The organism is Helcococcus sueciensis DSM 17243 (assembly GCF_000423145.1).
In the GTDB taxonomy this organism is placed as follows: Bacteria; Bacillota; Clostridia; order Tissierellales; family Peptoniphilaceae; genus Helcococcus; species Helcococcus sueciensis.
Genome location: NZ_AUHK01000009.1, coordinates 1 through 57,671, shown reverse-complemented (window position 1 = coordinate 57,671; position 57,671 = coordinate 1). Strand labels below are relative to the sequence as shown.

Genomic DNA, 57,671 nt, shown 5'->3' with positions numbered 1-57,671 from the left:
TCCCCAAGCAACACAGTTTATAAAATCTGCAGTTGGTTGGTTTCTTGATTCCATCTCTTGTCTTTTTTCTCTTGATAAATTCTTATCTACAGCTATATTAAATCTAACTACAGCTGTGTTTCCATTAGCTTGTACATATCTTAATTCAGGATCTCTGGTTAATCTTCCCATTAATACAACATTGTTCATTAAATCCTCCTTAAAATATTAAGACTCTTTCTTTACTACTAAATATTTAATAATAGCGTCGGTAATTTGTGATCTTCTTTCTAATTCTTTGATTATTGATGGTTCAGCTTCAAAGTTAATTAGAACGTAGTTACCTTCTTTAATGTGATTTATTTCGTAAGCTAATTTTCTGATTCCCCAATCATCAACTTCACCTAGTTTCCCATTTTCGTTGATTACGTCATACAATCTTTGTAAAACGTCTTTCTTTAGGTCTTCTTCTGTATTAGGCTTCAAAATAACTATCATTTCATAACTATTCATATTGCCCTCCCTTCGGTTTAACCCCGCTTCTATACGGAGTAGAGATTTACTGAAACAGTATACCAAACTATTCTTTTTAAATCAAGTTAAGTATTTAATTTGTAAGATTCGTCTAATATTTTTATTCTTTTCTATATTCTTCCATTATACTTGCAAAAATTTCACCTGTTGTTGGTGGACTATAGGTTATTGCATTTGCTCCAGCTTCTATAGTCTTTATTATTGATTCATCTGTCGGCCCTCCTGTTGCTATTATTGGAAATTCCTCTCCGACAGTCTCTCTAATTTTCTTTACTAATTCAGCTGTATCCTTTCCTGCAGAAACATTTAATATAGATGCTCCAGCTTTTATTTTAGACATATAATCATCTTTAAATGATGCTACAGTTGCTATTACAGGTATGTCTAACTCATTGGAAATCATATTTATATTATCCGCTTTCATTGGTGTATTTACTACTACACCATAGGCTCCATATAATTCTGCTTGTAAAGCAATATTTAATGATCTATTTCCAGAGGTCGTTCCTCCTCCTACTCCAACAAATACTGGTACTGTTGCTGTACTTAATATTGCTTGGGTAATAGACAGTTGTGGTGTAAATGGGTATACCGCCATTACAGCATCTGCATTTGAATTCGTAAGTATAGCAAGATCTGTAGTAAAAATTATCGATTTTATATTTCTTTCAAGTATATTTATTCCTGTCACTTTATCTATTACTTCTGGGACTACAACTAATCTTTTTCTTAATTGATGTCTTATTTTTGGTACAGATTTTGATTTATCTACTCCTGGTATTTCTGCTAAACTATTTATTCCATATTCAGCAATAAAATGATCTCCGTGTTCCGCAGTACGTATTTCTCTTATTTTCGCTTTTATGGATGGTCTTTTAAAAAACTTCTCTCTCAAACTTCCTCCTAATAATCTCAAAATAATTATAACATATACATTAATACAAAAAATGCCATTTTTATTAAATTTACTTAACTTTTATCTCTTTATTTTGTCTAAAATTTTATCATTATGTTATACTTTATTTAACACAAAAATATGGAGGAATTATGCAACATTTTAACCTACTTGAAGATAGATATTTGAAGAATGAACAAGCACAAGCATTAGTGTTTGAGCATATTGAAACTAAAGCCAAAGTCTTTATAATGTCAAATGAAGATGATAATAAATTATTTGGGATAGGATTTAGAACACCACCTAAAAATAGTAATGGAGTATGCCATATAATCGAGCATGCAGTATTAAATGGTTCTAAAAAATATACAACCAAAGAACCATTCATGGATATGATAAAAGGATCATTGAATACATTTCTAAATGCAATGACATATTCAGATAAAACTATTTATCCTGTTGCATCAAGAAATGATAAAGATTTTAAAAACTTAACCGATGTTTATCTAGATGCTGTATTTAATCCAAGAGCTAGAAAAGATGAAAAAATATTCAGACAAGAAGGGTGGAGATATAATCTGGAAGATGATGAACTTACTTACAAAGGAGTCGTTTACAATGAAATGAGAGGTGCTATGTCATCTCAAGAATCACAAGTTTATCAAAACATTTATAAAGAATTGATGCCAGACACTATATATGCTTTCAATTCTGGAGGAGATCCATATATTATTCCTAGCTTAACATATGATGATTTTAATGATTTTTATGATGAATTTTATCATCCTTCAAACTCCTATATTTTCTTATATGGAGATATGGATTATGAATCATATTTAGAATGTATTCACAATGAATATCTATCCAATTATGAATATAGAAAAATTGACTCAGAACTTATTCCTCAAGAAAAATTCAATTCGACAAGATATAGCGTAAACTATATAAATACTACTAAAGATGTAAATCCTAAAGATTCTTTTGTTTCTTATTCAACAATTATTGGAGATGCCAGAGACTCTAAAATTAGAATTCTTTCAGAAGTTTTAACACAAGCTTTAATAGAAAATGAAAGTTCCCCATTAAGACAAAAACTTCTTTCATCAGGTATTCTAGATGTTATAATATCAGCTTCTGGAAATCAATTAGAATCCGTATTTTCAATTATTGCTAAAAATATAGATGTAGATGATAGAGATAAATTTGTTGAACTAATCGAAGATGAATTGAAAAACATTGTAGAAACAGGAATTGATAAAGAACTTATTTTATCTGAACTAAATAACTATAAATTCCAACTTAGAGAAAAAGGTGGATATTCAACAAAAGGTATAGTTTATTTTACAATGGCATTTGATTCATGGCTATATGACAAATCTCCGATAGAAGCTATAGATATTGAAGATGACTTAACTTATATTGAAGAAAATATTGATAATGGTATATTTGAAAAATTCATCAAAGAAAATATATTAGAATCAAACCATAAATCTATAGTTTCTCATATTCCAATTAAGGGACTAAATGATCAAAAAGATGAAGAAGTTAGAAAACAACTAGAAAATCTAAAGAATTCATTAAGCGAAAGAGAAAAAGAAGAATATATTCAAAGACGTATAGAAATGGATGATTTCCAGTCAAGAAATAATACTGATGAAGAAAAAGCAACCATTCCTATGCTTGAAAAGAACGATGTAAGCACGAAAGTAGAAAAAATCGATAGAGAAGTTTTAGATATGAATGACTACACAATTCTAAAACATAATCTTCCTACATCAGGTATTGATTATATCGATCTAGCTTTTGATATTGATCATATCACTTCTCCTGAAGATATTCTTTATACCTCTTTATTAACAGGAATACTTGGTGCTATAGATACAGAAAACTACAATTTCAGTGATTTGAATAAAAAAGTTCTATTAAATACCGGTGGTATAGGATTCAATATGAGTCAATTTAATATTTATCAAAAGAACGAAATTAGTAGAAAATTAATAATGTCAACAAAAATTTTCACAGAAAATATAGAAAACTCCATAGAAATCATTGAAGAAATCATAAATAAAACTAAATTTGATAATCTTGATAAAATTAAAGAAATAATTTTACTAATTAAGGCATCAAATGAAATTTCTCTATATCAAAGAGCTCATGTAATGATGATGAATCGCGCGGTTTCAAACCATCTTCCATATATGAAATATGGTGAATTTATAAATGGTGTTGATTTCTATCAATTCATCAAAGAAATTTCAGATAAAGATATGAAAGAAGTTTCTGAAAAATTAGAAAATGTTTATAATAAAGTATTCAATAGAAAAAATCTAATTATAAATATTGGTTCTACATTTGAAAATGAATCCCTTATACCTGAAATTGAAAAACTAGCTTCATCTATCGATTATAAGGAATTCATAAAAACTGAATTTGAATTCACACCAAATAAAAAACATGAAGGGTTCAAGACCTCTGCTGATGTAAATTATGTTTCATATGGTAATAAATTAAACATGGAATATAATTCTAAATTCACAGTATTAAATAATCTTGTATCTACAGAATATTTATATACTGAAATTAGAGCCAAAGGTGGAGCATATGGTTCTGGAATGCTGACTTCTATAAATAACAATTTTGCAACCTATTCATATAGGGATCCAAATCTGCAAAGAACTATTGATATCTATAATAAAATACCAGAATTCTTAGAATCAATTAGAGTTACAGAAGAAGACTTACTTCCATACATTATAGGAGCTGTAGGAAAGATAGATCCTCCAAGAACAGAAAGAACTAAATCATTCTTTGATATGTCTCAATTCATTACAGGACTTACAAACGAAACAGTTGAAAAAATGATTGTCAATGCTCTTGAAACAGACATTGTCACACTTAAACTAACCACTCCAAAAATAAAAGAAATGCTTGATACAGCTTCTTTAGCAGTTTTAGGAAATTCACAAATCATCGAGATCAATAAAGATATGTTTGATGAGATTATAGAATTATAAGAAAAGTTTACAATCAAAATAAAACGCTAGTTATTACAATTAGCGTTTTATTTTATAAATATATATTATTTAAATAGGAGATATTATGGATAATATAAACAAATACAAATCAAAATCTATAAGCATATTGTCTTTTATAATATTTATTACATTACAAATTATTACACTGATACCACCAATAGTTATGAAAAATATAGTGGATGATTATATTCCAAATAAAAATCTAAACTATATTTATATTGGTATTTTACTTTTTGTTTTAATTCCTTTTATACATATTTTAATTCAGGCTATATTCAACTATATAACCATTGTTTTTGCTAGAAATAGTGGAAATAAATTATCTATAGACATATTGAAAAATTTAATTAATCAAAAAAAATCATTCTTTGATAACGAAAATTCGATAGAATTAGCAACATATGCTTCGAAAGAAGCTGTACAATATATTAATTTTTATGTGTCAGAGCTTCCAAAATATTATGGATATATAATTACTTCAATCATAATATTTATATTGATATTAAATTATTCTGTTTATTTAGCTCTTTTACAATTATTAATAATTCCTTTAGCTATTTTCCCTATAAAAAGAATTTCTAAATCTTTAGAAAAAAATATCGAAAATGTTTTAGAATATAATGCAGTTATTGGTCAAACAAGAGCAGATATTTTTAAAGGGATTGATACCATTAAATCTTTAAGGATTGAAGATAAAAAAATAGCAGAAGTAGAATGTCTTAATACAAAAATCTCAAAAATGTGGGGAAAAATAGCTGCGCTTGATATGATTACAGGCATTTGGATAACAGGGTTCTTATCTATGCTTTTTACAGGGCTTACTTTTGGAGTTGGATCTTATTTAATAATTGAAAATATTGAATCTATTACTATTGGACAACTCGTTTCAATCATTTCATTTTCTGGAATCTTATATATAAATATAAATAATATATTCAGAACCAGGATTGAAATAAAAAAACATGATGCAGAAAATTCAAAACTATTTTCATTCCTAGACTTAGTAGGAGAGGAAAATGATGATAAAATCGAAATTAACGATATTGAAAATATAAAAATTAATAATTTAAACTTTTCCTACAACGATTCAAAAAAAGCTGTTGAAAACCTTAACTTTAATTGTAAAAAAGGAGATTTTGTTGGAATTTTCGGTAAAAGTGGGGTTGGTAAATCAACTATTTTCAATCTACTACTAAAATTTTATGATGTAGATGATAATTCTATATTTTATAATAATACAGATATTAACAAAATAAATTCTTTAAGTATTAGGGATAATATTACATTGATTTCTCAAAAGTTTAATCTTTTCCCTGGAACTATTAAGTATAACTTAAACCTTGCAAATCCAGATGTTTCAAATGAAGAAATAGAAGAAGTACTAAATTTTGTAAAACTTGATGAATATATAAAATCTCTTGAAAATGGAATATTGACTGATATTGGAGAAGCTGGAAAATTAATGTCTGGTGGAGAAATGCAACGACTTGCTCTTGCTCAAGGTCTACTTCGTAAAAACAAAGTTTTATTACTTGATGAAATAACTTCAAATATTGATAAAAACACTGAAAAAGTAATTAAAGACAATATATTAAAGCTTCATAATACTGGAGAATATATAATTATAGCCATTAGTCACAACAAAGAATTCTTAGAAGATTGTAATAAATTGTATGAAATAGTTTAATTTAAATAAAAAATCTCTATGAATAATTGGAAGATTCTGATTATAAAGAATCAGCACCCCAACAGTTGACATAGAATCATAAAAAAATGGTGATGTGCAGATTAGTTAAATCTATTCTACTCATCACCTTTTTATTTTAACCACATACATATATTATTTCTATAAATCATATCCTTGATTCTTAGCAACTTCAAATATTTTTTGTCTTAATTTTTGTTGACTTGAATATTTTTGAACTGCTTGTTCTGTAAATGGACCAACTGAATTCTTTTTATTTCTTAAATCATAATATTCATTCATTTCTTTATCATATTCTTTGAATTCTTCATGATAATTATCATAAATTTCATATTTATTTTCAAATACTCTTTTTTTATAATCCATTCTTGGTTTTATCTGAGGATTTTGATCTGGATACCCAAATCCTATTCCTAATACTGGCATTGTATATTTTGGAAGTTCTAGTATTTCAACTAACTCTTCTGGATTATTTAATATTGAACCAAAAAATACAAAACCCATTCCCAATGACTCAATTGCATTAGCTATATTTTGTGCCATCAATACAGCATCAGTTACTCCTGAAAAAAATCTATCGACATCATGAGAATAGTTTTTCTCAGCATTAGCTTCTTCAAGTATTTGATTATTTCTATAATGATCTGCTATAAACACCCAAAATTCTGGAGCTTCATTCACATAATTTTGAGTTGTTATTTCTGCAATTTTTGCTCTTTTATCTTTATCAGTTATTCTAATAATTGAAGCTGTTTGCATCCCTATAGATGTAGAAGTTCTATTTGCAACATTAAATAAAGTGTCTAAAATTTCATCTGAAATTTTCTCGTCTTTCCATTTTCTTATAGATCTATGGTTTAACATTGTTTTAATCATATCATTCATCTTCAACTCCTTTTTTTGCTTTATTAAATAACTCTTTTAGACTTTTTTCTCCTTTATTGATATATAGTAAAATAATAATTATAGATATGAAAATTATTGATATTAGTAAAAGTATAATTATTGAGTTAAATCCTCTATTTGCACTTAAAGTAATTGAGCTTTTAATTATCCCCTCATCGGTTTCAATATCTTTGTCTTCAAGCGGTACCAACTCAGATCCTTGTACATCGTATGTTATATTTTCTATTTTTATATCTTTAAATGCTATTTCTTCATCAAAAAATATTTTATATCTAAAAAAACTTTCACTTTTCGTTGATATTTTAGGCTGATTTTCAAATAAAACTTCATTTACTCTATAAAAATCTTCTCCAAAATATTGAATAATTAATTTATCTTCCTCATCTTTATAAGGGATATTATTCCTATCAAGATATTTTACAAGGCTTTTTTCTATATCAAGTTTTTCATCTTCGTCTTTTTTATTAAATATAATATTTCGCGTGAAATTATCTTTTCCATTTATTTTAGTTTCTATTGTTGCTTCATCAAACACTATCCATCTTTCTACAGTTTCATTAAATCCTGTAGAATCAAATATTTTAGAATTTGAATAAACTGCTTTTTCATAATTTATTGGAAAATTTTCCAATAAATCGGATTCATGTTCACTTAATTTCTTTTTATCAATATAATAAACAGATAAAACTTTTGCTGAAGGTGCATATTTATTTTCTTCTACTTTTTCATGAATACTATAGTTTTCAACAAATTCACTAGATCCTTGTTCTGAAACTAAAGCAATTTCAACTTTTGATCCAAATAAATCTTCTGTTAGTTTTCTTATCACATCGATACTTTTATCTTCGACTCCAAAAGAAACTATAGTGAATATCTCGCCAGATTCATTTTCTATATCTTTTTTTTCTATTTCAATCAATTCTGAACTCTTAAAAAGAGCATTCTTCCAATTTTCTTTTAATCTTAAATAATTATCTTTTTTAAATATAAGATTAAAAACTCTACTATATTTGTTTCCATTTATAGAAGTAGTAATTATATAGCTATCTGGTCCAATAAACTCGGTAGCTTCATATTTATATGGAGGCATTTTTTTATTATTTATAATAGTTTTTCCATCTATTTTTGCAGTGTAAGATGTCTCTTCCCAATTAGATTTAATATTTATAAAATTTAAATATCCTGCATTTTGTGCTTTTAATTTGATATATCTAAGTAAATTTTCTACTTTAATATTATCTATAAAGCTTATCTTATGCTCAAATAAATTGACATTAGTTTCATAACTTACTTCAATATCATCCTTTACATTTCCTTTTTCATAAAGACTTTTTGCTTTATTTATATAATCATCTATACTATTGAATTGTAAGTAAAGACGATATTTTAGGTATGGGCCACCCTGTTCTTTTGTCAATTCATCATATAATTCATAAGTCAATGGACTTTCGATATTTTCTTCCAAAAAAGTTTTAAACTCTTCTAAATCATCTATTTTTGATAGACTTTCTTTATCAAAAATTATATCCATTACTCTTTGTCCACTGAAATTTATATCAGCAGTTAATGTTTCTTCTGATTTAATTCCGCATGATGTTAATACAAAAATCATCATGAAAAATATAAATGGAAAAATATATTTATTTTTAATTTTCATAATTTTCAAAAATATCAGTATTAATTTTATTTAGTACCAAATAATCTGTCTCCTGCATCACCTAAACCTGGTAATATATATGCTAAATCATTTAATTCTCTATCCAATGCAGCTAAGTAAATATCTACATCTGGATGTGCTTCTTGAACTGCTTTTACCCCTTCTGGGGCACCAACTATGCAGATAAGTCTAATTGATTTACATCCTTGATCTTTCAATTCTTGAATTGCATCTAATGAAGATCCACCCGTAGCAAGCATTGGGTCCAACACAAAAATATTTCTTTCTTCAACATCATTTGGAAGTTTTGCATAATATGGAACAGGTTTTAGTGTATCATGATCACGATACATACCTATATGTCCCACTTTAGCAGAAGGAATAAGGCTAAGCATACCATCAACCATTCCAAGCCCTGCACGTAATATTGGTACTAATCCAAGTTTTTTCCCTGCAAGTCTATAGCCTGTTGTTGTTTCTAATGGAGTTTCTAATTCAAATTCTTCAAGTTCTAAATCTCTGCAAACTTCATAGCACATTAATTGAGAAATTTCAGTAACTATCTTTCTAAATTCGTTAGTTCCTGTATCCTTATCACGAATAATACTCAATTTATGTTTTAGTAATGGATGGTCTAATATAGTTAATTTGCTCATTTATTCCTCCTATTAAATTTTAATTTTCTTATTTATTAAGTTTAGTGACGGCTATCTTTATATTTCCCTTATATTATTTGAGGCAGCTTTCTTAAGTCTATTCATAATGCTTAATCCTAAACCTTTTTCTTCCACCCCTCTTACCACTATTAATTCTACACCATTTTCATCCATTTTTCTAAAAGATTTAAATAGAATTTTAGCCATAGTGGATAAATTATTTTTTGATCCCATATAGATTATATTTTCATTATCATATTGATCCCTATCATTATCAAAAGTCATTATCCCAACGTTTTTTTGCGAAGATAATATGTTCTTTACTTCTTTTCTAAAAGAATCATCATCTCCCATCAATACAATAACTTTTGCATTTGGTGCATAATGCTTATACTTTTGTCCAGGAGACTTTGGAACTTCTCCCTCTTTTAATATAGCATTATCTATTTCTATTTTTTCAAAATATTGTTCTAAATATTCTTTTGTATAAAATCCTGGTCTTAAAATCTTAGGTATATCTTGTGATAAATCAAGTACTGTTGACTCAATTCCTATATCACTTGCACCACCATCTATAATTGCATCAATCCTTCCATCCATATCTTCAAATACATCTTGTGCATTTGTTGGAGATGGCTTTGTTGAAAGATTTGCCGAAGGAGCTGCAAGTGGTGTCCCACATAAATATATAAACGCTCTTGTAATATCTAACCTTGGCATTCTTATCGCTACAGTATCTAGACCAGCTGAAATTTCATCAGGAATAATTTCAGATTTTTTAAGTATTACTGTAAGAGGACCTGGCCAAAGCTTTGAAAGTATTTCTAAATGTTTTTTATCTATTTCTTTAATTAATCTATGGATTTCGTCTATTCTTGAAATATGCAAAATTAAAGGATTATCCATAGGTCTATTTTTCGCTTCAAATATTTTTCTTATAGCTTTTTTATTTAATCCATCAGCTGCAAGTCCATATACTGTCTCCGTTGGAATAGCAACAAGACCACCATTTTTGATAATATCTGCTGCTTCTATTAAATTTTCTTTATCTGTATTAAATATCTTAGTCTTCATCTTCATAATGCCACGAATCAACATCTTCAATTAAATATTTTGCATCTACTTTATTAAATTCGTCCTTTTCTAATAAATAATTGGGGTCTGCATGTATACTTAAAGTAATTTCCATCTCTTTGTATACTTTCATCTCAACTTGATGAAGTATTTTATGCATAGTATAAGTATCTATATTAGCTGGAACCTCTACATGGCAAGAACCATAGAGTTTTCTCCTACCATATTCATGAATTTCAATTTGATGCACACCTTTTATATATTTTCCCTCTAATATAATTTCTGTCATCGCTTCAATAGTTTCTTGAGGTATTTCTTTCCCCATAAGTTTGTTTCCTATTTCTAAAAATATCTCTATACCTGATTTTAATACTACTATAGAAATTACTATCCCAACATAAGGGTCTATATTTATATTAAAATTTTTACCTACAATAACAGATATCAATACTAATGATGTTGCTAATACATCATTCATCGAGTCAACTGAAACCATTTTATTTAGAGTGCTTCCAGACATTTTATATGCCTTTACATTATAAAAGTACATATATAATTTTAATAATATTGAGATTACTAAAATTACTGCCATATATATGGAAATCTCTAATACTTTAGGATTGAATATATTCTTTATAGATGTCTTTAATAATTCAAATCCTACAAGTATTATGAATATACCAACTATTAAAGATGCAATATATTCTGTTCTTCCATGTCCATATGGATGTTCTTTATCTGCTGGTTTTGCTGCTATTTTTGTTCCGACTATTGTTACGAGTGATGACATGCTATCAGATAAATTATTTATAGCATCGGATATAATCGCAACTGAATTGGACATAAAACCAATTATTATTTTTAGTAAGAATATCAATAAATTTATAGAAAGACCCATTACTCCCGTTAAAACTACAAGCTTTTCTCTATTTTTAACATCATTAAAATTTCTGGATTTTATAAATTTATCAATTAAAAAATTTAACATATTTACCTATTTCATGCTATCTATTAATTTTTTTAGTTCCTTTGCACTATCTACAATATAATCAGGATTATATTCTTCTAAAAAATCTCTATCTCTAAATCCCCATGTAACAGCTATCATTTTCATCTCTGCATTTTTAGCTGTTTTGATGTCTACTTCACTATCTCCTATATAAATAGCATCATCTTTTGATATTCCCATTTTATCCAACATATTTAAAAGAATCTCTGGATTTGGCTTTGCTGGATGTCCTTCTACTTGACCTAAAATATCATCAAATAAATCTTCACCAAACTTTTCCTTCATAAGAGGTCTTAAAACTGAATCTGGCTTGTTTGAATATGCGATTATTTTATATCCCTCATCCCTTAATTCTTTAATTAATTCAGTAATACCTTCATAAGGCTTTGTGAGACTTCCGTCGTCGTTATTATATCTTTGAATATAATCTTTCAAAATTTCTTCAGTGACCTTTTTATCATAAAAATGATTATATGGGAATATAAGTGCTTGTTCAATAAGATAATATGATCCATACCCCAACGCTTTTTTCATATACTCTTTATCATCCACTTTATAAAACCCATTTTCATAAAGTGTTTCATTTACCACATGAATAATTGAATCAAGTGTATCAAGTATTGTTCCGTCTACATCAAATGCTATTAATTTCATTTTTTCTCCTAAATTCATATAATCCTATAGCCGTTGCTATTGGCAGATTCAAACTATCTACATCTTCAGATTGAGGAATAAATACCTTTTTACCATATCTTTCAAAATCTTTAGGAAGTCCTGCTCCCTCATTTCCCATTACCAATGTAAAAGGTTTTTCTATTTTAGTGTTGTATATACTGTCTTCTTCATCATTTGAAAGCATAAAAAGATATAGATTATTTTTATATTTTTCAATATATTCTTCCATATTATTAAAAATGGAAAATCTTATTTTAAATATTGCACCCATTGAAGCTCTTATTACTTTTGGATTATAAATATCTACGACATTACCTATTAATGCCAAATCTTTTACTCCAAATGCTAACATTGATCTAATTATCGTGCCTAGATTTCCCATATCGGATATATCATGTAAAATAACATGATTTTCTCCCGCTATTATTTCATTGTTTTCTTTTAAAAATATTCCGATTACATATGTATTTTCTTTTTTTGATAATTTTCTTATCTGATTTGGAGCAAATTCATAAGGAATATCTCTTTTATTTAGTTCCATTATCAATTTATCTTTATCAGTAAATTTATCGTCAATAAAAACCATTTCTACTTTTTTACCACTTTTTATAAGCTCCCAAGTAGGAAATGCTCCCTGTGCATATGTATATATTTCTTTTTTTGAATATTTCTTATATTTTCTCATTATTCCTCTTTGAAATTATTTTATCTTAATAATTATATCACTATGAGTAAATTTTTCTAGTTTTACAATTATCTTTTATACTTTCAAATTAACAAAAAACACTAATTTGTGATAAAATTAGATTAATTACGGAGGTTAATATGAATTCAAAAAGAAATTTAAGTCTACTTATGGACTTTTATGAATTAACTATGGCAAATGCATATTTTGTCAATGACTATAAAGATAAAATCGCTCATTATGATTTATATTATAGAACAGCACCGGATGGAGCTGTATTTGCAATTGCTTCAGGACTTGACAGTGTAATAGACTATATAGAAAATTTACATTTTTCAAAAGAAGATATTGAATTTTTAAGATCAAAAAATCTTTTCAATGATGAATTTTTAGAATATCTAGAAAACTTCAAATTTGAATGTGATATAAGAGCTGTTAAAGAAGGTTCTATTATATTTCCGAATGAACCTATTATGACAATTAGAGGACCTTTTATCCAAGCTCAATTACTCGAAACTATGCTACTTATTTTAATAAATCATCAATCAATGATTGCTACAAAAGCAAGTAGAATCGTTAGATCTTCTGAAGGTAGAACCGTTTTAGAATTTGGTTCAAGAAGAGCACATGGAGCTGATGCCGCAAACTATGGAGCAAGAGCTGCATATATTGTTGGGGCTGCAGGAAGTGCAAATACTTTGGCTGACTATATGTACAGAGTACCTGCTTCCGGTACAATGGCTCATTCATGGGTTCAATCCTTTGATACTGAATACGAAGCATTTGAAGTTTATGCTAAGACTTATCCAGATGCTACAGTGCTATTAGTTGATACTTATAATACATTGAAAACTGGTATACCAAATGCTATCAAAGTATTTGACAATGTACTTAAACCTTTAGGAAAAAGACCTGTTGGAATTAGGCTTGACTCTGGTGACTTAGCTTATTTATCTAAGAAAGCAAGAGTTATGCTTGATGAAGCTGGTTATGAAGATTGTAAAATTATTGTCTCTTCTTCATTAGATGAATTTAAAGTAAAGGATATTATTCATCAAGGTGGACAAATAGACTCTTTTGGTGTAGGTGAAAGACTTATAACTTCAAAATCAAATCCTGTATTTGGTGGGGTCTATAAACTAGTCGCTGTTGAAAAAAATGGAGAAGTTATACCAAGAATAAAAATTTCAGAAAATATTGAAAAAATAACTACACCAGGTGTAAAACAAGTTTATAGAATTTATGATGATCAAACAAATAAAGCTAAAGCTGATTTGATTACACTTATCGACGAAGAAATAAATGAAAATGAACCTCTTACAATATTCCATCCTCTTTACACTTGGAAGAGAAAAACTATTAATAATTTCTATGTAAAACCTCTGCTTGAAACAATTTACGAAAAAGGTAAACTTGTTTATGAAAGACCTGATATTGAAGAAATAAGAGCATATCATGAAAAAGAAATGACTACTCTTTGGGAAGAACACACAAGACTTGATCAACCACAAATTTATAAAGTCGATTTATCTCAAAAACTTTGGGATTTGAAAAATGATTTATTAAATAAAGCAAAAAATAATATTGATTAGTGAGGGTTTATGATTTATACAGTTACACTTAATCCAGCTTTGGATATTATATATACAAGTAATGATTTTAATATGGAATCTTACACTCCATCAGATACAACATACAAATTTCCTGGTGGTAAAGCACTTAATGTTACTAGAATGCTTGCAAAACTCAATGTTCCAAGTATAGCAACAGGTTTTTTAGGTGGTTTCACTGGTGATTTCGTTCAAAAATTTTTAACTGATGTTGAAATCTATAATGAATTTATAGAAATTGAAGATGATACTCGTATTAATGTTAGATTAAGAACTAAAGATAAAAATGTTACAATTGCAGGTGTTAATCCAAGTGTACCAGAAAGAGCTATTCAAGATTTACTCTTTTTACTTGCTCAGATTAGAGAAGGAGACATTTTGGTAATGGGAGGATCTATCCCCAAAAATGTGAGTCCAGATATTTATTCAAGAATTGCTGAAATTTGTAAATCAAACAAAGCAGAATTTGTAGTAGATGTTCCACCTCAACAAATGCTCGACTTATTAAAATATAAACCTCTTTTAATTAAGCCTAATATAGAAAATTTAGCTCATATGTTTGATTTAGATGAAATTACAAATGAATTAGACATAATAAAATACGGTAATAAATGTATTGGATTAGGAGCTAAAAATGTAATCGTATCTGTAGGTGAAGATGGAGCATACCTATTCACTGAAAAAGGTGAAGCTTTCAGATCTTATGGAGTAAAAGGAAAAGAAGTAAATTCATTTAATTCTAGAGACGCTATGATTGGTGGATTCTTAGCAGTTTATATGAAGACACAAGATCCTATGGAATCTTTTAGAATGGCTTCAGCTTGTGCGTCAGCTACAGCTTTTGTAGAAGATTTAGCCGATATGAATCTTACTGAAGAAATATACGATGAAACTATAGTAGAAGAAATTAAGTTGAGTTAATATGAAAAAAACATTTTTATTATCTTTAGTTTTATTACTTGTTGCATGTTCACCAAGTAATGAAACTGAAGAGAGTGTAGTTGAGACTAAAATTGAAGAATCTTCCTTAGAAACAGAAGGCTCAGAAACTATAGCCGAAACTATAATCGAAACTGAAGAAGAATTGACTAAGGAAGAATTAATTTTGGCAGATATTGCTAAGGCTGAAGTAGAATACTACGGTCTTGAAAAATACTATTCAAGAGCACGTATTTTTAATATGCTCACAAACGATGAAAAAACTTCTCAATCATTCAGTAAAAAAATTGCCAACTATGCCATAGATAAAGCTAATATTGATTTTAAGAAAAATGCTCTATCTACCGCTTCTATTTATGCCTATGATAATTGGTGGTCATTTGAATATATAGAATCAGTACTAAAAAATGATGATTTATTTACTGATGAAGAAGTAAAATACGCTATGGATAATTTAGATGATGTAGAGTATTAATAAAAGAAACATCTGTCGGAAATATACCAACAGATGTTTCTTTTTTTATGCTTATATTTTTTTTATTCTTCAATTCTCTCAAAATTTTGAATAGATACATATTTATCTTCTTGTTTAATTTTTCTAACTCTTTTGTTAAATTCTATTCTTTTTAACCATACTTGTTTTTTGCATTGATTACATTCTAATTTAAAGTCAACTCCCGTTCTTAATATAATCCACTCATTAGCGCCACATGCATGTGGTTTCTTAAGTTTTACTATATCTCCTAATCTATATTCCATTATTTTTCCTTTAAATTAGATATATTTACACCATTTTCACTTAACACATTTAGAATTTCTCTTCTAAGCTCTCTCTGTGCTACAAAGTGTAAACCATTTTTTGTATATGTTTGGATTAAAACTTTATAGCCAAAATTGTTGAATTCTTGAATTCCTAGTACTTCTGGAACAGCTATAAAATTATCACTTTTTTCAAAAATTTGTTTAGCTGCTTGGTTTAATAAACTTTCAATTATTTCATATTTTGTATTATCTGAAATTATTACTTCAACTACTGCTCTAGATTGATTTATAGAATGATTTATTACAAGAGAAATTTCTCCATTTGGAATTATAATTTCCTTACCATCTATATCTCTAAGCTTTGTAAGTCTAAGACCTATAAATTCAACAGTTCCACCAATTGAATTTATTGTCACATAATCTCCTATATTAAATTGATTTTCAATTAAAATAAAAGCTCCGGATATTACATCTTTTATTATTGATTGAGCAGCGAAAGCTATCGCCATACCACCAATCCCTGCTACTGCAAGTATTGAGCTTGTATTTATATTAAATACATTCAATATAGCTGTTATTGAAAGAAAATATATTACAACATTTATAAAGTTTTTAGCTACTAAAGATACTGTATTTATCTTGTTACTAAATGCTTTCTTTTCAATAGTCTTCTTTATTGTTTTTTCAAATACCAAATTAGCTATAAAAATTGCCAATGCAGTTATAACCAGTATCACTATAACGCTTGTTAATCTTTCCAATATTAATTTTTCATCTAAATTTGATGTATTGTTATAAAAATCTGTCATTTCCGCTCCTTATTAAATTTATACTTAAAATATATTAATAGTATTTATATACTGTTAATAAGCATTTATCTTTTCAATTCTATTTCCAAATATTAAATAATAAGAATCTTCATTTGAGGTATATGATATATTTCCTGCTATTGGTGTTTCTATTATATTTGAATTTTGATAAACTTTAAGGCTATCTTTTCCTAAAATCACGATAGAATTTTTCCTTATTGAAAGGTCTATCGCTTCCATATCTAATAATTTTTGATCTATTAAATCTAAATTCAAATCAAATATTTTTAATTTTCCATTATCGGCAACTGCAATCTTCTCATTATCATTATCGATATTGGAAATATTTTCCAAAACTACTTTTTTACTAATTTTATTATCATCAATTTTATAAATATATCTATTAGAAACAAAGTATGTACTATTTTGAATTATAAATGTATCAATAAAAATCTCGCTATTTGTCTGAAGGTTAAATCCTTCTTCATTTCCTTTTATACTTATCTTTGAATTTACTATTCCTTCTTTTAATTTCATTTCGATTATTGATGTAATATTTGATTTATAATCTATATCTACTGGATTAGATAAGTTCTCAAAGATTGTAATATCAGATAAATTAGGCTTTTTAATTAGTATTGAATCTTTTGTAAATAAATATAGTTTATCATCTTCAAATCTTGAAAATTCAATCTCTTGCTCAATATCTATAGATTTTTTCTCTTTAGCATCTTCTCTATTTATCATAGAAATTTTGCCATTATTATGAATTATATAAATATATTTATCATAAATAATATTATTTACATCTTTTAACTCAATTTTAAATAAGTTTTTCTCTTTATCATATCCTTCAAAACTTGAATCTCTTAGATAATAATATTTATCATCAATTACTCCATAAAATTTATTTTCTGGATCTAAATCTACATCAAAATATTCAACATCTGAACTTAAAGTATTAAATTGTATTGTTTTTATTAAGAAATAAGCTAAAACTATAGCAATAATTAACGCTAAAATCTTAAATATTAAATATTTATCTTTCATAATATCCTTTTAAAAAAATAAGAAATAACCCAAAACAATTATACCAAGTATAATTCTGTAATAACCAAATATTTTGAAATCATGCTTTTGAATATATGACAAGAACTTCTTAATTACTACATAAGCCACTATAAATGATAAAACAAAACCTAATGCAATAAGAGCCCATTGAGACATTGTTAGTGATCCTATCTTCAATAATTTAAGAAGAGTTGCACCTATCATGGTTGGTATTGCAAGGAAAAATGAGAAATCTGCTGCTGCAGTCCTATTAAGTCCCAATATCATTGCTCCAATTATTGTAGCTGCAGATCTTGAAGTACCTGGCCACATAGCTAAAACTTGGAAACATCCAATTAATAAAGCTGTCTTAAAATCAATTTTAAAAACATCTTCAATTTTAAAATTCTTTTTATTTTCATTTCTTTTTTCTATAAATATAATTACTAAACCATAAAATATTAGAGCTGCTGCAACCGGAATCGGTTTAAACAATAAAGCGTCTATTGTATCGTCTAATAATACTCCAAGCACAGCTGCTGGGATTGTTGCTACAATTATTTTTACCCATAACATTGCTGTTTTGTTGTGGTTAAACCAAAAATAAACTCTGTTTATAAAACCTTTAAATCCACTCATTTTCTCAATTTTAGCTGGAAGTTTTTCCTCCATTTTATCTTTAGTAAAAGGATTTAATCTATTAAAATATATCGCAATTACTGATAATATCGCTCCAAGTTGAATGATTACCATAAAGGAATTTGAAAAACTTTCAGGTTCAAGACCTACAAATTCATTAGCCAGTATTAAGTGTCCTGTTGATGAAACAGGTAAAAACTCTGTAATTCCTTCAATTATACTGAGTATAATAACTTTTATTATTTCTATCATATTTACTCCTACTTGTGATAAGGTTCATTTCTTATTATTTTGAATGCCCTATAAATTTGTTCAATTAATATTACTCTCATAAGTTGATGCGGAAATGTCATCTTAGAAAATGATAATTTATAATTAGATTTGTTTTTAAGTTCTTGTGACATCCCATAAGAACTTCCTATTAAAAATGTAATATTTGAATATCCCTCGATAGTTATATCTTCAATTTTTTTAGATAAATCTTCAGAATTTAATTGTTTACCTTCGATAACTAGTGCAATTAAATATGATCTATCTTTAATTTTAGATTCAATAATTTCTCTTTCTTTTTCTAGACCATAGTTTATTTGTGATAATGAAGGATTATTTGGAAGCTTGTATTCATCAACTTCTATAATATTTAAATCAGTGTATGGCGCTAATCTTTTTGAATATTCTTTTATAGCATCAATATAGTATTTCTCTTTTATAGATCCAACGCAAATAATATCTATATTCATGAATAATTTCCTCCAAGATCGATAATTTTACCAACTTGGTATTCTTTTGCTATATCCAATATAATTTCTTTTCCTACCTTTAATCCCTTTGATTCAAGAGTTGAAGTCATGTTTTTTCTTGCTATCTCTTCTGTATTATTATTTTTACTCAAATGTCCTAAAATCAAATGTTCTCCATTTCCTGAAACTATTTCATCCATTATTTCTGACGCTAAATCATTTGATAAATGTCCAAAATCACTTTTTATTCTCATCTTTAAATCGTATGAATATGGTCCATTAAGAAGCATATCCATATCATGATTTGATTCAAGAATTAATATATCTGAATGTTTAACCGCATCTACAATAGTATTTGAAACTATGCCTGTATCAGTTAATATACTTATTTTTTGATTTCTTTGATAAAACACAAAAAACACTGGATCTTTAGCATCGTGAAAAGTACTAAGATTATGAACATCTAAATCTCTGAAATTAAAAAAAGTATTTGATTTAAATACATTTATATTATGGGATTCTATTTTCCCAATCTTTTTTTGCATAGAAAGCCATGTTGCTTCATTTGCAAATATTGGCAAATTAAATTTTCGGCTTAAAACTCCAACACCTTTTACATGGTCTATATGTTCATGAGTTACAAAAATAGCATTTAATTCATAAGGATTTATTCCCGCTTCTTGCATTAATGTAATAGCTAATTTACCTGTAAGACCACAATCAACTAATAATTTTGTCTTATCTGATTCAACATATATACAATTTCCAGATGAACCCGATGACAATGTAACTATTTTCATATCTCCCCCATTTCCTATATATTTTATCTATTATAGATTAATATTTCAATTAATTTATAATATCTCTAGTTTCCGCTTTAATAATAAGCTCTATATTACTCCTTTTTATCATCATATTAAATTATAATAATCATCTTGTATTAATTTATACAATCCTATATAATGTATGTAACTCCTAGGGGAGTAGCTTATATTATTTAGTCGTCAGTACGGATATATCCCGGCTAAATACCGAAAGGAAGCAAGACCTAGTTAAGTATAGGTCTTTTTTTATTTTAAATATGGAGGTTATATGGAAAAGTACTATCTTAATAAAAAAGATGATATTCTAAAAGATTTGAATTCAGATCAAAAAAATGGATTATCATCACAAGAAGCAAAGCAAAGGCTTGAAAAATATGGTCCAAATGCTCTTGCAGAAAAAAAAGGTAAATCTTTTTTCGCAAAATTGATTGAGCAATTATTAGATCCAATGGTAATTATACTTCTAGTTGCAGCGGCTGTTTCATCACTTCAAGGTGATATGGTCGAAACTTTAATAATATTAGCAATAGTAGTATTAAATTCTGGACTTAGCTTGTATCAAGAAGGAAAGGCAGAAAATTCCTTAAAAGCTTTACAAAATATGTCTGCTCCTCATGCAAAAGTAATAAGAGATGGTAGAATACAATCTGTTCCAGCTCATGACTTAGTTCCTGGAGATATCGTAAGTTTAGAAACTGGAGATATTGTTCCAGCAGATATTAGGCTTTTAGACAGTCAAAATCTATCTTCAGATGAATCATCTCTAACAGGTGAATCAGTTCCTGTAGATAAGGACTCAAATATCGAATTAGAAAATGATGTAGAAATTGGTGATAGAACAAATTATTTACATTCTTCTTCAATAATTACTAGAGGAAGAGGAATTGGTATTGTCGCAAATACTGGTCATAACACAGAAATAGGGAAAATAGCGACAAATATTCAATCTACTGAGGAAGAAGCTTCTCCTTTACAGTTAAAACTTGCAAAACTATCTAAAACATTGGGTTATTTAGTAGTTGGAGTTTCAATAATTGTATTTATTGTAGGACTTTTAAGACCAGATTTATCTGTTTTAGACTCACTTATGACAGCTGTATCTCTTGCAGTAGCAGCTATTCCAGAAGGACTTGCTGCAGTTGTAACTATTGTACTTTCAATAGGTATGAACAGAATGTCTAAGAAAAATGCTATTGTAAAAAAACTACTTGCTGTAGAAACTTTAGGAACTACTACATTTATCGCTTCTGATAAAACTGGTACTCTTACACAAAATGAAATGACTGTTAAAACAATATTCACAAATAATCAACATTTTGATGTAGAGGGTGTAGGTTATTCTCCAGAAGGTGATATTACATCAAATGAACAAAAAGTTAATATTTCTGAAAATAAAGAATTAGAAGTGTTAATAACTGCGGCATCTTTAGATTCAGATGCTAAATTAAAACATGAAAATAATAAATGGGATATTATTGGTGATCCTACAGAAGGTGCATTAATTACTTTATCTGAAAAAGCAGGTCTTTCAAACGAAACATTAAATGATGAATTTAAGAGAGTTAAAGAATATCCATTTGATTCAACAAGAAAAATGATGACTACTTTCCATGAAAATTATTTTGATGATAAATTTGTTTCCTTTACAAAAGGTGCCCCTGATATAATGATTGATAAATCATCCAAAATTATTTTAAATGGTGAAGTCGTTGATTTTACTCCAGAATTAAAACAAGAACTATTAGATAAAAACAATGAATATGCTAGACAAGCACTAAGAGTATTAGCTTTTTCTTATCGAACTTGGGATAAACTTCCTGAAGATAAAGATCCAGACAATATAGAATCAGATATGATATTTATCGGACTTACAGGAATGATTGATCCAGCAAGACCAGAAGCAAAAGAAGCTATTAAAGAGTGTAAAACTGCTGGTATTATACCTATGATGATCACTGGTGACTATTTAGAAACTGCTCTTGCTATCGGTAAAGATCTTGGTATTGCAGATAGTGATGATCAAGCTATCATGGGTAAAGAACTAAATAATATGACTCCAGAACAATTAAGAGAAATTGTTAAAACAAAAAGAGTATTTGCCAGAGTTTCTCCAGAAAATAAGGTACAAATAGTTACCGCACTTAAAGAAAATGGAGAAATCACAGCAATGACGGGTGACGGTGTAAATGATGCGCCAGCAATTAAAAAAGCAGACATTGGTATTGCAATGGGTATTACAGGTACAGATGTTGCAAAAGGAACTGCTGAAGTTATACTTACAGATGATAATTTCGCTACAATAGTAAACGCTGTTGAAGAAGGTAGAATTATTTATGCAAATATTAAGAAATTCGTATCATTCTTACTAACATGTAATATAGGTGAAGTTTTAATTATGCTTATTGCAATGGTGGTTGGAGCTCCAATACCTCTAACAGTTATTCAATTATTATGGTTAAACCTAGTTACTGACTCATTCCCTGCATTAGCACTCGGTGTTGAAAAAGGTGAACCAGATATTATGAATAATCCACCACGTAAAACTGATGAACAAATCATTGATAAAACTATTATAGATAATATAATTGTTCAAGCTATTGCAATTACAGTTTCAACTCTTGGAGCATTCTACATTTCATTAAACTATTTACATGCAGGTGAATCAGGAGAAATCCAATTGCACGCAGCTCAAACAGTAGCATTTATCACACTTATTCTTGCAGAACTTTTAAGAGCATTCTCTGCAAGATCAGAAAAATATACATTATTTGAACTTGGTATATTTACAAATAAAAGCTTAGTACATGCCTTTATAGGATCATTCATACTAACTCTTTTAGTTGTATATCTTCCATTTGTTCAAGATATTTTCAATTCAGTACCACTTAGATTAATTGATTGGGCTGTTATAATACCATTTGCATTCTTACCATTTGTAGTTGGTGAAATACACAAATTAATAGAAAGAAAATTAAACTAATATAAATCGATTATTATAAACAAAAAAAAGTTAGCGTATCTAAATAACTGATACACTAATTTTTTTATTTTTAATTAAATTTCTTCAGTATTAAAAATCTTCCCTATAACCAATGATACTAACATCATTATAAATGTTGGTATTACCCACTCCAATGAATAATTATATAAAGGTAATTTTGATAATATATTATTAAATATTTCTGTTTTTATTCCAAACGCATTTAATCCTTGAATTATAGCTATTATTACTGTTGTATAAATTGTTAGTCTATAGGATATTCTCTTAAATTTAAATACATCTTGGAATAAACATAATAAAATAATTACAAGAGCTACAGGGTTTAAAGCTATAAGTATTGGAACTGAGAATTTCAATATTTCATTTAGACCAAAATTAGCAAGTACTAATGAAATTAATGTAAAAAGTATAGCCCATGTCTTATATTGTGTTTTTGTTATTTCTGCAAAATACTGGCCTACTGATGTTATAAGCCCAACAACTGTTGTTAAACAAGCTAGAGTAAATATAAGCCCTATTACTATTAGTCCAAATGCTCCAAATATATTGTTAGTAACTTTAAATAATACTTCTCCACCATTACTTATATTTGAATATGTCCCTGATGTAATCATACCTATATATGCAATCATTGCATATATTGTAAATAATATTCCACCAGATATAAAACTTGCATATGTTGTATATTTTATCTTATCTGATTCTTTATTTATCATATAATTACTAAAAGTTAATAGTATTACTACACCAAAATTAATTGAAACAAGTCCATCCATTGTATTATAACCTTCAATGAATCCTTTAATTACAGGACTTTGATATGATGAATCTACATCTCCGATATTAACTGGTATTTTAAAAATTGCACCAAAAAATAATAATATAATTAAAGCAAGTAATATCGGTGTTAAAGCCTTTCCAATTCTATCTACTAATTTGCTTGGTTGTAAACTTAAGAATAATGATATAGCAAAAAAGATTAATGTATATACTAAAAGCCATAATTTAATATTTGGATTTCCTGGGAAATATTGTCCTATTGACATTTCAAACGCTAAACTTGCATTTCTAGGAATAGCAATTCCTGGTCCAACAGAAAGATAAATAAGAACTGGATAAATAATTGCAAATAAAGGTCCTACTCTTCTTGATAATTTAGTTGGTCCATCCGCTTTGATAACTGCTATAATTCCAAGTACAGGAAATATAATCGCTGTAAGTGTAAATCCTAAAAGTGCTTTCCACATATTTGGACCAGCTAAATGTCCAAGCATTGGTGGAAATATTAAATTCCCCGACCCAAAAAACATCGAGAAAAGAAGTAATGCTATACTAACAAATTCTTTTTTTGTTAAATTTCTTTTCATAAATCCTCCTAATCTATCAGACTATTTTACTCTAATATTTATTTATATAGAATTAATATTAATTATATATGTAATATAATCTGTATTTTTTATTAAATTTGCTTCTACTACTATTACTTAAAGCTGCTTTTTAAGCGCTTCTACAAGTTATATTCTTCATTTAGATTTTAATTATTTCATAAAAAATAATTAATATATTTTTATAATTTTCTCCTTATTTTTATAATTATAACTTCCAAATATTATTTTTTCAATTTAGTCAAAAATATATCTTAGTCACTAATATAAACAAAAAAAGGTAAATCAATAATGATTTACCTTTTAAAATATTGAATTTCTATTCAATTTCGATATCCATAGCTTTTCTAAATTTTTTTAATACTTTTTTTTCAATTCTTGAAACTGTCATTTGACTTATTCCAAGTTTTTCTGCTATTGCTACTTGTGTTATTCTATCGAAATATCTATAAACGACTATCTGTCTTTCAATTTCCGTGAAATCTTTCATCGCTTCTTTTATAAAATCCATATTTTCAATATGAGTATAATTTTTATCTTCCTCACCTAAAATATCTGAAAAACTAAACTCTCTATCTTCTGATGAATTATCTAAGTTTTTATCAATTGATTGTGGTGAATATACTTGTGCAGCATCCATCACTTCAATGACCTCTTCTGATGAAACTTCTAAATATTGAGCAATTTCATCTATAGATGGATTTCTTTGTAGCCTTTGAGTTAATGTATTTTTAGCAATATTTATACGTTTAGAAATTTCTTGAATTCTTCTTGGAACTCGAATTACCCAACCTTTATCTCTGAAATATCTCTTAATTTCTCCAGTAATAGTGGGTGTTGCATACGATGAAAACTCAAAACCTCTATCAGTATTAAATCTATCTATTGCAAGGATTAGACCTAAAGAAGCAATTTGATACAAATCATCATATTCTATCCCACGATTTGAATATTTTTTAGCAAATATCTCAGCTATATATAAATTTTCTTCTATAAGATAATCTCTGACTTGCTTTATTTCTCTCTTAATTTTCTGTAATTCTTTTTTACTTTCTGGAGAGTCGTCTTTTTCAAGTATCTCTTCTTTATCTCTCAATAATTCAAGCTTTTTGAATTCTTCATAATATTTAATTTGGTTATTTTCTTTTTTTGCCATAATTAACCTTATATCTTATAATTCAACACTTACAATTACTCTTTCATCTTCAAATTTTATATCATCTGCAAGAGCCATAAGTATTTGTTTTTTCAATTCAAATTGAGCTTCGTTTAATCCTTCTATTTGAGTTCTACGCCTGTAAGTTACTATATCAAGTTTATTATCATCAATAATAAAATCAAATTTAATTTCATCCAAATCACTAAGTAAATATGTGAATAATTCTGAAACTATAACTTTTATATCTTCAATAGCTTCTATATCAAACCCCATAGAATTTGCTATAGAAGCAGATGATAATCTTAACATTTGTGTATATTTAGGATTACTAGGTATAGCAAATTTAATAATATCCATTATTCCTCCATACCTAAAATTTCATCAAGCTCTGTTATTTTAAATAATTTATAGATGTTTCTTTTTGCATTTTTAACTTTTAAATTTCTACCTTTTTCTAAAGCTATTTTATAAATAGTCATTACAACTCCAAGTCCTGTAGAATCAATATAATCTAAATCTTTTAAATCTAAAACAATATCTTTTGATCCATCTATCCTATTTAAAATATCTTCTTTAAAATCATCAACTACATTTATATCTAAATCTCCGCTTAATTGTGCTATTAAACTATTCTCTTCAGAATAATTCACATTAAAAGTCATATTAACTCCTATTCTATATCAGCAATGTATTTAGCACATGCTACTATTTTTTCATCATCTTTTTTTACTTTCTTTAAGATAACGCCTTGAGTATGTCTACCTAGTGTTGAAATATCCTTAACTAATAATCTTATTATATCACCTTTAGCTGATACTAAAATTATTTCATCGTCCATATTTACAAGCTTAGTAGCCACAATTTTACCTGTTTTTTTAGTGGTTTTATATGTTTTAACACCCTTACCACCTCTTCTTTGAACATTATAATGTTTTAATAATGTCTTTTTACCAAAACCATTTTCAGTTACATTAAATAGATATTCATTATCATCTAATATACTTAGATCAACAACAAAATCATCTTTATTCAATGTAATTGCTTTTACTCCAGCTGCATTTCTACCCATAGGTCTAACATCATCCATACTAAACATTATTGATTGACCATCAGATGTTACAACTACAGCTTCATTACCTTTTTCAACTACTCTTGCGGCTATTAATTCATCATCTTCATTCAATGTTAATGCAATTATTCCTGAAGTTCTAATATTTGCAAATTCCTCTATATTAGTTTTCTTAATCTTACCTTCTTTTGTTGCAAAAACTATGAATTGTTCACCATCATTTAGCACGATTGGAAGTACTTGAGTAACTTTTTCATCCGATTGTAATGGAAGTAAATTAATAATTGCTTGACCTTTAGATTGTCTCTTAGCATCTCTTATTTCGTACGCTTTCTTCATGTATACTCTACCTTTATTTGTAAAGAATAGAATATTATCATGAGTAGATGTTACAAATAAATCTTGTACGAAATCATCATCTTTTGTAGCCATTCCAACTACACCTTTACCACCTCTATTTTGAACTTTATAGGTATCAGCTGGAATTCTCTTTATATAACCTTGATTTGTAAGAGTAATTATTACTTCTTCTTCCTCAATTAAATCTTCATCTTCGATATCGTCGATAGCAGGTCTTATCTTAGTTCTTCTATCATCAGAATATTTTTCTTTAATTTCATTCAATTCATCTTTGATAATTCCCATTAAAAGTTTTTCATCAGCTAAGATTGCCTTTAAATTTTTAATAGTCTCTAAAAGTTGTTTATATTCTTCTTCAAGTTTTTCTACATTTAGACCATTAAGTCTCTTTAATTGCATATCAAGTATCGCTTGACCTTGTATGTCAGTTAATCCGAATCTCTTTGTAAATTCTTTCTTTATTTCTTCATCATCATAATTTGAACGAATAATTTTAACTATTTCGTCAATATTGTCATATGCTATTCTTAACCCTTCAACAATATGCGCTCTAGCCTCTGCTTTTTCTAAATCAAATCTAGTCCTTCTAGTTACTACTTCCTTTTGATGTTCAATATAATAATGAATTAATTCTCTTAGTGAAAGAATTTTTGGAATTCCATCTACTAATGCTAAATTGATAATACCAAATGTTGTAGTTAATTGAGTTTGCTTATATAAATTATTTAAAACTACATTAGGATTAGCATCTCTCTTTGTTTCAATAACTATACGCATACCATTTCTATTAGATTCATCTCTAATATCTGAAATTCCTTCAATTTTCTTATCTCTAACAAGTTCAGCAATCTTCATAATAAGTCTTGCTCTATTTACTTGATAAGGAATTTCTGAAACTATAATTCTATGTTTAGATTTATACTCTTCAATTGTTGCTTCAGCTCTAACTTTGACTTTTCCACGACCAGTCTTATAGGCTTCTATAATTTCTTTTTTGCCCATTATATTCGCACCCGTTGGGAAATCAGGACCTTTTATGTGCTTCATAAGTCCTTCAACAGTAATATCAGGATCATCAATATATGCAATACATCCATCTATAGTTTCACCTAAATTATGTGGTGCCATATTTGTGGCCATACCTACTGCAATCCCTGCAGATCCATTTACAAGTAAATTCGGAAATCTAGCAGGTAATACCTTAGGTTCTAATTCTTCTTCATCAAAGTTTGGTTGAAAATCTACTGTATCTTTATTTATATCTTTCAACATTTCCTGTGCAAGTCTTGTCATCCTTACTTCAGTATAACGTTGAGCAGCAGCTCCATCACCATCAATAGAACCGAAGTTACCTTGTCCGTCTACAAGCATATATCTTGTATTAAAGTCTTGTGCTAATCTTACAACTGCATCATAAATAGCAGTATCTCCATGAGGATGGAAACGACCCATTACTTCCCCTACAAGTCTTGCTGATTTTCTATGAGGTTTATTTGGAGCTAAACCTAATTGACTCATTCCGTATAATATTCTTCTGTGTACTGGTTTTAACCCATCTCTAACATCAGGAAGTGCTCTTGAAACAATAACTGACATTGAATAATCGAGATAGGCCTGTTTCATCTTTTGTTCTATATCTTGTAAAATGATATTTGATTTATCAAATTCTGTCATAAATTCTCCTATGCATCAATATTCTTAGCGTATTGGGCGTTTTCTTCTATAAATTCTCTTCTTGGTTCAACCTTATCTCCCATTAATGTACTAAAAGTTTCATCAAGTGTAAGAGAATCATTATCTATTTTAACTTGAACTAAAATTCTATGATCTGGATCCATTGTAGTTTCCCACAATTGTTCAGCATTCATTTCACCAAGCCCCTTATATCTTGAAAGTTTATAGTTTTCTCCTTCGATATTGTCTAAAACTACTTTCAATTCTTTCTCATCATATACGTATCTTTCTGATTTCCCTTGAGTTACCTTAAATAGTGGAGGTTGAGCTATAAAAACTCTACCACTTTCTATTAATGGTCTTAAATATCTAAATAAGAATGTAAGTAAAAGAGTATCTATATGAGATCCATCAACGTCCGCATCTGTCATGATAATTATTTTCCCATATCTTAAATTATCTATATTAAATTCACTTCCAATACCTGTACCAAAAGCAGTTATCAAAGCTTGAATTTCTTCAGAAGATAAAACTCTTCCTTCTCTAGCTTTTTCAACATTCATTATCTTACCTTTTATAGGTAAAATAGCTTGTGTTCTATTGTCCCTTCCAAGTTTTGCTGAACCTCCCGCAGAATCCCCTTCGACTATAAATATTTCATTTTCAGAAATATCAGTAGATTGACATTCTGCCAATTTACCTGGAAGTGTAGTATTAGTTAATATACTATTTTTTTGTCTAGATATATCTCTAGCTTTCTTTGACGCTTCTCTAGCTCTTCTTGAAGCTTCAGTTTTATCTATAATTATCTTTGCAATTTTTGGATTTTCTTCTAAAAAGATAGATAATTGTTCCATTAAAAATGAATCTACTACACCACGCATTTCTGAAGAGCCAAGCTTAGATTTTGTTTGTCCTTCAAATTGTGGGTTTTTAAGTTTTACAGCAACTATTGCTGTAATCCCTTCTCTTATATCTTCACCTGAAAAGTTTTCATCTTTTTCTTTCAATAAATTATACTCTCTAGCATAATTATTCAAAGCCTTAGTAAGTCCAGATCTAAACCCTGTTAGATGCGTCCCCCCTTCAGGTGTTAATACTGTATTTGCAAATGAGAAAATATTTTCTGAATAAGCATCTGTATATTGGATAGCTATATCAACTTCAGAACCATCTGACATTCCCTTAAAATGAATAATCTCATCATGAAGTGGTTTTTTCTTTCTATTTAAATATTCAACAAATGATGCAAGTCCACCTTCAGCATAAAATTCTTCTTTATGGTACTCTCCTCGATTATCTATAAATATCAATCTTAGGCCTTGATTTAAGAATGACATTTCTAAAAATCTTTTACTTAAAGTATTTCTATCAAATTCTATAGTTTCAAATATTTCATCATCTGGCCAAAATCTTATCTTTGTTCCAGTTTCATCAGTCTCTTCATTTTTCTTAAGTTTAGTTTCTGAATGACCTCTTGAAAATTCTTGAGTGTATCTATATCCATCTCTTTTAACTTCTGCAATCATCTTTTTAGAAAGAGCATTAACTACAGAAACACCAACACCATGTAATCCACCTGAGAATTGGTATGCTTCTGAATCAAATTTACCACCAGCATGTAATATAGTTAATACTGTTTCTAAAGTAGATTTTCCTGTTGATTCATGTTTTTTAACAGGAATACCTGAACCATTATCAGAAATTTCAATTGAACCATCTTCATATATTTCTATAGTAATTGTATCGGCTCTTCCAGCTAAAGCTTCGTCTACAGAGTTATCAACTACTTCATACACTAAATGATGAAGTCCTCTTTCATCTGTTGATCCAATATACATACCAGGTCTTACACGAACCGCTTCCAGTCCCTCTAAAACCCTAATATTGGATTCACTATATCCTTTATTTTTTGCCATTCTTATTCCTTTCGTTTATAACTTTTCCATCTATAATAGTAAATATTTCACCATCTAAATTATCTGTATTAATTTCTAGTAATGAATTTGTCGTAATAATATTTTGATAAGCTTTTGATCTTTCTACTAATAAAGTCGCTCTTTGATTATCTAATTCGGAAAACACATCATCCCAAAGTAATATAGGCTTAGTCTTAGTTATCTCTTCTATCAATTTTGCCTCTGCTAATTTCAAAGATAACATTATAGTTCTTTGCTGCCCTTGTGAACCATAAACTTTCGCATCATTATCATTAATCAAAAAAACTATATCATCTTTATGAGGACCATATATACTTTGCCCTCTAATTATCTCTTTTTCTCTATTTTTTTCTAAAATCTCTCTAAACTCTTTTTTTATTCTATCTATGTTTTCAAAATTAGTAGAAAAATTATTATCATATATAATTTGTAAGTTTTCATGACCAGAGGATAGTTCGTAGTGAAATTTACTTGCATATTTTTTTAGTATTTCCAAATATTTATATCTATAAATACCTATCAATGCAGAATATTCAATAAGCTTTTGATTATATGTATCAAGCATTTGATCAAAATATTTAGAATTTCTATTTTTTAATAATTCATTTTTTTGACTTCTAATTTTGTAAAAATTATTCAGATATTTTTTATAAACATTATCATTATTAGAAATGATATCATCTATAAATTTTCTTCTCAAAGCAGGATTTTCTTTTATTATTAAAATTTCTTCTGGAGCAAATATTACAACTCCAAATTGACTTTTCATTTCCATTAAATTTGTAATATTAACTTCATTTATTCTAATAATTTTTTTATCATTTCTTGAAATTTTTATCTCTACAGTTCTCTTTTTATCTTTATTTTTTATTTTCGCTTTTAGATACATCTGATTTTTATCGAAATTTATCAATTCATTTTCTTTGAGATTCTTAAAACTGTATCCTCTAGCACAAATATATATGGCTTCTAATAAATTAGTTTTGCCTTGAGCATTTTTCCCAACTAATATATTTGTTTTATCATGAAAATTAATATTTTCATCATCATAATTTCTATGATTTATCAGTCTAAGTTCCTCAATAATCATAATCTATCCTTCTATTTCAATTATTTGATCTAAAGTCTCAACTACATCTCCAGGTCTAATTTTTTTTCCTCTTTGTGTGATTATTTCACCATTTAATTTAACTTGTTCATCTAAAATCAAATCTTTAGCTTCTCCACCCGTTTGAACGATTGAGGCGTATTTTAATAAGCTGTCAAGTTTGATAAATTCTGTATCTATTTTAATTTTCATTTTTACCTCTATTTTGAAAGTCTCACAGGTAATACTATATATATATATTGATTTGAATCATTTACCGGGAAAACATTCATTGGTTCTAACTGTGAATTCAGATAAAGAACAACTTCATCATCTTCAATAGCTTTTAATCCATCAAGCATATATCTTGTATTAAATGCTATAACTAAATCATCACCTTCTTTTTCAACATAAATTTTTTCATCTAATTTTCCAAATTCTGAATTAGAATTGATAGAAATCATATCATCTTCAAAAGTTAATTTTGTAAGTGATGCATTATTTCCAGTTGTAAGTAGTAATGCTCTTTCTAAAGAATTTATAAAATCATTCCTATTTAATTTTACAGCGGTCTTATGTTGTTTTATGATTATCCTATTGTAATCTATATAATTTTTATCTATAAGTCTTGAATACATCTTTGTTGAACCATTTATAAACACTATATGTCCTGGTATCACAATTATATCTGTTGTAGTATCGTCAATTATTTTAATTAATTCATTAAAAGCTCTTTTCGGAACAATAGATGTAGACTCCACTCCCGAATTAATTTCAAAAGTTTTCATTGCCATTCTGTATCCATCTAAACCTACAAATCTTACATAGTCATTTTTAATTTCAAATAAAACACCCGTAAATGCAAGTCTAGTTTCATCATTCGATGTAGCAAAAATAGTCTCTTTAATGGCATCTTTTAAATCTTGATTTTCCATTGTCAATAAAGTTTTCTCTTGAATATCAGGATTTTGTGGATATTCATCTGCCTCTTGTCCAGTAATATCAAATACTGAATTTTGTGATTTTATATTTATATTCACTCCATCCACCGTAATAGTAATCATATCTTGTGGCATTTTTCTTACAAGATTACCTATCATATTTGAATTAATAACTATCGAACCTTCATCTATAACTTCACAATCTACTCTCGTTTCAATAGATAATTCTAAATCTGTTGAACTAAGTATCAATTGACCATCTTTTACAGTAAACATTATACCTTCTAAAAGCTGAATTGATGACTTATTAGAAATAGCTTTTTGAGCTATAGATATGTGTTTATCAAGTTCTGATTTTAATATCTTAAATTTCATATCTGCTCCTATATATATATTTTAAATTTAGTAATAATAGTAGTAAGGGCTGTTAATAAGTGTATAAGTTTAGTTTAAGTTAAAAAACATAGAAAAACTATGTGGATATACATGTGGATAAGTTTGATATAACAAAAAAAGTTATTTTATTTTATCAACACTAATCTCCATTTAATATAGCAAGTATATTTTCTATCTCTTTTTTAGTAGCTAAATCTGTTTTAATTAAATTATTAATTTTTTCAAATCCATATAGAACAGTTGCATGATCTCTCTCAAAAGAATTAGCAATCTTTACAAGAGATGATGAAGTATATTTTCTTGAAATGTACATAGCTATTTGTCTTGGATCAGATACAGATTTTTGTCTATTTTGTACAATTAAATCATTAGGTTCTAATCCATAATAATTTGCAACTACCTGTTTAATGGACTCTAAAGTAATTGGCTTTTTCTTTTTTTCTTCGATAGCAAGAGCTTTTTTTGCTATTTCTAGAAAATCTTCATCGTCTATTGGAAAAGCATTTCTTTGTTTTTCAAGATTATAAAAAGCCATAACTTTTAATATAGCTCCTTCTAAATTCCTTATATTAGAAGTTACATTTTCTGCTATAAATTCTATAACTGAATTAGGAACATCGTATCTATCCATCTTAACTTTATGATTTAATATAGCAACTCTAGTTTCAAAATCAGGTTTTTGGATATCAGCTATCATTCCACCACTAAACCTTGTAACTAATCTATCTTCTAAACCTTTTATCTCTTCTGGTTTTTTATCTGATGTAAAAATAATTTGTTTTTTAGCGGCCTGTAATGAGTTAAAAGTATGGAAAATTTCTTCTTGTGTACTTTCTTTTCCTGATATAAATTGAATATCATCTATCATTAAAACATCACAGTTTCGATATTTATCTCTAAAAATCTTTGAATTGGTAACAGAATTTTTGCTGTCAGTAATAGTTTGAATAAATTCATTCATAAAATTCTCGGAAGTAATGTAAATAACTTTTTTACTAGGATCATTTTCTATAATTTTATTCCCTATTGCTTGCATTAAATGAGTTTTACCAAGACCTGAACTTCCATAAATAAAATAAGGATTATAGATTGTACCTGGATTATCGGCTACATTTAATGCTATTGCCAGAGCTAAGTCATTAGATTTTCCTCTTACAAAGTTTGAAAATGTATGTTTTTTATTTAATGTATCTTTATAGAGGTAAGTTTTAGGCGTTGGTTTTTCTATGACGTCTTTAGTAACATCTATTGCACCATAATATCCCATTTCTAACTGGCCTGTATTCTCACTTGAATCATCATCCGATTCATTTTGTAATTCTATTAACAAATCATCAGTAGGGCTTAATATAACTACATTTACTAAAGGATTAAGAATATTTTTAAACTTCTCTTCAATAGTTTCCTTATATTTATCATTAACTATTTTACTGACAAATCCAACATTTGAATATAGATATATAGTATCCCCCTTTATTTTTAGAGGAATCAATGGCTTAATCCATGTATTATAATGAACTTCAATCATTTCTAGGAAAATTTGACTTTTAACAGTTTCCCACAGATGATTTAAATCTTGCATTTTTCCTCCCTTTTATTAACACATTTATCCACATAAAATTAGTATTAAAGTATAAGTAAATTCAACAAAAAAACTATTTATGTAAAATTTACTAACATATAATCCATAATTGTGGATAACTATATTTGTGGATAAAGAATCTAGTTAAAAACGATATTTTAACGACAAATAAAATATAAATATCCACAATTAACTAACAAATGTTAATAACTTTAATAAATATATTGTATAACTCTAATAATTACTAGAATATTATATCAATAAATTGTAAAAAATACAAAAAAAACAGAGTTATCCACAAATAGAAATATATCCACATTGAATATTTAAGTGCGGATGATATAAAAGTGGGATAACTTGACAACTAAACTTAAAAAATCTATAATTGAAGATAGCATTTTATAATGAATTGTTATGCGAATTTTTAAAAAATATATTAGGAGGAAACATGAAAAGAACATTTCAACCAAACAAAAGAAGAAGATCAAAGAAGCATGGCTTTAGAAATAGAATGACTACACCAGGTGGTAGAAGAGTATTAAAATCAAGAAGACAAAAAGGTAGAAAGAGATTATCAGCATAGTCTATTTGGTGAATTAATGGAAGCACAAAACAGGATAAAAAAGAATCAAGAATTTAATAGATTATATAAAAGGTCAAAGAGATACTATAATAAAAATTTTAGGATTTTAGTGTCAAATAATGGCAGAGACTATCCACGTTTTGGCTTTACAGTTACACGTAAATACGGAAAAGCAAATAAAAGAAATAAAATAAGACGAAGACTTAAAGAAATCATTAGATTGAATATGGATATATTCGAAAATAAAGATTATATTATAGCGCCCAATTTTCAGACAATAGATATGGACTATAAAGATTTAGAAAAGTCTTTAAAGCATGTAATAGCTATAAGTAAAAGGCATATAGATGAATAAGTTAATGATTAAATTTATTAAATTTTACAGAAAGAATATTTCTCTATTATTTGGCCGTAATAAATGTAGATTCACCCCTACATGTTCTCAATACTCGATAGAAGCTTATGAAAAGTATAATTTTTTTAAAGCAACATATTTGAGTGTATTGAGGATTTTGAGATGCAACCCTTTTAGTAAGGGTGGGTATGACCCACTAAAATAGGAGGAGAAGTGAACTTTTTAGATAATTTATTGGGTAATTTATTTAAGATAATCTACAATACTATCGATTCTCTAGGAATTGGATCAGCTGCATTATCTAATTATGCAATGACATTAATTGTTATGGGATTAATATATAAATTAATTACAATTCCATTCACAATAAAAAATGCAAAAAATGCTGAAAGACAAAAACAATTAAAGCCAGAGCTTGATAAATTACAACAAAAATATGGATATGACAAGCAAATCTATCAACAAAAGATGATGGAGTTCCAAAAAGAACATAAAATGATGCAAAATACCGGTGCTGGTTGTTTAACATTTATAATACAAATGGTAATTATTTTTGCTCTATATAATGTTATTAGAAATCCACAAAATTACTTAGAAGGATATGAAAATATTTCAAGATCTTTCTTATGGGTTCCAGACTTAGCTCTAGCGGATCCTACAGGTTTTGCATTACCATTAATTAACTCATTATCTCAATTAGGATTCCAATATCTAAATAGAAGTACTATGCAAACAGCAGGAGACGCTGGAAATAGCATGATGACTATGATGTATATTATGCCAATAATGTTCTTCTTTATATTTAGAAATTTACCTGCAGGTTTAGTGTTATACTGGGCTACAGGTAATGTAATTGAAATAATTATTAGACTTGGCGCAAAGTTATTTAGATTAGGTAAGAATAGAGGTTAATGATGAGATATGTAATTAAATCAGCTAAAACAATTGAGGAAGCAATAGAATTAGGTATTAAAGAATTAGGTCTTACTAGAGATGAAATAGAATTTGAAGTAATGCAAGAGCCGACAAAATCTGTATTCGGGTTATTTGGTGGCAATGATGCAATGGTTAAAGTCAAAGAAAAAGCAAAGATGAAAATAGACTTTGATGATATTTTCTCTGAAACAAATCTAGATAGCAAACTAGAAGAACCTATTGAAGAATTTGATTTCAATGAAGAAATTGAAGAGAAATTCAACAGAATACAAGACGAAGAGTTCGATATTGATAAAGAAGAAGTATTTGTAGAAGAAGAAGTAATTATAAATGATGTAGATGATGAAGAGGAAGTTTTAGAAGAACAAACAAATGAGACAGATGATTTATATGAAGATGGATATGTTCCAGAAATCATTGAAGAATCAGAAGAATCAGAAGAATCAAAAGAAATTGAAGATGAAACAGAAAATGAATCATACGAAATTTTTACATCAGATGAAAATCTTATAAATACAAGAGATTTACAGTTTTCTGGAGAAGCTTGTTCTATTACAGATGAAGATGATATAAAACAAGCTGCTGAAAAAGCTAAGAAAATGTTAGAAGATTTACTAATTAAAATGCATATTGAAACCAAAGTTTCATACGAAACCCATAAAGATAATGTAATAAACCTTAACTTAGAAGATATTTCTGAAAATGATACTGGAATCATAATCGGAAGCAAAGGTGAAACACTGAATGCGGTTCAATATATACTAAGCTTATTAGTAAATAGAAACACATCAAAATTCTTAAGAATTACTCTTAACGCAGGAGACTACAGAAATAGAAGAAAAAAAGCTATTGAATCAAATGCGCAAAGAGTAGCATATAAAGTGCTTAAGACTAAAAAATCAATTGCTTTGAAACCAATGAATTCTTATGAAAGAAGAATTGTACATTTTGCGTTACAAGACTATAAGGAAATTGAAACTGTTTCAACAGGTAAATTCCCAAGTAGAAAAGTTATAGTAAAATACAAAGGATTGAATTAATAACTATCCCCAGTGAGAAATCATTTGGGGATTTTTAATATATGGGTATATATTCATAGATATGGAAAGGAGAACTTATGTCAGAAAGAACAATTGCTGCTATTTCGACAGCTGTTGGAGAGGCAGGTATAGGCATAGTGCGTATGTCTGGTGACAATTCGCTAAATATTGCAAAAAAAGTTTTCAGAGATTATAAAAAAGAAGAAGTACAAGAATTTGAAAATAGAAAACTTAAATATGGATATATCTTTGATAATGATGAGATGATTGATGAAGTTCTTTTAGCATATATGAAAGGACCCAAAACTTATACGAAAGAAGATATAGTAGAGATATATTGTCATGGTGGATTTATTGCTGTTAAGAAAGTTTTAAATCTTCTTCTTAAAAATGGAGCATTTATAGCTGAAAGAGGAGAATTTACAAAGAGAGCATTCTTAAATGGGAGACTTGACTTATCACAAGCAGAAGCTGTTATTGATTTAATAGATGCCAAGACAGATAAGGCGTATGAAGCTTCCCTACTTCAATTAAAAGGATCGGTGGCTTCAAAAGTTAAAGATATTAAAACAAAAATGCTAGATCTTATGGCAAGAGTTGAATTTTCAATTAATTTTATGGAAGATTATGAAGATGATTTGCCTTTAGAACCATTATATGAAAAAGCAGATGTAATAATTGAAGAATTAAACGAATTAATAAATTCTTCAAACAAAGGTCGTATACTAAAAGAAGGTATAAAAACAGCTATAATAGGAAAGCCTAATGTAGGAAAATCTTCTTTATTAAATGCCCTACTCAAAGAAAATAGAGCAATAGTTACAGATGTTGCTGGAACTACAAGAGATACAATTGAGGAATCTATAGACTTAGGTGGAGTATCTATAAACATTATAGATACGGCAGGAATAAGGTTAACTGATGATTTAGTAGAATCAATAGGTGTAGAAAAAAGTCGTCAAATAGCAAATGAATCAGATTTAGCAATCGCAATATTTGATGTATCAAAGCCATTAGATGATGAAGACAAGCAAATCATTGAATTATTAAAAGATAAAAAAGTTATAATCTTATTAAATAAAATTGATTTAGAAAATAAATTAGATGCATCTATAATAAAGAAAGCCTTTCCTGACGAAAATATCATAGATGTATCAATACTTAAAAATAAAGGACTTAAAGAAATAGAAGATGCAATATTAAATATGTTCTTTGACGGAGAAATACAAGTTTCAAACACTACAATAATAACAAATATTCGTCATAGAGATTTACTTGTAAAAGCAAGGGATAATATTCAAAACGGAATTAAAGATATCCAAAATGGTATTCCACTTGATGCAACAGAAATAGACCTTAGAAATGCATTTAACCAATTAAGTGAAATCACAGGTGAAACCATAGAAGAAGATGTATTAGATAAAATATTTAAAGACTTTTGTATAGGAAAATAATAAAAATTTAGATATTATACTTTTATTTTGCAATATTGTGGTAAACTATTTAAGTAAAAAGTAATGAAAAGGAAAAAGTATGCAAATTAAAGAATATATAGCTTCTGAAGTAGATGTATTTGTAGTTGGAGCTGGACATGCTGGTATAGAAGCAGCACTTGCAGCAGCAAGATTAGGAAAAAAAACAATAATTGCAAGTATAAGCTTAGAAGCGATAGCAGACCTTCCCTGTAATCCAAATATAGGTGGAACAGGTAAGGGCCATTTAGTAAGAGAAGTAGATGCGCTAGGTGGAGAAATGGGATTAAATATTGATAAATCCTCTATTCAATCAAAAATGTTAAACACTTCAAAAGGACCTGCTATTCACTCATTAAGAGTACAAGCAGATAAGAGAGTTTATCATGAAGAAATGAAAAAAACATTAGAAAATGAACCTAATCTAAGAGTAATAGAAACAGAAGTTTCAGATATTATAGTAGAAAATGGTGAAATAAAAGGTGTAAAAGATGTAACTGGAGCAATTTACAAAGCGAAAGCAGTAGTTATAGCAACAGGTACTTATCTAAATGGTTTAATAATGATGGGTGAATTACAATATTCATCAGGGCCTCATGGTCTTAAACCAGCAACACATCTATCAACAAATCTTGAAAAAAATGGATTTAATCTAAGAAGATTTAAAACAGGTACTCCAGCAAGAGTAAACAAAAGATCATTAGATTTTTCGAAGATGATTCCACAGTATGGAGATAAAGAACCGGTACCATTTTCATTCTTAAATATAGATAAAGAATTTAACTATGAACAAGAGCTTTGTTATCAAACACATACTACAGAGGAAACGCATGAAATTATAAGAAGAGAGCTATATCGCTCCCCTATGTACTCTGGAGTAATAGAAGGAATTGGACCAAGATATTGTCCATCAATTGAAGATAAAATAGTTAGATTTGCAGATAAGAATCAACATATCATATTTATTGAACCAGAAGGAAGATCTACAAATGAAATGTATGTTCAAGGAGCTTCATCTACTCTACCAGTAGAAGTGCAACAAGAATTTTACAAGACTATAATAGGTTTAGAAAATGTTGAATTTATGCGTCCTGCACACGGTATCGAATATGATTGCTTGGATGCGACTATACTTAAATCGAATCTAGAATCAACAAATGTTAAAAATTTATTTTTCGCCGGACAAATAAATGGAACATCAGGATATGAAGAAGCTGCAGCACAAGGTCTGATGGCTGGTATAAATGCTGTACTAAATCTAGACGGAAAAGAACCATTTGTACTTGATAGATCAGAAGCTTATATTGGGGTTTTAATTGATGATTTAGTTACTAAAAATCAAAATGAACCATATAGAATGATGACTTCAAGAGCAGAATATAGACTAACTTTAAGACAAGATAATGCCGATCTTAGACTTACACAAAAAGGATATGAAATTGGACTTGTAACTGAAGAAAGATATCGATTAATGCTTGAAAAGAAAGAGGCTATTCAAAGAGAAATCGAAAGATTAAAAACAATAATGATTACTCCAACAGAAGAAACTAATAAGAAATTAGAAGAGCTTGGAAGCTCCCCTATCAAGACAGGAACTACATTATATGAATTAATTAAGAGACCAGAGCTTGATTATGAAATGATTGTTGTATTTGATCCAGATAGACCAGAAATAAAGAAACCATATAAACTTGAAGTTCAGACAGAAGTTAAATATGAAGGTTATATCGAAAAACAAAATCTTCAAATTGAACAATTTAAGAAAATGGAAAGTAAAAAGCTGGATATCATTGAAGATTACAGACAAATAGATGGTTTAAAACATGAAGCAATCGAAAAATTAAATAAAGTAAGACCTGATTCTGTAGGACAAGCATCAAGAATGCCAGGTGTAACACCAGCCGACATCAATGTTATATTAATTTATCTAGAAGTTCAAAGAAGGAAGAATAATGAAGTATAAAGAAACATTTATCAATGAAGGATACGAATTAGATGATAAAGCAATAGAAAAACTTGAAAATTTTTATAATCTTCTTCAAGAGTGGAATTATAAAATTGATATTACTAAAATAGTAGATGAAGAAGAAGTGTATATAAAGCATTTTTTAGATTCCCTACTTATAACTAAATCAGGTGTAATAGAAAAAAATCAAAAAATAATAGATATTGGTACTGGTGGTGGTTTCCCAGGAGTACCTTTAAAAATATACAATGATTCCCTATCCTTCACTTTATTAGACAGCCTAAAAAAAAGAATCAATTTTTTAGATATAGTTAAAGAGGACTTAAACCTAGAAAATGTAGAAAACTTACACGGAAGAGCTGAAGAAATAGCTAGAAAAGAAGAGTATCGTGAAAAGTATGATGTAGCTACATCAAGGGCGGTAGCAAATTTACAAACTTTATTAGAGTATTGTCTACCTTTCGTAAAAGTTGGTGGATATTTTATAGCTATGAAAGGACCAAACTTCAAAGAAGAACTCAAAGACTCTAAAGGAGCTATAAAGATATTAGGAGGAGTTTTAGATAAAGTAATTGAATATGAACTTCCCCTATCACTGGGACAAAGATCTCTTATTGTAATAAAGAAAATAAAAGCAACACCCCACAGATTTCCAAGATCTGGGGGAAAACCAAGAACAAAACCATTAAACTAGCTTAAAGCTAGTTTTTTTTGTTTAAAGTTTCATATGAAACATTTAAAATGAAGAAAAACTATAAAACCGATTTATTGGATAATAAAATGATTTAAAGTTTCATATGAAACACATAAAAACAAAAAGTATAAAACAATTTAAAGTTTCATATGAAACAAAAAAAACAAAATAATGAAAAGTATCATATAAAGTAATTACACTATAATAAATATTAGAACATATTGACTGAATAATAAAACTCTAAAAAGTTTCATATGAAACACTAAACTAAATCTTAAATTAAGATCAGTTTTATGATATAATTATCAACGAGGTGCGTATGAAAATTATATCGATATTTAATCAGAAAGGTGGGGTCGGAAAGACTACAACAGTAGTAAATTTAGCGGCTTCACTAGGTTTAAAAAACAAAAAGGTATTAATAATAGATTTAGATCCACAAGGAAATAGTACTTCAGGTTTAGGTGTAGATAAAGATGAATTAGAATATAGCGTATATGATGCGTTATTGAACAATATAGATTTTACTCCTGTTGAAACAAGTGCAAAAAATGTGTGGATTTTACCATCTACATCTGACTTGTCAGGATTTGAGATTGAAGCGGTTAATATAGAAGATAGGGAAAGTTTATTAAAAAATATAATACATAAACTTGATAAATACGATTTTATCTTGATGGATTGTCCACCTTCTTTGGGATTATTAAGTATAAATGCTTTAGTTGCAAGTGATTCTGTTTTAATACCTATACAAACAGAGTTTTATGCTCTTGAAGGAGTATCTCAATTAGTTAAAACTATAGAATTAATCAAGGAAAGTTTAAATCCTAATATAGAGATAGAGGGTGTTTTGATTTCTATGTTTGATGGTAGAAATAATTTATCATTAGATGTAGTAGAAGAAGTTAAAGCTTATTTTAAGAATAAAGTATTTAAGACTGTTATTCCAAGAAATATAAGGCTTGCTGAAGCTCCATCACATGGATTATCCGTAATCGATTATGAAAAATCATCAAAAGGGGCTAAAGCATATATTAGATTGGCAAATGAAATAATTAAAAACAATAAGTAGGTGAACATGGCTAGAAGAAAAGGTTTAGGAAAAGGGCTTGGAGCACTTATACCAGAAAAAGAGATTAATATTAATGAGAATACCAATCAAATACAAATGGTTGATATTAAAGATATTAAAATAAGCTCAGGTAATCCTAGAAAAAATTTTGATATGGAAAGTATAGAATCTTTAGCGGAATCTATAAAAATGTATGGTGTACTTCAACCTTTAGTACTTATTAAAGAAAATGATAAATATAAAATAGTAGCAGGTGAAAGAAGATTTAGAGCGGCTAAAACAGCTAAATTAAAAGAAGTTCCAGCTATAATAAAAGAATTAACTGGTAGAGATCAAGATATGATTTCTATGATAGAAAATATTCAAAGAGAAGATTTGAATCCATATGAAGAAGCTATGGCTTACACTAATATGATGAAAAAATATAATCTTACTCAACAAGAACTATCCGATATACTTGGTAAATCCAGAACTTATATAGCTAATATGGTTCGTTTAATCAATTTAGATGAAAAGACTATAGAAGAAATTGAAAATGGAAATATTACTTCTTCTCAAGGTAGGGCATTACTAGGAATTGAAAATATTGAAGAAAGACATAAATATTTAGAATTGTTGTTGAAAAATGAAATAACAGTAAATGAAATAGAAAAGACAAAAAATACTAAGAAAAGAAAACAAGTTAAGAAAGATATATTTGTAAGAGATTTGGAAGATAGACTTAAAGAATCTTTAGGTACAAAGGTAAGAATCAATAAAAGTAGGAATAAATGGACCGTAAACATTGAATTTTCTAATGATGAACAAATAGAAGAGTTTCTTTCTCACTATAATTTGGGAGAATAATATGGAAAAATTAATATTTCTAATTTTCGTTATCATGAGTGCAATAATATTCATTTTAATGTATAATATCTATAATTTATCCTCTAAGATATCTAGATTGCAAAAGAGATATAATACCTTAGTAAGAGGTAGGGGAGATATAAATTTTGAAGAGTTATTAAGAGCTCATTCTACAGATATTGCAAAATCAAATGTAATGATAAATGATATGAAAAAAATTACAGATAAAATAAATAAAGAATATGGTGATTCACTTCATAATACAGATAAGAAAATAGATTCTGAAATAAATGAAATTGAAGATAAATTCACACAAATGTATGATGGTTTAGACGATAAAATGAGTAAAGAACTTGAAAACCATTATGAACAAATAAGGTCCGATTTAACAAAAATAGAAGAAGATTTAAGAAGGAACATAAATATATTAAATGATCAACTATCATTTTCTATTCAAAAAGTTGGTATAAATAAATATGATGCTTTCGAAAATCAAACTGGAAATTTATCATTTACTATTGTATTATTAGATAGGTTCTCTAATGGAATCATGATAACTAGTATAAATGGAAGAGAAGAAAATTATAATTATTCAAAAGCAATTAAAAATGGTGAGCCAGAACAGGAAATGTCACCAGAAGAAGAAGTTGCTTTAAATATGGCTTTAGGTAAATAAAAAAAATAAGGGGGAATTATGTCATTAAGTTTAATTGATGAACTTAAAGAAAAGTTAGAAGGAAAAGATAAAGTAATAGTTTTACCAGAAGGAGAAGAACCAAGAATCTTGGAAGCAGCTCAAAGAACTAAAGAAGAAGGAATTATTAAATTAATCCTTTTAGGAAATGAAGAAAAAATAAGAGAAATTGCTAAAGAAAAAGGTTTTGATATCGAAGGTATAGAAATAAGAAATCCAGAAACAGATTCAAAATTTGATGAATATGTAGAAAAATTTGTTGAGTTAAGAAAAGGTAAAAACACAAAAGAAGAAGCTCAAGCTCTTGTAAAAAATGTTAATTACTTTGGAACAATGATGGTTAAATTAGATGAAGCAGATGGTATGGTGTCAGGAACTGTTCATACAACAGGAGATACAGTAAGACCTGCACTTCAAATTATTAAAACTAGACCTGGAGTTTCAAGAACATCTGGAGCAATGATTTTATTGAAAGATGATCAAAAATATATCTTTGCAGATATAGCAATAAATACTAGCTTAGATGCTCAACAATTAGGTGAAATAGCAGTTACATCTGCAAGAACTGCAGAAACCTTTGGAATTGATCCAGTAGTTGCTTTATTATCATATTCAACAAATGGTTCAGCAGTAACTCCTGAAACTCAAAAAGTAGCAGAAGCTACTAAAATAGCTAAACAAATTTCTGAAGAAAGAGGATTTAACTATTCAATTGATGGAGAAATGCAATTTGATGCGGCTTATTCTGAAACTGTAGGTAAATTAAAATTCCCAGGATCAGATGTTCCTGGAAGAGCAAATACTTTTGTATTCCCAAATCTTGAAGCTGGTAATATAGGTTATAAAATTGCACAAAGACTTGGTGGATTTATGGCAGTGGGACCATTATTACAAGGTTTGAACAAACCTGTGAATGATTTATCAAGAGGTTCTACAGTAGATGATGTTTATACAACAATTATTTTAACAGCAGCACAAGCTTTATAAAATTAAAATAAAAATTTAATAGGAGATAAAATGATAGGTGTAATTGGAGCAATGGATGTAGAAGTTGAAGCTATACTTGAATATATGTCAAATATAGAGAAAGTCGAAATCAACAAAGTGATTTTTTTCAGGGGTAACATTCATGATAAGGAAATTTGTCTAACAAAATCAGGTGTAGGCAAGGTAAATGCAGCAATTGCATCTATTACTCTTTTAAATCATTTTGATATAGAATATGTAATTAATATAGGAACAGCTGGTGGAATGGTAGAAACTCAAGAAACTATGGACATAGTAATTTCAAAAAATGTTATACAATATGATTTTGATACTTCTTATATTGATGGAGATAGTGGATTTGGATTAAAATTTCATTCTGATTATACGCTTGGAGAAAGGGTATATAATGCGTATGACAAGCTAAATGTTGAGAGTAATATATTTTTTGGAGATATAATAACAGGAGACACATTCATCGGAGAAGATGAAAAAGTTATAGAACTAAAAAATAAATACCCATCAGCAATAGCTTGTGAAATGGAAGGGGGAGCGATAGCTCAAGTTTGTGATAGATTAGGAATACCATTTATAATTATTAGATCATTATCTGATATAGTGATGAGAGATAATAGTGGAAATGATTTTTTGAAAAATTCAAAACTAACATCACAAAGATCAGCAAAAATGTTAAATATTTTTTTGAAAAATAATATTTAAATATAAAAAGAAGAGGAATGATTATGAAAAAAATTAGTATAATATTAGGATTGTTACTTATTTTAACAGCTTGCTCGTCAACGCAACAAAAGGTTGTTTTTGAAAAAGATTCTGAAGGTGCGAAAACTACTATAACATATCATGCTGATGGAGATGTAGTGTACAGACAAGAAGTGGTAAATGTTATAGATTCAAATTATCTTTCAGTAACACCTGATGACGTTAAATCCCGACTTGAAGAAACACAAAATGCTTATAATAATATAAAAGGAACAACATACGACTATAATATGGACGAAGATGGAATAATCACAGAAAAAATATCAGTTGATTTTAAAGATTTAGATACTGAAGCTTATCAAAAACTTAATTCTGGCAATATAGATGGAGATTTAAGTAAAGGTGTTAGCTTACAGAAATCTGTAGAGTATGTTAAACAACAAGGATTTGTAGAAGTTAAAGAATAAAATATAAGTTAAAGGTGAGGTTATATAACCTCACCTTATTTTATAGTATTAATAAAATTATATATTTTTTGCATTTAATGCTCTTAGAGAGTTCAGTACTGCTAATATAGTTACACCTACATCTGCAAAAATAGCAGCCCACATACTTGCTATTCCAAATACACCTAATAATAAAACTATAAGTTTAACACCAAGAGCGAATACAATATTTTGATAAACTATTTTTAATATTCTTTTAGAAATTTTGATAGATTTTGCAATTTTTAATGGATTATCATCCATAAGAACTACATCTGCAGCTTCAATAGCGGCATCAGAACCTATGGAACCCATTGCAATTCCTACATCTGCTCTCATTAATGATGGTGCGTCATTTATACCGTCACCCACAAATGCAAGTTTATATTCCTTAGGATCTTTTTTCATTAATTTTTCGACATATAAAACTTTATCTTGTGGTAAAAGTTCACTATAATATTCATCTAATCCAATACTTGAAGCTACATAATCAGCTATTTTATGGGAATCTCCAGTTAGCATAACTGTTCTTTTTACTCCTAAGTGTTTTAAATTAGAAATAGCATTTTTTGATGTTTCTTTAATTTTATCCGAAATTACAATGTGACCTTCATATTTTTTGTCAATTGCTATATGAACTATTGTTCCAATATGTTTACATGGAATATAATTTATATCAAACAATTCCATTAATTTGTCATTTCCTATTATAACTTCTTTATCATCAACATTAGCTTTTATACCTTTTCCAGCGATTTCTTCAATATTAGAAACTCTATTTCTATCAATGTCATTTCCATAAGCTTTTTGGATACCAGTACTTATAGGATGTGTAGAATAAGATTCAGCAAGAGCAGCGTATTCAAGAAGTTTATCTTGATCCATTTCATTGTCGTGTATTGCAACGACTTCAAATACACCTTTTGTTAAGGTTCCAGTTTTATCAAATACGATTGACTTTGTTTGAGCTAATGCTTCGATATAATTAGAACCTTTTATAAGGATTCCTTCTTTACTTGCTCCACCTAGACCTGAGAAAAATGTAAGTGGTACTGAAACTACCAAAGCACATGGACAGCTTATTACTAAGAATATTAATGCTCTATATATCCAATCCAACCAATTCGCATCACCAGTTGAAAATATGCTTATGAATAGGGGAGGAATGATTGCAAGTAAAAGTGCTGATATACAGATTATAGGTGTATAGTATTTTGCGAATTTTGAAATGAATTTATCTGTATTAGCTTTTTTAGAACTTGCATTTTCTACTAAATCCAATATTTGAGAAACTGTAGAATCTTCAAATTTTTTAGTAGTTTTAACTTTTAATAATCCATTTATATTTACACTTCCACTTATTACTTCGCTATCAACACCTACATTTCTAGGAATACTTTCACCTGTTAAAGCACTAGTATTTAATGAAGATTCACCACTTATTACAAGTCCATCTAAAGGCACTTTTTCACCAGGTTTTATAATTATAATTTGTCCAATTTCAATATTATCAGGATCTTCTTGAATAATTGAACCATCAACTTCGATATTTGCATAATCTGGTTTTATTTCCATTAGTTTTGCAATGTTTTTACGACTTTTATCTACGGCATAATCTTGGAACCATTCACCGATTTGATAAAATAGCATAACAGCGACAGCTTCTAAATAGTCTTCACTTTTAGTTAAGATTGCGAGTGCAAATGCACCAATAGTAGCTATCGTCATTAGAAAATGTTCATCAAAAACAAGTCCATGTATAATTCCTTTGTACGCCTTAATAATTATGTCATATCCGATTAATAAATAAATGGATATATATAAAATGAGTTTAGGATAACCATTAAGTGATAGAAATTGTACAAGAATAACAAGAAAAATGGTTAATAAAATACGATATAATATTTTCTTTTGTTTTTTATTCATAATTAACCTCTTAGTTTATTTATATATTATTTATTTTCTATAGAAAAATCTGGTTCAACTCTTTTTGATTCTGTTTCAATCTGATTTAATATTTCGTCAGGATTTATATCATCTTTAAATTTTATATTTAATTTTTGTAACATAAAATTTATTGAAGCTGATTCAATTCCATCAATTTTATTTATTTTTTCTTCTATTATATTTGCGCAATTTGCACAGTCTACGTTTATTTTATATGATTTTTTCATGATTCCTCCAATAATATAAAGATACAATTAAACGATTGTTTAATTGTTATATTGTTAGTATAATTCAATTAGAGTATAAAGTCAATAGAAAGAGTGGATAATTAATGAATAATATAAAATTACCTCATGATCATGGTGAAAAAATAGAAGAATATATAATAGAAAGATTAGAAAATAAAGATCATTTTGATTTAGTAGCAGAGATTTTTAAGCAATTAGGAGATAGTAATAGAATTAGACTTTTTTGGTTACTGTCAAATGTAGAAGAATGTGTAATAAATATTTCTGCACTTATGAGAATGTCATCTCCGGCAGTATCACATCATTTAAGATTATTAAAAACTAATGGACTTGTAACTACTAGGAGATTAGGAAAAGAAGTTTATTATAAAGCTGCTGATACAAAAGAGGCAGAATATATAAAAAAAATAATTGAAAAAACTTTGAATTTTACGGATATTGAAGAATAAATTGTGTTTATAAATAAAAAATGGATCAGTACTATGTGAACTGACCCATTTATATTAATCTAGATTATCTTTTTCGGAATTGTCATCTATATTTTCTTGAGAAATGTTTTCGGAAGAATTTTCCATATTTTGTTCTGAAGCTTTATCTTCAAAGTTCTTAATATAGTCTGGTTTTTGAGTTATTACATATTGACTATTGAATATATCCATAAATTCTTGACCTGATATCGTCTCTTTATCTAATAAGTATTTAGATATTTCATGTAATTTATCGATATTTTCATTTAATAATGTATGAGCTTTTTTATGAGCTTCATCAATTATTTCCATAACTTTTTTATCTACTTGATTTTCAGTTTGTATAGCTGCATATGAGTTTGTAGAAGATCCAGCTAAATATTGTGCTGAAGGTTTTTCAAGTAAAATGAAATTAAACTCATCTTCCATTCCGTATGTTGAAACCATAGCTCTTGCAATTTTTGTAGCTCTTTCAATATCATTTGAAGCTCCAGTTGTTTTAATTTTAAATATTATTTCTTCAGCAGAACGTCCTCCTGCAAGAGTAACAATTTCTTGGAATAAATCATCTCTTGACATCAAGAATTTCTCTTCCTCTTCAACTTGCATAGTATATCCCAAAGCACCAGAAGTACGAGGAATAATAGTGATTTTAGTAACTGGAGCAGTATTCTTTTGAGCTGCTGCAGCGATAGCGTGACCAACTTCGTGATAGGCTATTATTTCTTTTTCTCTTTGAGTAATTACTGCATTTTTCTTCTTTTGTCCTGCGATTACTGTTTCTACAGATTCTTCTAAATCCTCTTCAGTAACTAATTTTCTACCTTCTTTAACAGCTTTTAATGCACCTTCATTTATGATATTCGCTAAATCAGCTCCTGAAGCACCTGCTGTCATTCTAGCTATATTTTTCAAATCAACGCCAGGAGCAAGTTTAATCTTTTTAGCATGAACAGCTAAAATAGCTTCTCTACCTTTTACATCTGGAAGTTCAACTCTTACTTGTCTATCAAATCTACCAGGTCTAGTTAAAGCAGGGTCTAAAATTTCCGGTCTATTAGTTGCAGCAAGTATTATAACACCAGATGTTGCATCAAAACCATCCATTTCATTTAATAATTGATTAAGGGTTTGTTCTCTTTCATCATTTCCGCTATAGCCTGAAGTATCTCTTCTCTTACCGATAGCATCTATTTCGTCTATAAATACTATACAAGGAGCTTTTTCATTTGCTTGCTTAAATAAATCTCTTACTTTAGAAGCTCCGAGACCTACGAACATTTCAACGAATTCTGAACCAGATATTGAAAAGAATGGAACATCTGCTTCACCAGCAACAGCTTTAGCAAGAAGTGTTTTACCTGTTCCCGGAGGGCCTACAAGTAAAACTCCTTTAGGTGTAACTGCACCGATTTCCGCATATTTTTTTGGATTGTGCAAGAAATCTACTATTTCTTCAAGACTTTCTTTTGCCTCATCTTGTCCGGCAACATCTTTGAATTTAGCAGAATTTTGAGCTTTTATATATATTTTGGCATTGGATTTACCAAAACTTAAAGCATTTCCACCTCCACCCATCATAGTTTTTGAAAGGAATCTAATAGCAATAAACATAATTGCTAGAGGAATCCCTAATTGTACCAAAATAACTATTAAAGGATTTGTTGGCTGTATTATTTCTGTTCCGAATGTTGTCTTAGCAGTTTCAAGTCTTTTTGTTATATCCGGATCTGGCCATACACCAGTTTTATATTTTATTTCTTTATCTCCCTCTTTTACAGAAAAATTATATTGATAAGTGGTTCTTTCAACTTTATCGATTTTTCCGTTTTCAAGCATTTCTAAGAAATTGCTATATGTTACTTCTGTGACTTTACTATCTCTAATCATAGGAGCAACAAGAAATTGGAAGATGATTATTACTAATGCACCAATTATATACCAATAGTATATAGGTTTTGGTTCAGGAAATTTTCCTTTTTTGTTTGGTTTCTTATTCATTTAATTCTCCATTTATCTTATTTTATATTTAATATACTAATAAAAAGTGTTTAAAAGATGTATATTTTCAGTATTAAATATTATACCCAATAAAAAGAAAAATTAAAAATGTTTTATATTCATATTAGAAAAAAAAGATTGTATAGATGATAGTCAAACATTAAGAGATAGAAAATTAAAGAAAAGAAATACTTTATAGGCAAGCAATAAGTATTTATATAATCAACTTAGATATAAACATAAGTCGACACGACTTTTTTTTTAAGATATAATCATTTTAAGAGAAAATTTTGGAAAGGAATACAATGGAAAATTTAATTATTAATACAATTAGATCTCTATCAGCAGAGATGGTTTTAAAAGCTAACTCCGGGCATCAAGGTGCACCTATAGGCATGGCTCCAATGGGATATGCATTATTCAATGATGTAATGAAATACAATCCTAAAAATTCAAAATGGATTAATAGAGATAGATTTATTTTATCAGCTGGTCACGCATCAGCATTACAATATTCATTATTACATTTGTATGGTTTTGATGTAACTATGGATGATATCAAGGATTTTAGACAATTGAACTCTAGAACTCCTGGTCACCCAGAATATGGATTTACAGATGGGGTTGAATTAACTACAGGACCTCTTGGACAAGGTGTAGCAATGGCTGTTGGTTTTGCAATGGCTGAAAAACATTTAGCAGCAAGATTTAATACAAAAAAACACAAAGTTGTAGATCACTATACATATGCAATAACAGGTGATGGTTGTTTAATGGAGGGTGTTTCAAATGAAGCATCATCATTAGCTGGAACTTTAGGATTAGATAAATTGATAGTTCTTTATGATTCTAATCAAATTACAATTGATGGTAGAACTGACCTTGCCTTTAGAGAAAATGTTGCAAAAAGATATGAAGCTCTAGGATGGCAAGTATTAGATGTTGCAGATGGTACAGATGTACAAGCTATTGAAGCTGCAATAGAAGAGGCTAAAAAAGATAAGGAAAGACCTACATTAATAGAAATTCATACTGTAATTGGTTATGGCTCAAACAAGGCTGATACATCAGCTGTACATGGGAATCCTTTATCAAAAGAAGATATTCAAGAAATGAAGAAGACTTTAGGTTACCAATACGAAGATGAATTCTTTGTAGCTGAAGAAGTTAGAGAATACTTGAAAAACAAACAAGAAGAATTAGCTAAAAATGAAGAAGAATGGAATAAATTAGTTGAAGAATATAGCAAGGAAAATCCTGAACTATATGAAGAATTCAAAAAAGCATTCACAAATGATTATGACTTATCATTCTTAAATACAGAAGAATATTACAAATATGATAAAGCTTTGGCTACTAGAGCATCTTCAGGTATAGCTCTAAATAGAATAAGCAAACATATAGGAAATCTATTTGGTGGTTCCGCTGACTTAGCTGGATCAAATAATTCAAAATTAGAAGGCGAAGAAGACTTCTCAAAAGAAAATCCAGCAGGAAAAAATATCAACTTTGGTATAAGAGAACATGCTATGGCTGCAATGGCTAATGGTATTAGCTTACATGGTGGTTTAAGACCATATACAGCAACATTCTTATCATTCGCTGACTATATGAAACCAGCTATAAGATTGTCTGCCTTGATGCACCAACCAGTAGTGTATATTTTCACTCACGACTCAATCGGTTTAGGTGAAGATGGACCTACACATCAAGCTGTAGACCAACTTCCAATGTTAAGAGCTATTCCAAATACAGTTACAATCAGACCTGCAGATGCTAAAGAAACAGCAGCAGCATGGGCATTCGCTATAAAAGAAACTTCAAGACCAGTAAACTTGATTTTATCAAGACAAGCTTTACCAAACTATGAAAATACTGGAGAAAATCTATTTAAGGGTGGATATATCCTTAAAGACTTTGGGGAAAAACCAGAAGTAGTATTGATAGCTACAGGTTCAGAAGTTCAATTAGCTTATGAAGTAGCAAATAGTCTACATGAAAAGGGGATATCTGCTAGAGCGGTATCAATGCCATCAATGGAATTATTTGATGAACAAAGTGAAGAATATAAGGCTGAAGTATTACCTAAAAATACAATCAGAGTTGCTATAGAAGCTTCATCAGAACAAGCTTGGTATAAGTATACAGGTTTAGATGGATTAATAGTTCAAATGGAAACATTTGGTTTATCAGGTCCAGCTGAAGAAGTATTCGACCACTTCGGATTTACAAGAGATAAGATCTTAGCTAAGATTGAAGATAAATTCGATTTATAAAAAACATTTTAAAATTAAAAAAGGTTTTTCTAGATAATTATAATTATCTGGAAAAGCCTTTTTATTTTGTAGATTCTCTTTCTATAAGCTGTGTCGGTACAAGAATTGTCTTCTTTTCATATTCAGGATTATTTATTGATTCTAGAATATTTTTTACAGTTTCATCAGCTATTTTCTTTATATCCTGACTTATGCTTGTAAGTTTTGGACTTGTATATTCGCATGTGGGGCTATTATCAAAACCAACTAAAGAAATATCTTCAGGTATTTTTTTATTATTTTTTTTCAATATTTCAATTAAATCTATAGCTAATCGGTCATTTATTGCAAATATACCATCTAAATTAGGATTTGAATTTAAGAAATCAACTACTTGTTTTTCTAAATCTTGGTTAGAAAAAATTTGTAAATGGTTGTTATCTTCATTAAATTCTATATTTTTATCTTCTAAAGCTTTTAAAAACCCATCGAATCTTCTTTTATTTGAAGGAGATAATTTTTTGGGTCCAAAAAATGCAATTTGTTTACAATCTTTATCTAAAAGATGAGAACAAGCCTGGTAGGCTCCCATAAAATGGTCGGAAGAAATATAAGTACTTTCCTCAAGATTGGCAGGCTCTCTATCTATACAAATATATGGAATATTTTTTATTGTGCTAGAAAACTCAAAACCTTTATCTATATTTCCAGATATAGCAATTAAAGCATCTATATTTTTATTCTCTAATATTTGAAGATAAGATTTTTCTTTTTTTAAACTCCTATCAGTATTGCAAATAATAGTAGAATAAGCATTTTTAAAAAAAGATTTTTCTATTTCTTGAACTAAGGTAGCAAAAAAATAATTGCTAATATCAGGAACTAAAATTCCGATGGTATGACTGACCTTTGTTCTAAGGGTTTTTGCATTGTAATTAACTTGATATCCAATTTCGTCAACTATTTTTAATACCTTTTCTTCGGTTTCTTTTGAATATTTACCTTTTTTATTTAAGACGCGAGATACTGTTGCTATAGATACATCAGCTAATTTCGCCACATCTTTTATAGAATAATTTGACACAACTCCTCCTGGATTGCTTTATATGAAATAATTATATCAAATCAATGTAAAATTTTGAAATTATAAGAAATATTCAGGGATAAAGGTTGACAAATCGAAAAAAAAATAGTATATTTTAAATGATAGTAAACGTTTACCCAAATTTAAAAGGAGGAATCATGAAAGAAATATTACTTTGCCCATCATTGATGTGTGCTAATTTTGATAACTTAAAAGAAGAAGTAGAACAATTAGATAAAGCAGGTATCGACATTTTTCATGTAGATATAATGGATGGTCAATTTGTACCTAATTATGGTATGGGATTACAAGACTTAGAATCTATTAGAAGAAATACAGATAAATTAGTAGATGTTCATTTAATGACTAAAAATCCTGGGGATTACATAGATTTATTTGTAGAAAAAGGTGCAGATATTATCTATATACATCCAGAAGCAGATTTACATCCAGCACGTAGTTTGGCAAAGATAAAAGATCATGGTAAAAAGGCGGGTATAGCTATAAATCCTGGTACTAGCTTAGAATTTGTAAAACCGCTTTTATCACTAGTAGATTATTTCATGGTTATGACTGTAAATCCTGGATTTGCTGGACAAAAATATTTAGACTATGTAGATGAAAAAATAGAAGAAATAGTAAAATTAAAGGGTAAATATAATTACAAGGTATTTGTAGATGGAGCAATTTCTCCAGAAAGAATAGAAAACTTAAGTGCTAAAGGAGTAGAAGGTTTTGTATTAGGAACTTCATCTTTATTTGGTAAAGAAAAATCATATGAAGAAATAGTAAAAGAACTAAAAAGTCTATAGGAGGAGATATGAAATTAGCTATTGGTTGCGACCACGTTGCATTAGATTTAAAGAAAGAAATAATAGAGTATGTAGAGTCATTAGGTCACGAAATAGAAGACTTAGGTCCTTTCACTGATGAAAGAACAGATTATCCTATATATGGACAAAAAGTAGCAAAAGCAGTTGCAAATAAAGAATATGACAGAGGAATATTGATTTGTGGAACAGGTGTGGGTATATCTATAGCTGCAAACAAGGTGAAAGGTATAAGAGCAGTATGTTGTAGTGAACCATATTCTGCGAAACTATCAAGAGAACATAATGATTCAAATATTTTAGCCTTTGGTGCTAGAGTTATAGGATCAGAACTTGCAAAGATGATAGTTAAAGAATGGTTAGATGCTGAATATGAAGGCGGAAGACATCAAAGACGTATTGATATGCTTGCAGAGATAGAAGAAAAAGGTCAAGATTTAGAATCTGATCTTAAAGATATAAAAATAAATTGCTAGTAATAGGAGAAAAATATGAATAATAGAGATTTAGCAAAAATTATATTGCATAATGTAGGCGGAAAAGAAAACATCAATGATTATTCTCACTGTGCTACAAGATTAAGATTTAACTTAAAAGACGAATCAAAAGCAAACACAGAAGTTTTACAAAATCAAGATGGGATTGTATCTATAGTTAGAAAAGGTGGACAATACCAAGTAATAATTGGATCAGGTGTTTCTGCTGTATATGATGAATTAAGAAAACTTACTCATGGTAGTCAATCTACAGTTGAAAGTGCAAGTGAAAGCGAAGGAAGAAAGAAAGGAAACTTCTTTACAACAATTTCAGCAATATTTTCACCAGTATTACCAGCTTTTGCGGGGTCTGGTATTTTAAGAGCATTAGTTATATTAGCTAGTCAATTAGGTTTCCTAAGCGAAACTTCAGGAACTTATCAAATCTTAACAATAGCATCAATGACAGTATTTTATTTCTTACCAGTAATATTAGCTTATACAACAGCTAAACATTTTGGAGCAAATCCAGTACTATCTATGATTATTGGTGCGGCTCTTATCCATCCAGATTTAATTGCGATGATGGGTGAAATAGGAAATGGTGCTAGAACTGATTTCTTAGGAATACCTGTAATATTGATGAGTTATGCATCTACAGTATTCCCAGTAATTATAGCAGTTGCAGCATTCTCATATTTAGAAAAATTCTTAAGAAGAGCTATACCAGAAGGTGGACATTTAGTATTTGTACCTATGATTTCATTTGCAGTAATGATTCCTCTTACATTAATAGTTATAGGACCTATCACATATAATGTTTCAAACTGGATAGCTAAATTAATAAATGGTTTAATTGAATCAAGTCCACTATTAGCAGGAGCTTTAGTAGGTGGTGGATGGAATGCTCTAGTTTCAGTAGGTTTACACTGGGCAGTTAATCCAATTATGATTCAAAATATTGCAACTCAAGGCTATGACTATATAGTTCCATTCACATTTGCTACAAACTTCGCTATGATGGGTGCAGCATTAGGTGTATGGCTAAAAGCTAGACATTTAAAGAGAAAACAATACTCATTGACAACAGCGTTGACAATTGCATTCTCAGGTATTACTGAACCAGCAATTTATGGTGTGGCTATGATATTAAAACGTCCATTTATCGCAGCATTGATAGGTGGTGCAGTAGGTGGTGCATATATAGGAGCTAATGGAGTTACTGCTCAATCATTTGTATTTGGTGGATTAACAACTCTACCAACTTTCGCAGGTGGTAAAGAAGGAAACTTCATGCATGCAGTAATAGGTTTAACAATATGTGTGCTAGTTGCAGCAATATTGACTTATCTATTTGGCTTTGAAGAACCAGAATTAAAACAAGAAAAATAAAATAAATTTATATAGGAAGGATAGAGAATTTGACCTGAACCCGTAAACACGGAATAATTTAATAATATTTTAAGCGGAATGTAATCTGTACATAACAGGAGACATTCCGTTTAATTTCGTCTTAATCCTATCTTCATTGTACCATTTAATATATTTTTCTATTTTCATTTTTAACTCATCATAATTTTTAAAATCTTCTCCATAGTACATTTCTTGTTTTAATATTCCAAAGAAGTTTTCCATAGGTGAATTGTCTAGACAATTTCCTTTTCTTGACATACTTTGTTTAATGTTCATTTTTTCTAGTTTTTTAGTCCAAGTACTATGCTGGTAATGAAATCCTTGGT

At 28.4% G+C, this 57,671-nt stretch carries 56 protein-coding genes (1 of these 56 running past the window's edge); 25 read left to right on the top strand and 31 right to left on the bottom strand.

The window, feature by feature from the left end; translation table 11 throughout:
* The 3 genes from G534_RS0103835 to G534_RS0103825 all read right to left on the bottom strand — a co-directional run.
* Window positions 1-189: the start of a single-stranded DNA-binding protein gene (locus G534_RS0103835; RefSeq protein ID WP_027347949.1), read on the bottom strand. It extends 294 nt beyond the left edge of the window; only the first 189 of its 483 coding nucleotides appear in the window; its start codon is at window positions 187-189; its stop codon lies off the left edge, out of view.
* A gap of 18 nt (window positions 190-207) precedes the next feature.
* Window positions 208-492: a 30S ribosomal protein S6 gene (gene rpsF / locus G534_RS0103830; protein ID WP_027347948.1), complete on the bottom strand. Its 285-nt coding sequence runs from the start codon at window positions 490-492 to the stop codon at window positions 208-210.
* 121 nt (window positions 493-613) lie between these two features.
* The gene (locus G534_RS0103825; protein WP_027347947.1) at window positions 614-1,294 is read right to left on the bottom strand and encodes a hydrolase; all 681 of its coding nucleotides are present in this window, start codon (window positions 1,292-1,294) and stop codon (window positions 614-616) included.
* Window positions 1,295-1,560: 266 nt separating this feature from the next.
* Here G534_RS0103825 and G534_RS0103820 point away from each other — a divergent pair, with 266 nt between their 5' ends.
* Together G534_RS0103820 and G534_RS0103815 are read left to right on the top strand one after the other, a co-directional pair.
* Entirely contained in the window at window positions 1,561-4,422 is a 2,862-nt protein-coding gene (locus G534_RS0103820; protein ID WP_027347946.1) for an insulinase family protein, read from the top strand.
* 85 nt (window positions 4,423-4,507) lie between these two features.
* Entirely contained in the window at window positions 4,508-6,130 is a 1,623-nt protein-coding gene (locus tag G534_RS0103815; RefSeq protein ID WP_027347945.1) for an ABC transporter ATP-binding protein, read from the top strand.
* Between the two features lie 159 nt (window positions 6,131-6,289).
* Here the strand turns inward: G534_RS0103815 and G534_RS0103810 are convergent, their stop codons facing one another.
* The 7 genes from G534_RS0103810 to G534_RS0103780 are packed head-to-tail and all read right to left on the bottom strand — an operon-like array spanning window position 6,290 to window position 12,810.
* Window positions 6,290-7,033 (bottom strand): NADPH-dependent oxidoreductase, encoded by a 744-nt coding sequence (locus tag G534_RS0103810; protein ID WP_027347944.1) that lies wholly within the window; start codon window positions 7,031-7,033, stop codon window positions 6,290-6,292.
* The gene (locus G534_RS0103805) at window positions 7,026-8,711 is read right to left on the bottom strand and encodes a hypothetical protein (protein WP_027347943.1); all 1,686 of its coding nucleotides are present in this window, start codon (window positions 8,709-8,711) and stop codon (window positions 7,026-7,028) included. Before G534_RS0103805 ends, G534_RS0103810 begins: the two co-directional genes overlap by 8 nt.
* Before the next feature lie 26 nt (window positions 8,712-8,737).
* Window positions 8,738-9,367, bottom strand: a complete 630-nt coding sequence (gene upp / locus G534_RS0103800) for a uracil phosphoribosyltransferase (protein WP_027347942.1) — start codon at window positions 9,365-9,367, stop codon at window positions 8,738-8,740.
* 57 nt (window positions 9,368-9,424) lie between these two features.
* Window positions 9,425-10,441, bottom strand: a complete 1,017-nt coding sequence (locus G534_RS0103795) for an L-threonylcarbamoyladenylate synthase (RefSeq protein ID WP_027347941.1) — start codon at window positions 10,439-10,441, stop codon at window positions 9,425-9,427.
* Window positions 10,431-11,429: a cation diffusion facilitator family transporter gene (locus tag G534_RS0103790; RefSeq protein WP_027347940.1), complete on the bottom strand. Its 999-nt coding sequence runs from the start codon at window positions 11,427-11,429 to the stop codon at window positions 10,431-10,433. Before G534_RS0103790 ends, G534_RS0103795 begins: the two co-directional genes overlap by 11 nt.
* Window positions 11,430-11,435: 6 nt before the next feature.
* A complete protein-coding gene (locus G534_RS0103785; protein ID WP_034595951.1) occupies window positions 11,436-12,104 on the bottom strand; it encodes an HAD family hydrolase in 669 nt (222 codons plus the stop codon).
* Window positions 12,085-12,810: a TrmH family RNA methyltransferase gene (locus tag G534_RS0103780; RefSeq protein ID WP_027347938.1), complete on the bottom strand. Its 726-nt coding sequence runs from the start codon at window positions 12,808-12,810 to the stop codon at window positions 12,085-12,087. Before G534_RS0103780 ends, G534_RS0103785 begins: the two co-directional genes overlap by 20 nt.
* Before the next feature lie 140 nt (window positions 12,811-12,950).
* On the opposite strand from G534_RS0103780, the gene G534_RS0103775 reads away from it, so the two are divergent.
* From G534_RS0103775 to G534_RS08400, 3 genes are read left to right on the top strand one after another with little or no spacing between them, the layout of a single operon-like run.
* On the top strand, window positions 12,951-14,402 hold the full coding sequence (locus G534_RS0103775; RefSeq protein ID WP_027347937.1) for a nicotinate phosphoribosyltransferase: 1,452 nt from the start codon (window positions 12,951-12,953) through the stop codon (window positions 14,400-14,402).
* A gap of 9 nt (window positions 14,403-14,411) precedes the next feature.
* Window positions 14,412-15,341 carry a 1-phosphofructokinase family hexose kinase gene (locus tag G534_RS0103770; protein WP_027347936.1) on the top strand — a complete coding sequence of 310 codons (930 nt, stop codon included), beginning with the start codon at window positions 14,412-14,414 and terminating at the stop codon, window positions 15,339-15,341.
* A gap of 1 nt (window position 15,342) precedes the next feature.
* Complete coding sequence (locus G534_RS08400; protein WP_051177413.1) at window positions 15,343-15,834, top strand: Ltp family lipoprotein; 492 nt, start codon at window positions 15,343-15,345, stop codon at window positions 15,832-15,834.
* A gap of 62 nt (window positions 15,835-15,896) precedes the next feature.
* Here the strand turns inward: G534_RS08400 and G534_RS0103760 are convergent, their stop codons facing one another.
* The 6 genes from G534_RS0103760 to G534_RS0103735 are packed head-to-tail and all read right to left on the bottom strand — an operon-like array spanning window position 15,897 to window position 20,159.
* Window positions 15,897-16,118, bottom strand: a complete 222-nt coding sequence (locus tag G534_RS0103760; RefSeq protein ID WP_084510055.1) for a DUF951 domain-containing protein — start codon at window positions 16,116-16,118, stop codon at window positions 15,897-15,899.
* Window positions 16,118-16,930 carry a mechanosensitive ion channel family protein gene (locus G534_RS07850; protein ID WP_051177412.1) on the bottom strand — a complete coding sequence of 271 codons (813 nt, stop codon included), beginning with the start codon at window positions 16,928-16,930 and terminating at the stop codon, window positions 16,118-16,120. Before G534_RS07850 ends, G534_RS0103760 begins: the two co-directional genes overlap by 1 nt.
* 54 nt (window positions 16,931-16,984) lie before the next feature.
* A complete protein-coding gene (locus G534_RS0103750; protein ID WP_027347934.1) occupies window positions 16,985-17,980 on the bottom strand; it encodes a hypothetical protein in 996 nt (331 codons plus the stop codon).
* 9 nt (window positions 17,981-17,989) lie between these two features.
* A complete protein-coding gene (locus tag G534_RS0103745) occupies window positions 17,990-18,871 on the bottom strand; it encodes an undecaprenyl-diphosphate phosphatase (protein ID WP_027347933.1) in 882 nt (293 codons plus the stop codon).
* Between the two features lie 8 nt (window positions 18,872-18,879).
* Complete coding sequence (gene rlmH / locus G534_RS0103740; RefSeq protein ID WP_027347932.1) at window positions 18,880-19,359, bottom strand: 23S rRNA (pseudouridine(1915)-N(3))-methyltransferase RlmH; 480 nt, start codon at window positions 19,357-19,359, stop codon at window positions 18,880-18,882.
* Window positions 19,356-20,159 carry an MBL fold metallo-hydrolase gene (locus G534_RS0103735; protein WP_027347931.1) on the bottom strand — a complete coding sequence of 268 codons (804 nt, stop codon included), beginning with the start codon at window positions 20,157-20,159 and terminating at the stop codon, window positions 19,356-19,358. Before G534_RS0103735 ends, rlmH begins: the two co-directional genes overlap by 4 nt.
* A gap of 292 nt (window positions 20,160-20,451) precedes the next feature.
* On the opposite strand from G534_RS0103735, the gene G534_RS0103730 reads away from it, so the two are divergent.
* Window positions 20,452-23,163, top strand: a complete 2,712-nt coding sequence (locus G534_RS0103730) for a cation-translocating P-type ATPase (RefSeq protein WP_027347930.1) — start codon at window positions 20,452-20,454, stop codon at window positions 23,161-23,163.
* A 74-nt stretch (window positions 23,164-23,237) separates the two neighbouring features.
* On the opposite strand, the gene brnQ is transcribed toward G534_RS0103730, so the two are convergent.
* From brnQ to dnaA, 10 genes are all read right to left on the bottom strand, one after another.
* Window positions 23,238-24,551 carry a branched-chain amino acid transport system II carrier protein gene (gene brnQ, locus G534_RS0103725; protein ID WP_027347929.1) on the bottom strand — a complete coding sequence of 438 codons (1,314 nt, stop codon included), beginning with the start codon at window positions 24,549-24,551 and terminating at the stop codon, window positions 23,238-23,240.
* Window positions 24,552-24,888: 337 nt separating this feature from the next.
* Window positions 24,889-25,647 (bottom strand): SigB/SigF/SigG family RNA polymerase sigma factor, encoded by a 759-nt coding sequence (locus tag G534_RS0103720; protein ID WP_027347928.1) that lies wholly within the window; start codon window positions 25,645-25,647, stop codon window positions 24,889-24,891.
* Between the two features lie 93 nt (window positions 25,648-25,740).
* Window positions 25,741-26,085 (bottom strand): ATP-binding protein, encoded by a 345-nt coding sequence (locus G534_RS08395; protein WP_051177411.1) that lies wholly within the window; start codon window positions 26,083-26,085, stop codon window positions 25,741-25,743.
* Window positions 26,085-26,390 carry an STAS domain-containing protein gene (locus G534_RS0103710; protein ID WP_027347927.1) on the bottom strand — a complete coding sequence of 102 codons (306 nt, stop codon included), beginning with the start codon at window positions 26,388-26,390 and terminating at the stop codon, window positions 26,085-26,087. Before G534_RS0103710 ends, G534_RS08395 begins: the two co-directional genes overlap by 1 nt.
* An 8-nt stretch (window positions 26,391-26,398) precedes the next feature.
* On the bottom strand, window positions 26,399-28,831 hold the full coding sequence (gyrA, locus tag G534_RS0103705) for a DNA gyrase subunit A (protein WP_027347926.1): 2,433 nt from the start codon (window positions 28,829-28,831) through the stop codon (window positions 26,399-26,401).
* 8 nt (window positions 28,832-28,839) lie between these two features.
* The gene (gene gyrB / locus G534_RS0103700; protein WP_027347925.1) at window positions 28,840-30,750 is read right to left on the bottom strand and encodes a DNA topoisomerase (ATP-hydrolyzing) subunit B; all 1,911 of its coding nucleotides are present in this window, start codon (window positions 30,748-30,750) and stop codon (window positions 28,840-28,842) included.
* Window positions 30,737-31,861: a DNA replication/repair protein RecF gene (recF, locus tag G534_RS0103695; protein WP_027347924.1), complete on the bottom strand. Its 1,125-nt coding sequence runs from the start codon at window positions 31,859-31,861 to the stop codon at window positions 30,737-30,739. Before recF ends, gyrB begins: the two co-directional genes overlap by 14 nt.
* 3 nt (window positions 31,862-31,864) lie before the next feature.
* Window positions 31,865-32,071 (bottom strand): RNA-binding S4 domain-containing protein, encoded by a 207-nt coding sequence (locus G534_RS0103690; protein WP_034595950.1) that lies wholly within the window; start codon window positions 32,069-32,071, stop codon window positions 31,865-31,867.
* Window positions 32,072-32,079: 8 nt separating this feature from the next.
* Window positions 32,080-33,174 carry a DNA polymerase III subunit beta gene (gene dnaN, locus G534_RS0103685; protein WP_027347922.1) on the bottom strand — a complete coding sequence of 365 codons (1,095 nt, stop codon included), beginning with the start codon at window positions 33,172-33,174 and terminating at the stop codon, window positions 32,080-32,082.
* Window positions 33,175-33,334: 160 nt separating this feature from the next.
* Window positions 33,335-34,777, bottom strand: a complete 1,443-nt coding sequence (gene dnaA / locus G534_RS0103680; protein WP_027347921.1) for a chromosomal replication initiator protein DnaA — start codon at window positions 34,775-34,777, stop codon at window positions 33,335-33,337.
* A gap of 448 nt (window positions 34,778-35,225) precedes the next feature.
* On the opposite strand from dnaA, the gene rpmH reads away from it, so the two are divergent.
* The 14 genes from rpmH (at window position 35,226) to G534_RS0103615 (ending at window position 46,606) form a co-directional block, all read left to right on the top strand.
* Window positions 35,226-35,360, top strand: coding sequence for a 50S ribosomal protein L34 (rpmH, locus tag G534_RS0103675; protein WP_027347920.1), 135 nt, complete (start codon window positions 35,226-35,228; stop codon window positions 35,358-35,360).
* Between the two features lie 16 nt (window positions 35,361-35,376).
* Window positions 35,377-35,715 (top strand): ribonuclease P protein component, encoded by a 339-nt coding sequence (gene rnpA / locus G534_RS0103670; RefSeq protein WP_027347919.1) that lies wholly within the window; start codon window positions 35,377-35,379, stop codon window positions 35,713-35,715.
* Window positions 35,708-35,920 carry a membrane protein insertion efficiency factor YidD gene (gene yidD / locus G534_RS08515; RefSeq protein ID WP_084510051.1) on the top strand — a complete coding sequence of 71 codons (213 nt, stop codon included), beginning with the start codon at window positions 35,708-35,710 and terminating at the stop codon, window positions 35,918-35,920. The genes rnpA and yidD overlap by 8 nt, the downstream gene beginning before the upstream one ends.
* A gap of 8 nt (window positions 35,921-35,928) precedes the next feature.
* Entirely contained in the window at window positions 35,929-36,627 is a 699-nt protein-coding gene (locus G534_RS07840; RefSeq protein ID WP_051177410.1) for a YidC/Oxa1 family membrane protein insertase, read from the top strand.
* 2 nt (window positions 36,628-36,629) lie between these two features.
* On the top strand, window positions 36,630-37,691 hold the full coding sequence (gene jag / locus G534_RS0103660; RefSeq protein ID WP_034595948.1) for an RNA-binding cell elongation regulator Jag/EloR: 1,062 nt from the start codon (window positions 36,630-36,632) through the stop codon (window positions 37,689-37,691).
* 77 nt (window positions 37,692-37,768) lie between these two features.
* Window positions 37,769-39,145, top strand: a complete 1,377-nt coding sequence (gene mnmE / locus G534_RS0103655) for a tRNA uridine-5-carboxymethylaminomethyl(34) synthesis GTPase MnmE (RefSeq protein WP_027347917.1) — start codon at window positions 37,769-37,771, stop codon at window positions 39,143-39,145.
* A gap of 79 nt (window positions 39,146-39,224) precedes the next feature.
* Window positions 39,225-41,126 (top strand): tRNA uridine-5-carboxymethylaminomethyl(34) synthesis enzyme MnmG, encoded by a 1,902-nt coding sequence (gene mnmG, locus G534_RS0103650; RefSeq protein WP_027347916.1) that lies wholly within the window; start codon window positions 39,225-39,227, stop codon window positions 41,124-41,126.
* Window positions 41,116-41,823: a 16S rRNA (guanine(527)-N(7))-methyltransferase RsmG gene (gene rsmG / locus G534_RS0103645; RefSeq protein WP_027347915.1), complete on the top strand. Its 708-nt coding sequence runs from the start codon at window positions 41,116-41,118 to the stop codon at window positions 41,821-41,823. The genes mnmG and rsmG overlap by 11 nt, the downstream gene beginning before the upstream one ends.
* A 319-nt stretch (window positions 41,824-42,142) precedes the next feature.
* The gene (locus tag G534_RS0103640; protein WP_027347914.1) at window positions 42,143-42,895 is read left to right on the top strand and encodes a ParA family protein; all 753 of its coding nucleotides are present in this window, start codon (window positions 42,143-42,145) and stop codon (window positions 42,893-42,895) included.
* Between the two features lie 6 nt (window positions 42,896-42,901).
* Window positions 42,902-43,741, top strand: coding sequence for a ParB/RepB/Spo0J family partition protein (locus tag G534_RS0103635; RefSeq protein WP_027347913.1), 840 nt, complete (start codon window positions 42,902-42,904; stop codon window positions 43,739-43,741).
* Between the two features lies 1 nt (window position 43,742).
* Complete coding sequence (locus G534_RS08390; RefSeq protein WP_051177409.1) at window positions 43,743-44,417, top strand: DUF4446 family protein; 675 nt, start codon at window positions 43,743-43,745, stop codon at window positions 44,415-44,417.
* Window positions 44,418-44,435: 18 nt separating this feature from the next.
* Window positions 44,436-45,422, top strand: coding sequence for a phosphate acetyltransferase (pta, locus tag G534_RS0103625; RefSeq protein ID WP_027347912.1), 987 nt, complete (start codon window positions 44,436-44,438; stop codon window positions 45,420-45,422).
* 30 nt (window positions 45,423-45,452) lie between these two features.
* Window positions 45,453-46,139: a 5'-methylthioadenosine/adenosylhomocysteine nucleosidase gene (locus G534_RS0103620; protein WP_027347911.1), complete on the top strand. Its 687-nt coding sequence runs from the start codon at window positions 45,453-45,455 to the stop codon at window positions 46,137-46,139.
* 23 nt (window positions 46,140-46,162) lie between these two features.
* On the top strand, window positions 46,163-46,606 hold the full coding sequence (locus G534_RS0103615) for a DUF1307 domain-containing protein (protein WP_027347910.1): 444 nt from the start codon (window positions 46,163-46,165) through the stop codon (window positions 46,604-46,606).
* A 57-nt stretch (window positions 46,607-46,663) separates the two neighbouring features.
* Here G534_RS0103615 and G534_RS0103610 read toward each other — a convergent pair whose 3' ends face one another.
* Entirely contained in the window at window positions 46,664-48,550 is a 1,887-nt protein-coding gene (locus tag G534_RS0103610; protein WP_027347909.1) for a heavy metal translocating P-type ATPase, read from the bottom strand.
* Window positions 48,551-48,576: 26 nt separating this feature from the next.
* A complete protein-coding gene (locus G534_RS0103605) occupies window positions 48,577-48,798 on the bottom strand; it encodes a heavy-metal-associated domain-containing protein (RefSeq protein ID WP_027347908.1) in 222 nt (73 codons plus the stop codon).
* 104 nt (window positions 48,799-48,902) lie between these two features.
* On the opposite strand from G534_RS0103605, the gene G534_RS0103600 reads away from it, so the two are divergent.
* Window positions 48,903-49,268: an ArsR/SmtB family transcription factor gene (locus G534_RS0103600; protein ID WP_027347907.1), complete on the top strand. Its 366-nt coding sequence runs from the start codon at window positions 48,903-48,905 to the stop codon at window positions 49,266-49,268.
* A 54-nt stretch (window positions 49,269-49,322) separates the two neighbouring features.
* Here G534_RS0103600 and ftsH read toward each other — a convergent pair whose 3' ends face one another.
* Window positions 49,323-51,287, bottom strand: a complete 1,965-nt coding sequence (gene ftsH / locus G534_RS0103595; protein WP_027347906.1) for an ATP-dependent zinc metalloprotease FtsH — start codon at window positions 51,285-51,287, stop codon at window positions 49,323-49,325.
* Window positions 51,288-51,592: 305 nt separating this feature from the next.
* Here ftsH and tkt point away from each other — a divergent pair, with 305 nt between their 5' ends.
* Window positions 51,593-53,563: a transketolase gene (gene tkt, locus G534_RS0103590; protein ID WP_027347905.1), complete on the top strand. Its 1,971-nt coding sequence runs from the start codon at window positions 51,593-51,595 to the stop codon at window positions 53,561-53,563.
* Window positions 53,564-53,624: 61 nt separating this feature from the next.
* Here the strand turns inward: tkt and G534_RS0103585 are convergent, their stop codons facing one another.
* A complete protein-coding gene (locus tag G534_RS0103585) occupies window positions 53,625-54,626 on the bottom strand; it encodes a LacI family DNA-binding transcriptional regulator (RefSeq protein WP_027347904.1) in 1,002 nt (333 codons plus the stop codon).
* Between the two features lie 158 nt (window positions 54,627-54,784).
* On the opposite strand from G534_RS0103585, the gene rpe reads away from it, so the two are divergent.
* Genes rpe through G534_RS0103570 form a run of 3 tightly spaced genes read left to right on the top strand, consistent with a single transcriptional unit; the run spans window position 54,785 to window position 57,324 of the window.
* Window positions 54,785-55,438 carry a ribulose-phosphate 3-epimerase gene (rpe, locus tag G534_RS0103580; RefSeq protein WP_027347903.1) on the top strand — a complete coding sequence of 218 codons (654 nt, stop codon included), beginning with the start codon at window positions 54,785-54,787 and terminating at the stop codon, window positions 55,436-55,438.
* Between the two features lie 8 nt (window positions 55,439-55,446).
* Window positions 55,447-55,932: a ribose 5-phosphate isomerase B gene (gene rpiB, locus G534_RS07830; RefSeq protein ID WP_051177408.1), complete on the top strand. Its 486-nt coding sequence runs from the start codon at window positions 55,447-55,449 to the stop codon at window positions 55,930-55,932.
* Between the two features lie 15 nt (window positions 55,933-55,947).
* The gene (locus tag G534_RS0103570) at window positions 55,948-57,324 is read left to right on the top strand and encodes a PTS transporter subunit EIIC (protein ID WP_027347902.1); all 1,377 of its coding nucleotides are present in this window, start codon (window positions 55,948-55,950) and stop codon (window positions 57,322-57,324) included.
* Between the two features lie 69 nt (window positions 57,325-57,393).
* On the opposite strand, the gene G534_RS0103565 is transcribed toward G534_RS0103570, so the two are convergent.
* Window positions 57,394-57,671: IS3 family transposase (locus tag G534_RS0103565; protein WP_027347585.1), on the bottom strand; the 278-nt coding region annotated here is incomplete at its 5' end.

What these genes read in the sequence shown, in the direction of transcription:
- rpsF (WP_027347948.1), bottom strand. Translation starts at nt 492, where the DNA reads ATGAATAGTTATGAAATGATAGTTATTTTGAAGCCTAATACAGAAGAA.
- G534_RS0103820 (WP_027347946.1), top strand. Translation starts at nt 1,561, where the DNA reads ATGCAACATTTTAACCTACTTGAAGATAGATATTTGAAGAATGAACAA.
- G534_RS0103815 (WP_027347945.1), top strand. Translation starts at nt 4,508, where the DNA reads ATGGATAATATAAACAAATACAAATCAAAATCTATAAGCATATTGTCT.
- G534_RS0103810 (WP_027347944.1), bottom strand. Translation starts at nt 7,033, where the DNA reads ATGAATGATATGATTAAAACAATGTTAAACCATAGATCTATAAGAAAA.
- G534_RS0103805 (WP_027347943.1), bottom strand. Translation starts at nt 8,711, where the DNA reads ATGAAAATTAAAAATAAATATATTTTTCCATTTATATTTTTCATGATG.
- upp (WP_027347942.1), bottom strand. Translation starts at nt 9,367, where the DNA reads ATGAGCAAATTAACTATATTAGACCATCCATTACTAAAACATAAATTG.
- G534_RS0103795 (WP_027347941.1), bottom strand. Translation starts at nt 10,441, where the DNA reads ATGAAGACTAAGATATTTAATACAGATAAAGAAAATTTAATAGAAGCA.
- G534_RS0103790 (WP_027347940.1), bottom strand. Translation starts at nt 11,429, where the DNA reads ATGTTAAATTTTTTAATTGATAAATTTATAAAATCCAGAAATTTTAAT.
- G534_RS0103785 (WP_034595951.1), bottom strand. Translation starts at nt 12,104, where the DNA reads ATGAAATTAATAGCATTTGATGTAGACGGAACAATACTTGATACACTT.
- G534_RS0103780 (WP_027347938.1), bottom strand. Translation starts at nt 12,810, where the DNA reads ATGAGAAAATATAAGAAATATTCAAAAAAAGAAATATATACATATGCA.
- G534_RS0103775 (WP_027347937.1), top strand. Translation starts at nt 12,951, where the DNA reads ATGAATTCAAAAAGAAATTTAAGTCTACTTATGGACTTTTATGAATTA.
- G534_RS0103770 (WP_027347936.1), top strand. Translation starts at nt 14,412, where the DNA reads ATGATTTATACAGTTACACTTAATCCAGCTTTGGATATTATATATACA.
- G534_RS08400 (WP_051177413.1), top strand. Translation starts at nt 15,343, where the DNA reads ATGAAAAAAACATTTTTATTATCTTTAGTTTTATTACTTGTTGCATGT.
- G534_RS0103760 (WP_084510055.1), bottom strand. Translation starts at nt 16,118, where the DNA reads ATGGAATATAGATTAGGAGATATAGTAAAACTTAAGAAACCACATGCA.
- G534_RS07850 (WP_051177412.1), bottom strand. Translation starts at nt 16,930, where the DNA reads ATGACAGATTTTTATAACAATACATCAAATTTAGATGAAAAATTAATA.
- G534_RS0103750 (WP_027347934.1), bottom strand. Translation starts at nt 17,980, where the DNA reads ATGAAAGATAAATATTTAATATTTAAGATTTTAGCGTTAATTATTGCT.
- G534_RS0103745 (WP_027347933.1), bottom strand. Translation starts at nt 18,871, where the DNA reads ATGATAGAAATAATAAAAGTTATTATACTCAGTATAATTGAAGGAATT.
- rlmH (WP_027347932.1), bottom strand. Translation starts at nt 19,359, where the DNA reads ATGAATATAGATATTATTTGCGTTGGATCTATAAAAGAGAAATACTAT.
- G534_RS0103735 (WP_027347931.1), bottom strand. Translation starts at nt 20,159, where the DNA reads ATGAAAATAGTTACATTGTCATCGGGTTCATCTGGAAATTGTATATAT.
- G534_RS0103730 (WP_027347930.1), top strand. Translation starts at nt 20,452, where the DNA reads ATGGAAAAGTACTATCTTAATAAAAAAGATGATATTCTAAAAGATTTG.
- brnQ (WP_027347929.1), bottom strand. Translation starts at nt 24,551, where the DNA reads ATGAAAAGAAATTTAACAAAAAAAGAATTTGTTAGTATAGCATTACTT.
- G534_RS08395 (WP_051177411.1), bottom strand. Translation starts at nt 26,085, where the DNA reads ATGGATATTATTAAATTTGCTATACCTAGTAATCCTAAATATACACAA.
- G534_RS0103710 (WP_027347927.1), bottom strand. Translation starts at nt 26,390, where the DNA reads ATGACTTTTAATGTGAATTATTCTGAAGAGAATAGTTTAATAGCACAA.
- gyrA (WP_027347926.1), bottom strand. Translation starts at nt 28,831, where the DNA reads ATGACAGAATTTGATAAATCAAATATCATTTTACAAGATATAGAACAA.
- gyrB (WP_027347925.1), bottom strand. Translation starts at nt 30,750, where the DNA reads ATGGCAAAAAATAAAGGATATAGTGAATCCAATATTAGGGTTTTAGAG.
- recF (WP_027347924.1), bottom strand. Translation starts at nt 31,861, where the DNA reads ATGATTATTGAGGAACTTAGACTGATAAATCATAGAAATTATGATGAT.
- G534_RS0103690 (WP_034595950.1), bottom strand. Translation starts at nt 32,071, where the DNA reads ATGAAAATTAAAATAGATACAGAATTTATCAAACTTGACAGCTTATTA.
- dnaN (WP_027347922.1), bottom strand. Translation starts at nt 33,174, where the DNA reads ATGAAATTTAAGATATTAAAATCAGAACTTGATAAACACATATCTATA.
- dnaA (WP_027347921.1), bottom strand. Translation starts at nt 34,777, where the DNA reads ATGCAAGATTTAAATCATCTGTGGGAAACTGTTAAAAGTCAAATTTTC.
- rpmH (WP_027347920.1), top strand. Translation starts at nt 35,226, where the DNA reads ATGAAAAGAACATTTCAACCAAACAAAAGAAGAAGATCAAAGAAGCAT.
- rnpA (WP_027347919.1), top strand. Translation starts at nt 35,377, where the DNA reads ATGGAAGCACAAAACAGGATAAAAAAGAATCAAGAATTTAATAGATTA.
- yidD (WP_084510051.1), top strand. Translation starts at nt 35,708, where the DNA reads ATGAATAAGTTAATGATTAAATTTATTAAATTTTACAGAAAGAATATT.
- jag (WP_034595948.1), top strand. Translation starts at nt 36,630, where the DNA reads ATGAGATATGTAATTAAATCAGCTAAAACAATTGAGGAAGCAATAGAA.
- mnmE (WP_027347917.1), top strand. Translation starts at nt 37,769, where the DNA reads ATGTCAGAAAGAACAATTGCTGCTATTTCGACAGCTGTTGGAGAGGCA.
- mnmG (WP_027347916.1), top strand. Translation starts at nt 39,225, where the DNA reads ATGCAAATTAAAGAATATATAGCTTCTGAAGTAGATGTATTTGTAGTT.
- rsmG (WP_027347915.1), top strand. Translation starts at nt 41,116, where the DNA reads ATGAAGTATAAAGAAACATTTATCAATGAAGGATACGAATTAGATGAT.
- G534_RS0103640 (WP_027347914.1), top strand. Translation starts at nt 42,143, where the DNA reads ATGAAAATTATATCGATATTTAATCAGAAAGGTGGGGTCGGAAAGACT.
- G534_RS0103635 (WP_027347913.1), top strand. Translation starts at nt 42,902, where the DNA reads ATGGCTAGAAGAAAAGGTTTAGGAAAAGGGCTTGGAGCACTTATACCA.
- G534_RS08390 (WP_051177409.1), top strand. Translation starts at nt 43,743, where the DNA reads ATGGAAAAATTAATATTTCTAATTTTCGTTATCATGAGTGCAATAATA.
- pta (WP_027347912.1), top strand. Translation starts at nt 44,436, where the DNA reads ATGTCATTAAGTTTAATTGATGAACTTAAAGAAAAGTTAGAAGGAAAA.
- G534_RS0103620 (WP_027347911.1), top strand. Translation starts at nt 45,453, where the DNA reads ATGATAGGTGTAATTGGAGCAATGGATGTAGAAGTTGAAGCTATACTT.
- G534_RS0103615 (WP_027347910.1), top strand. Translation starts at nt 46,163, where the DNA reads ATGAAAAAAATTAGTATAATATTAGGATTGTTACTTATTTTAACAGCT.
- G534_RS0103610 (WP_027347909.1), bottom strand. Translation starts at nt 48,550, where the DNA reads ATGAATAAAAAACAAAAGAAAATATTATATCGTATTTTATTAACCATT.
- G534_RS0103605 (WP_027347908.1), bottom strand. Translation starts at nt 48,798, where the DNA reads ATGAAAAAATCATATAAAATAAACGTAGACTGTGCAAATTGCGCAAAT.
- G534_RS0103600 (WP_027347907.1), top strand. Translation starts at nt 48,903, where the DNA reads ATGAATAATATAAAATTACCTCATGATCATGGTGAAAAAATAGAAGAA.
- ftsH (WP_027347906.1), bottom strand. Translation starts at nt 51,287, where the DNA reads ATGAATAAGAAACCAAACAAAAAAGGAAAATTTCCTGAACCAAAACCT.
- tkt (WP_027347905.1), top strand. Translation starts at nt 51,593, where the DNA reads ATGGAAAATTTAATTATTAATACAATTAGATCTCTATCAGCAGAGATG.
- rpe (WP_027347903.1), top strand. Translation starts at nt 54,785, where the DNA reads ATGAAAGAAATATTACTTTGCCCATCATTGATGTGTGCTAATTTTGAT.
- rpiB (WP_051177408.1), top strand. Translation starts at nt 55,447, where the DNA reads ATGAAATTAGCTATTGGTTGCGACCACGTTGCATTAGATTTAAAGAAA.
- G534_RS0103570 (WP_027347902.1), top strand. Translation starts at nt 55,948, where the DNA reads ATGAATAATAGAGATTTAGCAAAAATTATATTGCATAATGTAGGCGGA.